This window comes from Gordonia sp. NPDC058843 (genome assembly GCF_042743165.1).
Taxonomy (GTDB): domain Bacteria; phylum Actinomycetota; class Actinomycetes; order Mycobacteriales; family Mycobacteriaceae; genus Gordonia.
Map to the genome: position 1 here is coordinate 1 of NZ_JBHYNC010000036.1, position 50,069 is coordinate 50,069.

Consider the following 50,069-nt stretch of genomic DNA (forward strand, 5'->3'; position numbering starts at 1 on the left):
TTCGAGGCTCGTCGCTTGCGCTCCTCGCACCTCAGGGAGCAGGGGCTATGCGGTTCTTTCGGATTAGGGACCAGGGGTTATGCGGTTCTTTCGGATTAGGGGACAGAGGTTTGTGGTTCTTTCGGATCAGGTCGCAGGCGGGCGTGTCTCGGTGAGACTCATGTACGGCGAGACGCTGCTGGTGTGCTCGTCGATGCGGAGTGACGCACCCACCGCGGGGAAGGCCCGCTGGGCACAATTGGTCCGTTCGCACACCCGGCAACCGGCGCCGATCGGTGTGACATGGGCCTGCGGTCCGATCTCCAGGCCATCGGAGTAGATGACCCGAGCGGCATGGCGGAGTTCGCATCCCATGCCGATCGCGAAGGTCTTGCCGGGTTGGCCGTAGCGGGTCGCGCGGCGCTCGACGGTTCGCGCAACCCAGAAGTAGTTTCGCCCGTCGGGCATCTCGGCGATCTGGGTGATGATCTTGCCGGGGTAGGCGAACGTCTCGTAGACGTTCCACAGCGGGCAGGTGCCGCCGCTGGAGGAGAAGTGGAAACCGGTGGCGGACTGGCGCTTCGACATGTTCCCCGCGCGGTCCACGCGGACGAACGACCAGGGGATGCCCCGCAGGTTCGGTCTCTGCAGTGTGGAGAGCCGGTGGCAGATCGTCTCGTAGGAGACTGCGTAGAAGGCTGACAGGCGTTCGATGTCGTAGCGGAAATCCTCCGCCGCACCGTGAAACTGACTGTACGGGAGGACGACCGCCGCGGCGAAGTAGTTGGCGAGACCGAGGAGGCCCAGTGCCCGGGCGTCTTCGCTGCTGAAGTTGGCCTCGTCGACCAGTTTGTCCAGAAGATCCTGGTACTCGAGATAGCAGAGCTCGCTGGCGAGTTTGAATGTGCGCTGGCCTGCTGAGAGCGACGCGGAGAACTCGAGGCGCCGCGCCTCGCGATCGAATCTGTGCAGTGTGTAGTCCCCGAGGTCGACGCGGCGCACGATGCTGATTCCGTGGACGCTCTCGATGCGGTTCATGATCTCGCGCCGGATGTCGGCGGAGTGCATGCGCATCCGGGTGGTCATCTCCTCGGCGGCGACGTCCAGCTCGTGAATGTAGTTGCGGCGCTGGTAGAAATAGTCGCGCACCTCTTCGTGTGGCGCGCTGATGGTGCCGCGCATGCTGCGGTCGCCGCGCTCGTCGGTGGCCGCCGCGAGCTGGTCGGTCGCGATCCGGTAGCGCCGGTGCAGGTTCACCATCGCCTGCGCCATGTCGGGGTGCGACGCGACCATCGCGCTGATCCCCTGGGCGTCGAGCGCGCCAGAGGAGGCCTCCAGGTCGTCGTCGAGCAGGGCCTCGCGCAACTCGGCGACCAGGCGGACGTCGTCCTGCGAGTCGAAGAACCCGGCGTCGACGCCGAAGGCCTCGGTGATCTTCGTGAGCACCGACGCCGTCAGCGGCCGGGCGTCGTGTTCGATCTGATTCAGATATGAGGCCGAGATCGACAGGGTCTGTGCGAGAGCGACCTGCGACAGTCCGCGCTCGGAACGCAACTGGCGCAGTCGCGACCCCACAAACGTCCTGCTCATCGTCTTCCTCCCGGACAGGTGCTGCCGCCTCGAGCGTCGTCCCCAGGGTACGGTGACCGCGTGCTTGTCCTCCTCGGCCGACGCCGTTCGCCGGCAGCGTTCGCCGCGTCGGTCGTGGCGGTGTCGCTCGGCGCCGCCGTGCTCACTGCGTGTGCGGGTGACCCCGAGCCCGCGTCGGCTCCACGTGGGCCCGCCGATCTCGTGCTCTCCGCATCGCAGCTACCGTCCGGGTACTCGTCGGCCCCGCTGTCGGTCGCGGATCTCGTCGCGGGGAACCAGGCCGCCTTCGACGCCTCGCGCTCGACGCGCGTCACGCCCGAATACTGCCGGCCCACCTCCGACGCCGCGCTCAACGGAGCGCTGACTGCGGACAACTCGGCGGTACTGGCGGCCCGCGACGGTGCCACGGGCACCCTCGTCGAGGTGGTCACCACCGTATCGCGCGACATCGATGCCGACCGGCTGACCACGACCGGCCGGTGCTCGCGTACGACGACGGAGATCACCACCGGCCACCTCGCAGGTAGTCGGGTGCTCACGGTGTACACCGAACTACCTTCCCCGGACGTCGCCGGCGGCGTGCTGCCCGGGGAGCAGATGCTGGTCACCCGGTCCGACGTCACGACGACCCTCCCCGACGGAGGCGTGCGACGACAGGTCGGGTTCGCCGGGTACGCAGTGCTCGACCGTCCGGCGTCGGGTCCGGTGACGGTGCAGCTGACGGTGTCGGGGATGCCCACCCGTGCCTCGAATCCGCCGACCGCTCCCGTGGAGCCGATCGATCCGGCCTCGTTCTCCGCGCTGTTCGACACTGCCGTCGAGCGCGTCACCGCGCCCTGAGCCTCGCCGGTCACGGTCGGCACCCCTCGTCGCCGTGTGAAGGGTGTCACTCTCGTGTGACCGTCTCGCCCGGCCGGTGTGCGCCCCGGTGCCGGGTCTCGCGTCGAGCGCATCCCTACCCGCGAGTAGAAAATCCCAGTACGGACGTACTTTTTGGCCCAGTGCCCGCGTGGTTTCACAGATCAATATTTGCAAACTTTGCAAAGTGGTGGGGAAAAATAACCCACATTTACATCCGGTAGGGGTTGGACCTGCGGGTTTGTCTTGTGGCACCCTTGCTGCAGGCACCACCGACATCGAGTCAGAGGGTTCGCAAGTTCGGCCGAGAACGACGCCGATTGTGAGTCCAACCCTTGAGCTAGGGCGTCGGCTGTCTGTCAGCAGAGAGGCTCCGGCGGCGCGCCGGGCCGTCGCCCCGATCCGGCCCCCGGTCGGGACGAGCAGGACAACGAAAGCGAAGTAGCCAATGAGCAACGTCGGAAAGCCCCGTACAGCTGCCGAGATCCAGCAGGATTGGGACACCAACCCCCGCTGGAAGGGCATCACCCGCGATTACACCGCTGAGCAGGTCGCCAACCTCCAGGGTTCCGTCGTCGAGGAGAACACCCTCGCCCGCCGCGGTGCCGAGATCCTCTGGGACGGCGTGACCAAGGGTGACGGCAGCTACATCAACGCGCTCGGCGCCCTCACCGGCAACCAGGCCGTGCAGCAGGTGCGTGCCGGCCTGAAGGCCGTGTACCTCTCCGGCTGGCAGGTCGCCGGTGACGCGAACCTCTCCGGTCACACCTACCCCGACCAGTCGCTCTACCCGGCCAACTCGGTGCCGAGCGTCGTGCGTCGCATCAACAACGCGCTGCTGCGCGCCGATGAGATCGCCCGCGTCGAGGGTGACGACACCGTCGACAACTGGGTCGTCCCGATCGTCGCCGACGGCGAGGCCGGCTTCGGTGGCGCCCTCAACGTGTACGAGCTGCAGAAGGCCATGATCGCCGCGGGTGCCGCCGGTACCCACTGGGAGGATCAGCTCGCCTCGGAGAAGAAGTGCGGCCACCTCGGTGGCAAGGTGCTCATCCCCACCCAGCAGCATGTCCGCACCCTGAACTCGGCTCGTCTGGCCGCCGACGTCGCCGGTGTCCCCACCGTCGTCATCGCGCGCACCGACGCCGAGGCCGCCACGCTGATCACCTCCGACGTCGATGACCGCGACAAGCAGTTCGTCACCGGTGAGCGCACCGCAGAGGGCTACTACCACGTGAAGAACGGCATCGAGCCGTGCATCGAGCGTGCGAAGTCCTACGCTCCCTACGCCGACATGATCTGGATGGAGACCGGCACCCCCGATCTCGAGCTGGCACGCAAGTTCGCCGAGGCCGTCAAGTCCGAGTTCCCCGACCAGCTGCTGTCCTACAACTGCAGCCCGTCGTTCAACTGGAGCAAGCACCTCGACGACAGCACCATCGCGAAGTTCCAGAACGAGCTCGGCGCGATGGGCTTCACGTTCCAGTTCATCACCCTCGCCGGCTTCCACTCGCTGAACTACGGCATGTTCGACCTGGCTTACGGCTACGCCCGCGAGCAGATGTCGGCCTTCGTCGACCTGCAGAACCGCGAGTTCAAGGCTGCCGAGGAGCGTGGCTTCACCGCCGTCAAGCACCAGCGCGAGGTCGGCGCAGGCTACTTCGACAACATCGCCACCACCGTCGACCCCAACACGTCCACCGCGGCGCTCAAGGGCTCGACCGAAGAAGGGCAGTTCCACTAGGAACTTGACCGCCACTCCGTGATCTTGGCGAACCAGGCAGGCGGTCCGCGGCTCTCGCTGCGGGCCGCCTGTTGGCGTATCCCGGGCCTGGTTCGTACCCGGGGAGTTACCCGTGTTCTTGCGAAATCAGTTGTCGCCTAGAACTTTTGCACCTGAGGAGCGACATGACAAGCCAGAAGATCTCTCGGGTCGGAGTGGTCGGGGCTGGGCAGATGGGTGCCGGCATCGCCGAGGTCTGTGCTCGGGCCCACTCCGACGTGCTTGTCTACGAATTCACTCGCGAACTCGCAGCCGCCGGTCGTGATCGCGTACTCCAATCGCTCGATCGCGGTGTGTCCAGTGGCAAACTGACCGAACGGGAGCGCGACCAGGCATCGCTGCGTCTCCACTTCACCTCGGATCTGGAGGATTTCGCCGACCGTCAACTCGTGTGCGAGGCCGTGGTCGAGGACGAGGTGGTCAAGACCGAGATCTTCACCCAACTGGACAAGGTCGTCACCGACCCCGAGGCCGTCCTGGCGTCGAACACCTCGTCCATCCCGATCATGAAGCTGGGCATGGCAACTCAGAACGCCTCCCGGGTGATCGGCATGCACTTCTTCAATCCTGTCCCGGTGCTCCCACTGGTCGAGCTGGTCACCACCCTGGTGACGAGGCCGGAAGTCGGCGAGCGCGCCGAGACCTTCGCCCACGACGTGCTCGGCAAGCAAGTCGTCCGTTCGGCCGACCGCTCGGGATTCGTCGTGAACGCACTGCTGGTTCCGTATCTGCTCTCGTCCATCCGAATGGTGGAGAGCGGATTTGCGACGGTCGAGGACATCGACAAGGCCATGGTCTTCGGCTGTGCGCACCCGATGGGCCCGCTCAAACTCGCTGATCTCGTCGGGCTCGACACGGTGAAGGCGATCGCCGATCGGATGTACGAGGAGTTCAAGGAACCTCTGTACTCCCCGCCTCCGCTGCTGCTGCGCATGGTCGAGGCAGGGCGGCTCGGCAAGAAGGCCGGCCACGGTTTCTACCGATATGGGTGATCTGACCGGTTCGCGGACCGCACGAGGTGACCTCCGTCACGAGTGTTAGCAAGATGCTTGCATTTGCTAGCACGGCGTGGATACTGGATAGCGGAAACACCAATACCGATGGCGCCGCGGTTCCCTTTTCTCGCGCGGTGCGAGCCAGATCGAATCGGCTTGCAACACCGTACGTTTCGAGGCGACAGGAACCGGATTGCTCCGACATGCGCCCGGCGATAATGCCGAGATAAGCGAGACCGCATGTGCTGCAGCGCGATTGGTGACCCGACCGAAGGAGTCCATCGTGACCACCACCGAACGCAACTATGCTCCCCTCTACGCCGCAGTCGGCGCCGGCGACTACGCCTTCGCCCAGGTCACCGAGAAGCTGACCGAACTGCGTGAGCGCACCGAGGCCGCCGCCGAGACCGCTCAGTCGCGGTTCGACGAGGCCAAGACCCGCATCACGGATCTGCCGGAGACCGCGCAGACGCGCTTCGACGAGGCCAAGACCCGCATCGGCTCGCTGTCCGAAGAGGTCCCCGCCGACCTCGACGAGCTGCGCGGCAAGCTGACCGCCGACGAGCTCAAGCGCCTCACCGATCCGTACGTCGAGAAGGCCTACGGCTTCTACACCTCGCTCGCCGAGCGTGGCGAGGCCACGCTCGAGCGCCTGCGCACCAAGCCGCTCGTCCAGGAGAACCTCACTCGCGCGGAGAAGGTCTACAACGACGCCGTCGACCTCACCGAGGACGCCCTCGGGGTCGTGTCGAGCCAGACCCGCCTCGTGGGTGACCGGGCCGCGAAACTTGCCGGCCGCGTGAGCGAAGAGGTCGAGGACGTCGCCGTCGCGATCGAAGAGGCAGGCAGCAACGTCAAGGAGCAGGCCGACGACGCCGCCAAGGAAATCGACGGCGCCGCAGGCACTGTCGAGGCCAAGGGTCGTGCCGCCAAGTCCTCGCCGGCCAAGAAGGTCGCCGAGGCCAAGGACACCCCCGTGCCGGCCGTGAAGAAGACCGCCGCCAAGCGGGCTCCGGCCAAGAAGGCTCCGGTCAAGAAGCCGACCACCGCGAAGTAATCTCTCGCACAGTCACACACAACGCCCCCGCTTCGGCGGGGGCGTTGTCGTGTGCGGGGTGGAATGCTCGCCGGCGATGGAGGTGCCCGCGGGAGCGTTGTCGAGGGGGCCGGCCTCGTCAGGGCGATCGGATGGTCAGGACCGCCAAGGCGCCGTCGTCGCTGCGGTAGGTGTGGGCGGTGTCGGAGATCCACTGCAGGGATTCGCCCGGTCCGGCCGTGTGTTCCTCACCGGCACGCCCGGCGCGGAGGTGGCCGCTGACCACGTGCACGTGCTCGACGACGCCGGGTCCGTGTGCGGGCGACTCCCTGGTTCCGCCCGGGGTCACGCGCAACCAGAACACCTCGGTGACCGATCCGTCGTCGTGGTGCTCGACATGGAGCAACCGCGCGGCGAGATGGGGGCCGGCGCCCTCGGTGCCGGATTCCTCACCCAGGAGTGCCGACAGGGGCACACCGAGCGGCCCGGCGATGGAGTAGAGCGTGTCGAGGGTGGGATTGCGCTGACCGCCTTCGAGTTCGGACAGTGAACCCTTTCCGATTCGCGCCTCGCGGGCCAGGCCCGACAAGCTCAGGCCGCGTTGCTGCCGGATGGCGGAGATCCGGGCCCCGACGGCTCGTCGTCGATCATCGCCGTGTGTCATCGTGTCGGAACCTGCGCTCGTTCTCGTCTGGTGGATGCGATGCATGCGGGTGTTCTGTTTACGGAACGATACCGATATGCTCGCGGCATGACCAGTCCCGCCTCGTCGACTCGCAGCGAGCCGATCATCGCCGGGGTGGTGACCTCGTTGGTCGGGTTCACCTCCTCGTTCGTTGTGGTGGTGACCGGATTGCGTTCGGTGGGTGCCAGTCCGACCCAGGCCGCGTCGGGTCTGCTCGTGCTGACGGTTCTGTTCGGGCTCGGGTCGATCCTGCTCTCACTGCGCACGCGGCGGCCGGTGACGTTGGCGTGGTCGACGCCCGGAGCCGCACTGCTCGTGTCGGCGGGCGCGTCCTACGACGCCGGGTGGCCGGCGGCGGTCGGCGCGTTCCTGGTGGTCGGGTTGCTGATCCTCGCAACCGGACTGGTGCCGGCGCTCGGCGAGCTGATCGGCCGCATCCCGACGCCGATCGCCCAGGCGATGCTCGCCGGGGTCCTCCTGTCCCTGTGCCTCGCGCCGATGACCTCGCTGTCGGCCCAACCGTGGTCGACCATTCCGATCCTTGTCGTCTGGCTGCTGGCGATCCGGTGGCTCCCACGGTGGGCGCTCCCGCTGGCACTGGTCACGGCCCTGATCGTCATCGGGGTGAACCTGGTCCTCGACGACTACGGCGGCTGGGCGGGCGAATCGTGGTGGCCGCAACTGACCTGGACCACACCGGCTTTCGACGTGACCGCGATCATCGGGCTCGCGGTTCCGCTCTACATCGTCACCATGGCCTCACAGAATGTCCCGGGGGTGGCCGTGCTCAAGTCCTTCGGTTACGAGACGCCGTGGCGTCCGGCGATGTTCGTGACCGGGGCGGGAACCGTACTCGGTGCGCCGTTCGGCGGACACGCGATCAACCTCGCCGCGCTGTCTGCGGCACTGGCCGCGGGTCCGGAGGCGGGCTCCGACCGATCGAGACGGTGGATCGCCGGTGTGGCCACGGGTTCGACGAGTCTCGTGCTCGCGGCGCTGTCGGGCGCGCTGGTCGTCATCACGGCGATCGCACCGGATGGATTGCTCGAAGCCGTTGCGGGACTTGCGCTGTTGACCACCTTCGTGGCGTCGATCCTGGGTGCATTCGAGAAGGCGGAATTCCGGATCCCCGCGGCGTTGGCCTTCGTGACCGCGGCCGCGGGCGTCACGTTCGGGGGCATCGGCGGCGCGTTCTGGGCGCTTGTCGTCGGGCTGGTGGCGCACGGGGTGCTCGGGCGGCGCGATCCTGCTCGTCGTTGAATCCGCTGCGCTCCTCAGGGTGCGGGCTGGTGTTCGCTTCTCGGATCAGGGAGCAGAGATTCAATCGGCGGCGGCGAGTCTCTTCTTCTCGGCCTCGACGTCGAAATCGGCGGGTGGCCAGTCGAGATCGAGACGCGAGAGGGCGTCGATGAGCAGTTCGCATACCGCGAGGCGCGCGAACCACTTGCGGTTCGACGGGATGACGAACCATGGTGCGGCGTCGGAGTCGGTGAGGTCGAAGATCGTTTGATACGCCTGCAGGTAGGCGTCCCAGTGGCCGCGTTCGTCGACGTCGCCCGGGTTGTACTTCCAGTACTTGTCCGGCCTCTCGAGGCGTTCGGCGAGGCGGCTCTTCTGCTCGTCCTTCGACACCACGAGACAGCACTTGACGATCGTGGTCCCGCCTGCCACGAGCTCGGATTCGAACTGGTTGATCAGGGCGTAGCGCTTCTCCCACTCCGACTGGGGGACCAGGTTGTGCACCCGGACCGGCAGGACGTCCTCGTAGTGGGACCTGTCGAAGATCCCGATGCGGCCGGCGGGCGGCAGCGCCCGATGGATGCGCCACAGGAAGTCGTGCTGCAGCTCCTCTTTCGTGGGCTTGCCGAACCCTCTGACCGAGAGGCCCTGCGGGTCCATCAGGCCGCCGACGTGCCGCACGATGCCGCCCTTACCCGCAGTGTCCATGCCCTGCAGCACGAGCAGTACCGAGCGACGATCCCCGGCGCGACCGTTGGCGTACAACAACTCCTGCAGGTCGGCGAGCACCTCGCCCCGCTGCGCGAGGAGTTCGGCACCGGCGGCCTTGTCGCCGGCGAAGCCGGGGGTCGTCTCGGGATCGAAGGCCGCTATCGGTCCGATTGCCCTGGCGCGCAACGCCTCGGCGGCGGTGGTGGACCAACCGGTGCTCATGACGACGTCCTCTCGGATTCGGATTCGGATTCGGGGTCGGGTGCGGGTTCGGCCGGCGGCGGGAAGAGTGGTCCGCCACCGAAGGCCGCGCGGTGTGAATCCGGCGGCGTGCCGTCGTTGTTGACGATCCCGTATCCCGTGCCGAGTTCGGCGGTGACGAGGGTGCGTCCGCTGAGGTCGGACAACCGGGGATCGGCGGCCAGTCGGGAGATGACCCGGCCGACGAACTCCGGGTCCTCGGCGCGGGCGAGTGAGAAGCCGGCGAACTCGTCGAGGCCGAGTGACAGCAACAGTTCGGTGCGGATCAGGCCGAGCCACAACGAGATCGCGCTGACGCCGGTCCCCTGCAGTTCCACCGCCATATCGGCGGCCATCTTGTCCAGGGCGGTCTTGCTCATCCCGTACAGAACCGAATGCAGATGGCCGCGTGAGCCGAACGATGAGATGTTCGTGATGAGACCACTTCCGGCCTCGGTCATCAGGCGGGCAGCGTGCACCGACGCCACGTAGTGCGCCCGCAATCCGACGCTGATCAGGGTGTCCCAGTCGTCGACCGGTCGCCGCCAGAACGGTTCCGCGAAACCGCCGAAGCCCTTCGGCGCGGCCCAGGCATTGTTGACGAGAAGATCGAGTCGGCCTGCGTCCGTGATGATCTCGTCGAACACCGCAGCCACTGCGGCGTCGTCGGTGTGATCGCAGGGCAGTGCGCGGGCGCCGTCGGGCCCCGAACCCTTCCGCGAGGTGACGTACGTCGTCCATCCGTCGTCGACGAGGGCGCGTGCGATTCCGCACCCGACACCGCGGCTGCCGCCGGTCACGAGTGCGACGCGTGTCATCAGACGCTCGGGGTCCCGGAGGCGGGATCGGCCGATGGGTCGAAGAGCGCAGGTGGCGCCGCCAGGAAGGTCTCCCGCGATCCGTTGACCTGCCACACACCCACGACCGCGCTCCAGACCATCATGGTCAGATAATCCACGACTTCGTCGGCGCTCAGGGTGCGTTTGGCCATCCACCAGTCGACGACGTGCTGAATGCCGCCGACGAGTGCATGCGACCACAGTTCGGCGCCGGTGGTGTCGGCGCCGCGTTCGGCCATTCGTATCTGGATGTTGCCCATGACGAGCTGCGTGACCAGTCGCACCGAGTCAGCAGGTGCCGGGGACGAGGTGGGCGAACTGGCGAGAGCGAACCGGTACAGCTGCGGTTCGTCGTCGACGGCGTGCACGTACACCCCGATGATGGTGTGCGTGAGCGTGTACTCGTCGAGGTCGTCGGCGATCGCCTCGGTGAGCCGCGGGTAGATGGTCGTCTCGAAGAAGCGCGCCGTGGTCGCGACCCCGAGGTCGCTCTTGTCGGCGAAGTAGCGATACAGCACGGTCTTGGAGACCCCGATGTGTGCGGCGATCTCGTCCATCCCGACGTCGGCACCCAGGTCACGTACCGCGGCGATGACGCCGTCGGTGAGTTCGGTACGTCGCGCGAGCTTGTGTTTCTCCCAACGCTGTTTGCGGCCGTCCGGCTTGGCGCCGGTCTCCGCGACCGACTCGGTGACCGTGGTCAGGACCTGTTCCAGCCCGCGCGTCACGTTGGCCGCGGCCGCCACTGCTGCGCGCGCGGCTGCGGCGGGATTCGGGCGGTTGGCCATCACGCAGCCAGCGTAGTCGGTCGATGGGTGACACTGGTCCCATGGCATCGACAGTCATCCCGGGAGTCGCCGGTCAGCACGAAGGTCCGCCGGCCAAGGCGTCCTCGCCCGGATTCGGCGCGAACAGCGCCGGCGACGAGGGCAGGCGCAGAGACCTACGCAAGATGAAAGCGGTGGCCACGGGCTTTCTGGTCTTCGCGGCGATCGTCTATCTGTTCACCCGCTACCTCGAACATCGGGACGGCGCCGACGTCGCGGCGTGGGTCGGATACGTCCGGGCGGCCTCCGAAGCCGGAATGGTGGGTGCATTGGCCGACTGGTTCGCGGTGACCGCGCTGTTCCGCCATCCGCTGGGCATCCCGATCCCGCACACCGCGCTGATCCGCAAGAAGAAGGACGACATCGGCGAGCAGTTGGGCGGCTTCATCGAAGAGAACTTCATGACGCCCGACGTGGTGGTCTACCGAGCCGAACAGCTCGACCTGCCTCGGCGGTTGGCGACGTGGGTCGCCGACCCCGACAACGCGCCGCGGGTGAGCGGAGAAGCCGCTCGTGCGATCACGCTCGCCGCGGAGATGCTGCGCGACGAGGACGTCGAACAGCTCATCCAGGCCGCGCTGAAGTGGGCGGCCGAACCGCAGTGGGCGCCGCCCACCGGGCGCATCCTCGAGCAGCTGATCGCCGAGGACCGACTGGAACCGGTCTTCCAGCTGCTGTGTGACCGTGCTCATGAATGGGCGCTGAGCAGTCAGGATCTCGTCGACCGGGTGGTGGACCGCGACGGACCCCAGTGGACGCCGAAGTTCGTCAACAACCTGGTGGGTGACCGGATCTATCGCGAACTCGTCGACTTCACCTACAAGGTGCGGATCGACCCCGATCACGAATTGCGGCGCGCCATGCACGAATTCGTGGAGAAGTTCGCCGACGACCTGCAGAACGACCCCGAGATGATCGCCAAGTTCGAGGCTCTCAAGCTCGAGCTGGTGGGTCGCGACGAGGTGACCGGCGCGGCGTCGACGGCGTGGCAGACCGGCAAGGCGGTCATCGAGGAGATGCTGTCGGACCCGAACAGCACCCTGCGGAACACGTTGTCGGACTCGATCATCCAGCTCGCGGAGCGAATCCGCGACGACCGTCCGCTGCAGGAGAAGATGAACGGCTGGGTGGCGAGGGTCGCGCGCCATGTCGCCGCGAACTACTCGCAGGAGATCATCTCGGTCATCACCGAGACCGTGCGTGGCTGGGACGCCGACGACACCAGTCGCAAGATCGAACTGCAGGTCGGCCGAGACCTGCAGTTCATCCGCATCAACGGCACGGTGGTCGGCGCACTCGCCGGTCTCGTCATCTACTCGACGTCGGTGCTGATCTTCTCCTGACGTGGCTCCCACGGAACCGTTGGCGACATCGGCGGCGGGCGGTTTGCTGTGTGCTTGCACGGGTTAGCAGTCGTGTTGATACTGGGGAGAACGGGCCGACCGAGGACTCATCGCCGACGTCCCGACCGACGACACCCGACATGTTCATGAGAACGGAGCGTTGATGCAGCCCGAGAAGGACGGAGGGTCTCCCGACGCGGACGCCGCCCCGGTCGCAGACGCGGTCACGAAACCCGCTGGTCGAGCTGAATCTCCCGCTGCCGCCGGTGATCCCGACGATGCCGTGGCCGGCGACACCGATGGGACCACCCCGATCGCGGTGGAGGCCGTCGAGGCGGTGGCCAGCGCGGCCCAGGACATCGGCGCTTTCATCCGGTCCCAGCGGGTCGCGGGCAAGGTCTCGTTGCGTCAGCTCGCGGAACGGGCGGGCGTGAGCAATCCCTACCTCAGCCAGATCGAGCGCGGCCTGCGTAAACCGTCGGCGGAGGTGCTCGCCCAGATCGCCAAAGGGCTCCGCGTGTCGGCCGAGGTGCTGTACGTGCGGGCGGGGATACTCGAAGAACGGCCCGCGAGCCCGGTCCGTGATGCTCTCATCGCAGATGACTCCATCAACGAACGTCAGAAGCAGATGTTGCTGGAGATCTACGAGTCGTTCCGCAAAGAGAACACGATCGAGTCGACCGGCAAGGAGTAGTTGATGAGCGACAACCCGTTGACCACAGCCGTGGGGCAGGTGGCTGCCTTGCTCGCAGACGTGCGTGAGCGCGGCGAGGCCGCGAGCGAGCAAGCCCAGTCGAAGCTTGCTGAGACTGTCGGGTCGACCCAGTCGAAGCTTGCTGAGACTGTCGGATCCACCCAGTCGAAGCTTGCTGAGACTGTCGAAACGACGCAGTCGAAGCTTGCCGAGACTGTCGGATCCACCCAGTCGAAACTCGAGGCGCGGATCACGGGATCGCGGGACGATGCGCAGGCCCGCATCGACGAGGCGCTCGCGACGGCACTCGCCATCTTCGAGGAGGCCAGGACCAAGTTGTCGGCGCTGCCGGTCGAGTTGCCCGCCGAGATAGAGGATCTCAAGGCGCGGTTCTCGCCGGAGGAACTGCGGAAGGTCGCCGAGGCGTATCTGGCGGTGGCGGCGGGATTGCTGACGGCGCTGTCGGAACGACGCGACGAGGCGGTGGAGAAGCTCAAGGCGCAACCGCTCGTCGGGGAGAATCTGCCGAAGCTCGAAAAGGTGTACAACGACGCCGTCGGTCTCACCGAAGACGCGCTGGGGACGATTTCCGTCCAGACGCGCGCGGTAGGCGAACGGGCGCTGAAGCTGGCGAACCTCACCGATGGCGGTGACGAACAGACGCCGTCGAACACCCCTGCGTCCGGAAAGACCGCGACTGCGGCGCCCGAGGCGCTGTCGCCGAAGGTGGCGGCCAGGGTCGCCGAGGTCAAGGAAGCCGCGAACAGGACGACGCCGGTGGACAAGGCCCCCGAGCCGTCGGCGAAGGTCCAGAAGGCGACTCCTCAAAAAGCTGCGGCGAAGAAGTCGCCCGCGAAGGCGGCGCCGGCGAAGAGGACGGCCGCGAAGAAGTCGCCCGCGACGAAGACGGCCGCGAAGAAGGCGACCGAGACGCCGGCGGCGCCCGCCAAGGCCGCCGCCAAGAAGGCCGCGGCCGTCAAGGGAGCGGCCGAACGCGCTGCCGCCAAGAAGACGGTGGGGGCGAAGAAGACCGCGGGAGCGAAGGCGACAAAGGCGCCCGCGAAGAAGGTCGCCGCAGACAAGGCCCCCGCCAAGCAGACCCCCGCCAAGAAGACCACCGCCACGAAGGGCACGGCGAGCGCGGCGAAGAAGGCCCCCGTTAAGAAAGCCCCCGCGAAGAAAGCCCCCGCGAAGAAGGCCCCGACGAAGAAGGCGTCGCCCGGCGCCTAGCGACGGTCGACGGGCCGGGTGACCGGCCCGCGACACAGGGTGTCGCAGCAAACCGGACTCACGCGACTACAGTGTTCGACGTGGACTTCTTCAGCGTATTGGCCTACGGCCAGAGTCTGATCATGCTGACCCTGACGGTGGTCGCGGGAATTGCCTCGACCGTCGCGCTGATCCATGCGGCCATCCAGCGGCCCGACGCCTTCCCGGCGGTGGACCGGCAGAGCAAGGTCATCTGGGTGTCGATCCTCGCCGCGGCGACCCTGTTCATCTGGTTCTTCGGGGCGGTGAACCTCCTGGGCATCATCGGCGTGGTCGCGATGCTCGTCTATCTCGTCGACGTGCGTAAGCGAGTCGACGACATCCAGGGCAAATCCTGGTTCAGCAAAAGGGCCTGACTCATCGTGGCGGAATATCGGATCAACGACCTGGCGGAGGCGTCCGGCGTCAGTGTGCGCAACATCCGGGTCTACCAGGACCGCGGACTGCTCCCGCCGCCCACGATCCGGGGCCGGGCCGGCTGGTATTCCGACCAGCACCTGGTCCGGCTCAACCTGATCTCGCGCATGCTCGAGCGTGGTTACACATTCGCCACCATCAGCGAGCTCCTGCACGCGGCGCATCACGGTATGCGGGTCGAGCAGATCCTCCGCGGCACGCCGAAGGGCGGCCGGTTCCGCAATTTCAAACGCGCTGCGACGATCACGATCACCGAGCTGCGCAAGACACTCAACGCCAGCGACAGGTCGATCGCGCTCAGCCAGAAGCTCGGCCTGCTCGCGAAAGACGGTGCGCACTACGCCATCCGCAACCCGGAGCTGCTCGAGGGCGCCGAGATCCTGGTCAAGAGCGGCGTCGACATCGACGTCTTGCTCGACCGTTGGGTTCGCGTCCAAGAGGACCTGGAGGACGTCGCGACCAGCTTCGTCTCGATCATCACCGACAAGTATTTCGACGAGAATCTTCCCGACTTGGGTGAGGCCGGTGTCAGCGAGATGGCCGATCTGATCCAGACTGTTCGTCCCATCGCCCACGAGATCGTCGAGACGACCTTCCGCAAGGCGCTCGACGAGCAGATCTCCAAGGCGATCGGTCAGGCGGCGACCTACTTCGACGCCGAGGTCCCCGCACCGATCATCTCGGCCGACGAGCAGGTGGAGCCACCGCAGCCGGACTATGAGACAACGGACATTGGTACATTGAACCCTGAGACGGGGCGCTGAGCCGAATTCGGTGCCTCGCAGAGGACCCGTGCGGGTCTTCCCAGAGGTGAGGAGTGCCGGTGAACACAAAATCGTTGGCCAGTGCGGGCGGGGTCGCCACCGCGGTCGGAGCGGCCGCGGTCGGGTTGGGGATCGGAACCGTCTTCGCGCGGCTGGCCCGCGAGGCGTTGCATGCCGAGGTCGCCGTCGACGACGGCCCGGACGATCTCCTCACCCGCCCCGACAATCCGCCCCGGCGACTCGAGGTCCCCACCGCGGACGGGACCAGACTCAACGTCGAGGTCTACGGCGACTCGGACGCCCCCGGCGTGGACGACACGGGCGACGTCATCGTGATGGTCCACGGGTGGACGTGCAACACTGCCTACTGGTACCCGCAGATCAACCACCTCGCCACCTCCGAAGGGGGCTCCCGACGCGTCGTCACGTACGACCAGCGTGGGCACGGCCGCAGTGAGCGCGGCCGTCGCCGCCCGACGGTCGCGATGCTCGGCGAGGATCTCGACGCGGTGCTCGAGGCCGCCGTGCCGGCCGGTCGCCGCGCGATCCTGGTGGGACACAGCATGGGTGGCATGACCATCATGTCGTGGGCCGCCCAGCATCCCGAGAAGGTCGGATCGCGGGTGTCGTCGGTGGTGCTGGTGTCGACCGCGGCGAAGGCGGTCATGGACAACCACCTCCTGATCCCGGTCGATCTGCCCGTCTACGCCAAGCCGTTCGCACCGGCCGCCGCGAAGATGATCACCTCGGTGCCGGTACCCATCCCGAAGACGTCCTACGGCGTGCGGTTCTCGCACTACATCGCCCTGGGGCCGAATGCCCGCCGCGCGCACGTCGACTTCGTGGACGAGATGATCGGGGCGTGCCCGCCGCGCGCTCGAGCCGGGTGGGGATCGGCGATGGGGAAGCTGGACGTCACCGCAGGACTCGCGGCATTGTCGGTGCCGACCACCGTGGTCGTCGGCACCGAGGACCGGCTCACCCCGCGACTGCATGCCGAGCAGATCGCAGATGTGTTGCGACGGAACGGATCTCTCCGTGAGCTCGTCGTCTACGAAGGTGTCGGACACATGTCGAGCATCGAAGCCGCCGAGCGTTTCAACGACCTGCTCGACGATGTCGTCGCCGAGAGCTCCCGGGCGATCGAGGCGCGCGCGGACGTTCAGTCGGTCTGACGATCGGCCTCACAGACTGCAGTTGACCAGGACCGGCTCGGGCCGCAGCGTCACCCCGAACGCGTCGGTGACGCCGTCGCGCACCTCACGCGCGAGATCGAGGAGTTGCGCGGTGGTCGCCGTGCCCCGATTTGTCAGTGCCAGCGTGTGTTTGGTCGAGAGCCGGACTGCCGCGTCCGGGCCGGGATGTCCGCGGTGGAACCCGGCCCGTTCGATCAGCCATCCCGCCGACAGCTTGATCGCCGGGTCGGTGTCCGCGGAATCCGCCGGGTAAGTCGGGATCGCGACATCGTCGCCGACGCGCGCCGCGATCCGTTCGAGTACTGCCGGGGCATCCCCGCCCGGCACGATCGGGTTGGTGAAAAACGAACCGGCACTCCAGGTGTCGAAGTCGGTCGCATCGAGCACCATGCCCTTGCCCGCACGGAGGTCGAGAACCGCTGCGCGGACCGCGGCCGCATCCACCCGGTCGTCGGGTTCGACGCCCACGCGGGTCGCGAGTTCGCGGTAGCGGATCGGCTGGCTCGCGCGGTCGTCGTTGAGCCAGAACGACACCGCGACGACCACGAAGTCGTGACGGTGCTTGAGATTGCTGGTCCGGTAGCCCAGGCCCAGCTCGGTGGGGGAGACCCACCGCAAGTTGCCCGAGCGTCGGTCCAGAACCTGAACGGACCGCAGGATGTCGGCCACCTCGACACCGTAGGCGCCGACGTTCTGTACCGGGGTCGCCCCTGCGGCGCCGGGGATTCCGGACAGGCACTCGAGTCCGCCGTAGCCCGCCTCGACCGTCGCGACGACCAGCTCGTCCCAGCCCACGCCGGCGTCGGCGACGACGTGTGCGCGGCCCGATTCGCGTCCGGAGCCGAATTCGATACGTCCGCTCGCGAGCACGACCGCGGTCCCGTCGAAGCCGGCGTCGCCGATGACGAGGTTCGAGCCGCCGCCGACGACGAGGACGGGCTCGGAGCGCCCGTCGAGGTCGAGGATCGTCTCCACGATGGTGCGGGTGTCCTCGCATCGGAGGATCTCGCGTGCGGGGCCGCCCAGACGCAGGGTGGTCAGCTCGGCGAGGGGCGCGCTCAGCGGCGCCTGCGTGTCGGTCACGTCCTCAACGTTAACCGGCGAACGGTAGCGTTCTCATCATGGCGAGCAAGCTGCAGCACACGGTGTCCTATCCCTTCTCCACCGCGCGTCTGTGGGCGATCTACACCACCGAGAAGTACTGGCACGACCTCGTCGAGCGCATGAACTCCGGACACGGTCATGTCGAGAAGGTGGCCATCACCGGGGACACGGTGACGGTGGAGATCCAGCAGGGCATCCCCGCGGACAAGCTGCCGTCCGCGGTCACCAAGGTGATGCCGGGCGATCTCCAGATCCCGCGCAAGAACACATATCGCCTGGTCGGCGACCGAATCGAGGGTGAGACGCACGCGACGGTCGACGGTGCACCGGTGCCGGTCAACGTCACCGGTACGACCCTCACGACCGGCGATCCGGCGACCACCGACAATCGCGCGGAGGTGTCGGTGAACCTCCCACTGTTCGGCGGGAAGATCGAGAAGTCGGTGGTCAGCGAGTTGTCGGCACTACTCGATGCCGAGCGCGGACACACCGTCGAGTGGGAGAGCGAGAACCCGCTGACGTAGCCTGTCTGCATGGCACGACGGCTCAGCTACTCCGCTCGGTACTCACAGTCCGCGGAGAAGCTCTACCAGGCCCAGAGCATCAAGCAGTACTGGGACGACATGATGGCGGGCTTCCAGATGATCTCCCCGCACTGCGAGGTCGACTCCTTCGTCTCCGACGAGACGGGTATTCGGGTGGTCCTCAAGCAGACGATCGGACGCGATCAGCTGCCCGCGCTCGCGCAGACGGTGATGAAGAAGGACATGGTCATCACCCGCGAGGAGACGCTGGGTCCCTTCGACCCGGACAACACCAAGGGCACGTACAACGCGTCGATCCCGGCGGGACCGGGCAGCCTCAACGGCTGGCAGGAGCTGTTCCCCACGGACAACGGCGGCTGCACGATCCGCCGGACCAGTGAGGCCAAGGTCTTCGTCCCGTTCGTCAACGGCAAGCTCGAGCAGATGATCCTGATCAACCTCGTCGACCTCTTCCGCGCCGAGGCCGAGTACGCCAAGGACTGGGTCGCCAAGAACTTGTGAGCCGGGCCAGACCGTACGGTCGGGTCACCCGGGGCACGACGAACATCAACCGGCTTCGACGTGTGGACCGATGGATGGTCCATTCGCCGCCGGTGCGGTCCGCGTTGGACGTCCGGCGCCCCCTCGTCGTCGATCTCGGTTACGGTGCGCGTCCGGACACGACCGTCGAGATGGCCGAGCGGTTGCGGTCGGTCGCGCCGGATCTGGAGATGATCGGCCTCGAGATCGACCCCGACCGCGTCGTCGAGCCGCGGGCGGGCGTCCGATTCGGGCTCGGCGGATTCGAGTTGGGTGGCTTTCGGCCGCGCGTGGTGCGCGCGTTCAACGTCCTGCGGCAGTACGACGAGAACGAGGTCGACGAGGCGTGGGCGCGGATGCGCACCGCACTCGCGCCGGGCGGGGTCATCGTCGAGGGCACGTGCGACGAGATCGGCCGACGGTGCAGTTGGGTGCTGCTGGACTCCGATGGTCCGGTCAGCCTGACGCTCAGCTGGGCGCCGACCCACTCCGATCGTCCGTCGGAACTGGCCGAGCGGCTGCCCAAGGCGCTGATCCACCACAACGTGCCGGGCGAGAAGATCCACACCCTGCTGACTCTGGCCGACCAGTGCTGGGACATCGCCGCGCCGCTGGCCCCCTACGGCCCGCGCGCCCGGTGGGTGCATGCGCTGGGTCTGCTGCGCGAACGCGGCATCGACTGCGAGGTGCCGAGGCGTCGTCTGTCGGACAATGTGCTCACGGTTCCGTGGGAGGCGGTCGCGCCCAGGTAGATAATGTGGCTGCCATGCGTGTCGCGATGGCCCAGATCAGTTCGACCGATGACCCGGCGGCCAACCTGGCGACGGTGCGGTCGGCCACCGAGGACGCGGCATCGCGGGGTGCGGAACTCGTCGTCTTCCCGGAGGCCACGATGTGCCGGTTCGGGGTCCCGCTGAAGCCGATCGCCGAGGACCTCGACGGTCCGTGGGCGCGGGGGGTCTCCGAGGTCGCCTCGACGTCGAACGTCACGGTGGTGGCCGGTATGTTCACCCCGTCCGGCGACGGGCGCGTCCGCAACACCGTCGTCGTCGCCCATCCGGACGGGACGCGTCGGGGCTACCACAAGATCCACCTCTACGACGCGTTCGGTTTCACCGAGTCGAAGAATGTCGCGCCGGGTTCGGAGCCACTGACGTTCGAGGTCGGCGACGTCACCGTCGGCGTCGCCACCTGTTACGACATCCGGTTCCCGGCGCTGTTCACCCATCTCGCGCGGTTGGGCGCCCAGGTGATCGTGGTACCCACCTCGTGGGGCGCCGGACCGGGCAAACTCCGTCAGTGGCAGGTACTCGCGTCGGCGCGGGCACTGGATTCGACGACCTTCGTGGTGGCCGTCGACCAGGCATTTCCCGCCGACGACGACGCCGCATCGTCGAGTGCGCCCACCGGAATCGGACACAGCCAAATCACAGACCCGTTCGGTACGTTGGTCGCCGCGTATCCGGATAGCATCCGGGTGGACGTGCACGACCTCGACCTAGCACTGGTCGAGAAGGCCCGTACGCAACTGGCAGTCCTCGCCAACGAGCGACCCCTGCCGGTCGGCGGCGAGACGGACAACGACGTGACGCCGGCCCACACGCGGCTCCGCGAGTCAGACGACCCAGGACGGAACCCATGAGCGACAGCAACACGCCCCGCCCCGATCCCGCATCCGGGGACCCCGCCGACGAGACCGGCAAGATCGATGCGCACGCCGGCAATCCTGCCGATCCGACCCCAGGTGATCCGGCGCCAAGGGACCCGGCGCCAGGGGACCCGGCTCCGGCAGGACAGGGCGGCGAATGGAAGCCGGTCCCCGGTGCGGGCCACAGCGACCCACCCGCGACCGAGCAGTTCGCGACCGAACCGATCGTCCCGGGTGCGCAGGCCTACTCCGCCATCCCACCGTCGGACGGGGACACGGGCGATCTCGGCGGTGCCAAGCCGCCCACGTCCCAGTTCGCGCCCGGCGAGGACCCGTACGGGCCCGGCACCGCGTCGGGACCGATCGCGCCGGAGACGGGTGGCCCCACCGGCGGTGGTCCGGTCATGACATCGCCGCGCAAGAAGCGGAGCACGGGCAAGATCGTGGCCTTCAGCCTCGTCGGAGTACTGCTCCTGGTGGTCATCGGCGCGGTCGGCAGCGAGCTGTATCTTCGCAACAAGGTCACCAGCTGCCTCGAGGAGTCCTTCAGCGGGCTCACCGGCGTGCCGACCGAGGTCGCCCTGAGCCGCAAGCCGATCATCCTGCAGGGCAGCGGCGACATCCCCTTCGTGCAGGTCGACACCGACGACAGTGCCGGCGGTGTTCGTCTGCACATGCGCGCGGACGGCATCTCGGGCACCGAGAACTCCACCGACATCCAGAGTCTCACCGGGACGGGTTTCATCCCCTATGAGCGGATCGTCGAACTGAGCAAGGAGCAGGCCGCCGGTGCCGGTCAGAGCACGGGCACCGGGGCGGGTGGCGTCGGTGCGGTCGAGCAGATCACCGGCAACGCGGCCGACGGCACCTTCGAGGTCCAGGCGGCCTTCCCGGTCATGGTCTTCCAGGTGCCGGTGTCGGCGACGATCAAGCCGGTCCTGAACGACGGCCGCGTCGACTTCGAGGTGGTGAAGGCCAGTGCCCTGGTCTTCGGCATCCCGCCGGACTTCGCCCAGCAGATCGTCGACCAGGTCACCACGTCGTCGCTCGGCCCGTTCTTCGACGAGGTGCAGGTCGATTCGCTGAAGGTCACCGACACCGGGCTCGAGTTCGGGGTCAGCGGTTCGGACGTGCAGTTGACGAGCGAGATGACCGGCACGTCGTCGCAGGGACAGTCCGGCGGCTGCTCGGTCTGACCCTCTTCGGAGTGGTCGGTTCTAGGCCGTCGGTGGATCGACGATCAAGAACCAGACCGTCGGTCCGTCGGTCAGCGTGAACTCGTCATAGACCCGGCCACCCCATTTGCGGGCGTACACGTCGATCATGTGCTCGTCCGCAGTGCTTGCGGTCACCGGCGATGCCGCGTCGCGAGCTCGTTGCAGAACAGGATTCAGCAGGGCTGCGAGGGTGCCGTACCTGCGATGATCCGGGTGGACCAGGGCGAAGACGATGCTGTGCGCCCCGCCGACCGTGCGGGCTCGCGACTTCTCCTGCAATTCGCGGAATCGTGAGATGAATCCATCGAGGCCGACCACGTAATGGCGTGATCGGGCTGCCAATTCATCGTCGACCGGTTGTGTCTGATGGTCAGGGCCGGCCACCGCGATCAGCGCGATCATCTCGCCGGCCGGCGTGAACATTCCCCGCATGCCCGGCAGGAGGTCGGTGAAGAGGATGTCGCCGTACCACCGGAATGCGTCGGTCGGGGCATCGTTGCCCATGAGCCACCGATAGACGGGAACCTCGCGTATGCCGCTCTCGAGCAGATCGAGCGCACACTCCCGGTCGTCGGCCGTCAACGCGCGAGCTCGTGCGACGACTGGCTGTGCCCCTGTCATCGGGTAATAGCAGCACATTTCTGTGTTGCGCGGTGATCGGTTTCGCGAAGAGATACCAGAAACGCACGCGGGCGATTGTGGTCATGGCAAGCGATTGCGGTGAGACACCGAGTTGCACTTTTGTTAGACACCCATTTGTGAATGCAAACCGCCAATTCTCCATATTGGAGGACGTTTCCGTGATCGGTCTGTAACGTCGCCCGCAGGTCGTTGCGCCAGGTGAGACGCACGGCCGTCCCGGAACATCTCACCAACATCAAGGGAGACGAATATGGCAGGCATAGTCGAGGGTGGAATCACCGGTGCGATCACGGGTGCGATCGAGGTGATTCTCGGCGGCCTCGGTGATGCGGGTTCGATCGGTGGTGGATCGGTCGACGGCAGTGATGCCGGGGCCTGAGTCGACGAATACTGGTTCAGCAGTTGGTGACGCGCCCGCGACACCAACTGCTGAACTGTTTCTGGTCCCATTCATGTCGGGCGAAGACTCGCTGAAGGTTGCAATATCGCTGCATTGCCGGAATCCACGGATTCGATTTTGTCTGATTCAAAACCCACCGTATGAGCCTCTCAGCTGGGGTTCCATGGCTTTCTTCGCACCAATTGTCCGTCCGCGAGAGATGATATTTCGGTGACAGGGCAGACATTCCTGAAATCAATATGTAACGTCGGCATCGAGCCGACGCACGGGTGAGAGCGGACGGTGATCAACGAACAATCTCACCGATGACGAAGGAGTAGATATGGCAGACGCAATCGAAGGCGGCATCTCCGGCGCTATCGAGGAGATCCTCGGAAACGTGCTCACCGGCTCGCTCGGTGGCGAGGAAGACCCGACGTAAGTCGGCACACTTTGCAACCGCCCCGCGACAGATGTCGCGGGGCGGTTCGCTTTGTCGTGGGGACCGTCAGGTGAAGACGACGGTCTTGCGCCCGTGGACCAGAACGCGATCCTCGAGGTGCCAGCGCAAGCCTCGGGAGAGCACCAGGGTCTCGATGTCGCGTCCCTGGCGGACCATGTCGGCCACCGAGTCGCTGTGATCGACGCGGATGACGTCCTGCTCGATGATCGGCCCGGCGTCGAGATCGGCGGTGACGTAGTGGCACGTGGCGCCGATGAGCTTCACGCCGCGCGCGAAGGCCTGATGGTAGGGCCGGGCGCCGATGAAGCTGGGCAGGAAGCTGTGGTGGATGTTGATGGCACGGCCGGACCACGCATCGCACAGCTGCGGCGGCAGGATCTGCATGAAGCGCGCCAGCACCACCGCGTCGGGTTGATAGCCCTCCACGATCCGGCCCACCTCGGCGAAGGCCTCGGCCTTGCGTTCGCCCGCGAACGGGACATGGTGGAACGGGATGCCGAATCGAGCCGTCAGGTCTTCCAACTCGCGATGGTTGCCGACGACCGCACGGATGGCGGCCGGGAGTTCACCCCGATGGGCGCGCCCGAGGAGATCGATGAGGCAATGGCTCTCTTTGCTCACCAGTAGCACCGCGGACTTGATCTCCCGCGAATCGGTGAGGCGCCAGTCGGTTTCGGGCCCGAGCTCGGCGGCCACCTCCGCCGCGAAGCGCGCGCGGAGTTCCTCGGCGGTCGACGACACCGAGTCGGCGCGGATGGCCTGCCGGGTGAAGAACCACCCGGTCTCCTCGTCGGAGTGGTAGGCCGCCTCGGTGATCCAGCCGCCGACGTCGGTGAGGAAGGTCGAGATCCGGGCCACGATGCCGGTGCGGTCGGGGCAGCCGAGCGTCAGCACGTAGCGGTGCTCGGTCTGATCTGTCTGGGTTCGATCCGTCTGGGTCGTCTGTCCGGGGGCCACGACAGTCAGTGTGCCAAGCTCGTCGGTGTGACGAACAAGGACCTGCGACGCGGCGACGTCGCCGCCATCATCGACCACACGCTGCTGAAGCCGGAGGCGACCCGTACCGACGCGGAGGCCACGGTTGCCGAAGCCGCGCGGCTCGGGGTGTTCGCCGTCTGTCTGTCGCCGTCGATGCTCCCGATCGACACCGGGGCACTGCGGACCTGCGTCGTGGCCGGATTCCCGTCCGGTAAGCACCATTCGCTGGTCAAGGCGGCCGAGGCGCGTCTGGCCGTCGATTCCGGTGCGCACGAGATCGACATGGTGATCGATGTGGGCGCGGCCGTCGACGGCCGGTTCGACGAGGTGTTCGCCGACGTCCTCACCGTCCGTGAGGCCGTCGGCGACGACACCCTCCTCAAGGTGATCATCGAATCCGCCGCGCTGCTGCAACTCGCCGGACCCGACACCGTCACCGAGGTGTGCCGCCGCGCCGAACGGGCCGGAGCGTCGATGGTGAAGACGTCGACCGGGTTCCATCCGGCGGGCGGCGCGAGCGTCGAGGCGGTGCAGTTGATGCGCGCCGCGGTGAGCGATCGCGTGGGAGTGAAGGCGAGCGGCGGAATCCGGACCGCCGAGGCCGCCGCCGATCTCATCGCCGCCGGTGCGACCCGACTCGGGCTGTCCGCGTCGGCCGCGGTGCTCGACGGTTTCCCGGAATAGACGGCCGACGGCGGAGCCCTCGCGGACGCTCGTCGGTCACGCCAGGGCGGCGACCTTGGCGTCCAGTTCGGCCATGACCAGGCTCGCGTTGACCGCGGCGCCGGCCGACACCCCCTCACCCATGGCGACGGTCACCATCGCATGCACGGTGGTGGTGTTGCCCACCGCCCACACGCCCGGCAACGCGGTCTCGCCCATCGGGCCGGTCCCGACCAGTCCGCCCATCGGGCCATCGTCGAGGATGCCGCCCAGACGCTGGTAGAGCTCACCACGGACCACGAACTTCGGTGAGACGACCACCGCGTCGGCGTCGACCACGGTGCCGTCGGTCAGGAGTACGCCGTCGAGGCGGGCCGCCCCGTCCTCCTCGCGCGTCCGGACGCGCTCGACGCGAGCGTCGACAACGGTGATGCCCGTGGCCGCGAAGTGCTCGCGATCATCGGCCGACAACGCGGCGGGGTCGTGCGCGATCACCGTGACATGCTCACTGAGCTGGCGGAACATGAGCGCCTGGTGCGCCGACATCGGGCTCGTCGCGATCTGGGCGATCCGGGTGCCGCGTACCTCGTAGCCGTGGCAGTACGGACAGTGCAGCACATCGTGCCCCCAGAGGTCGGCGACCCCGGGGAGGTCGGGGAGTTCGTCGACCAGTCCGGTCGCCAGGATGAGGCGCCGGGCCGCGACCACCTCGCCCGAAGCGAGACGCAGCGTGAAGTCGTCGACGGAGCCCGCGGCGTCGACGACAGTGCCCGAACGGATCTCGGCTCCGTACCCGGTCGCCTCCGCGCGGCCACGGGCGAGCAGGTCCAGAGGGGAGATCCCGTCCTGCCCCAGCACGTTGTGGGCTCCGGCTGCCGGTGCGTTGCGCGGTTGCCCCGCGTCGATGACCACGACCTTGCGCAGGGACCGTGCCAGTACCGTCGCGGCACTCAGTCCGGCAGCTCCGCCGCCGATGATGGCGACATCGTATTCGGTTGTGGTGGAGTTCGGTTCGTTGTTCCAGGGGTTGTTCATCAGTGCTCGCTCTCGGGGGTGGAGGGTGCAGTGGAGGCCGTCGTGCGCGGGCGGGCGATCCAGAGGAGCCGCCCGGCGGCCAGGGTCAGGTCGTCGAGACGATGCAGGGTGTCGAGGTCGGACTCGTCGGTCAAGACATCGAGCAGGGCCAGGTCGGTGGGATCGAGGGTGTCGGCCAAACGGTGCCGGAACTGGGCGAACCAGTGCCGTGCGTACCGCGCGACCGACTGGCTCGGGTCGCTGCGTTCGACGTGGACGGTCTCGGAACGGAGTACGTCGTACCCGGCGTCGTCGAACGCGTCGGTCCAGTCTACGAGCGCCTCCCATCCGGCCCCGGCCGCGGCGGTCTGGCAGCGCTCCTGCAGGCCACCGAGCTCGGCATCGTCGCGCGCGGGGATGAACCGCGGGACGCCCGCCATCTCGGTGATCACGACGACCCCGTCCGGACCGAGCGCGGTCGCGGCCTCACGCAGGAGGCGCTGCGGATCGGCGACGTGGTGGAGCGACATGGCCGCCCACACGACGTCGGGTGCCCCGAGGGGCGGCAGACCGTCGTCGAGATCGGCGACGACGGACGTCACGCGATCGCCGAAACCGCCGTCTCGCGCCCGTTGCTCGACGAGCGCGGCCATGTCGGGCGAGCCGTCGACCGCGAGGATCCGCGCCTGTGGGAAGTGGCGGGCGAGTGCCTCGGTGCCGGTTCCGGTGCCCGCGCCCAGATCCGCGATGCGCGCCGGCGAGCGTTGCAACGACTCCGCTATCAGGTTCGCGGCGTCGTCCAGGTAGTCGGCCATGAGTTCGGCGTCGAGGTCGAGGACCGCCGCAAGGCGCGCGTGATCGTGTTCGGCATGGCTCGCGTGGGCGTGGCGGTTCCCGTCCGAGTGGTGATGATGAGTGCTGGTCATGACCCCACACTAGCGGCGCCATGCTTCAATGGCATAGCATCTTGCCAATGACGCAAGAACTCGATGCTGTCGTCCGCCAGCGAATCCGCGGGCTCCGGATCGCGAGGGGATGGACGCTCGATGCCCTCGCCGCCCGGTGTTATCTGTCTCCGTCGACCCTCAGCCGGATCGAGACCGGGCACCGCCGGGTGGCGCTCGACCAGCTCGTGCCGATCGCCCGTGCGCTCGGTACCACGCTCGATCAGCTCGTCGAACCCGCCGACGACACCGACGTCGTGATCCGGCCCCAACCGCACACCGTGGAGGGGATGACGATGTGGCTGCTCTCGCGGGAGAACGCGCCGCAGGGCGTGACCGTGGCGAAGATGCGCTTCGAACGCGAGCAGCCCGTCGGTGAGCTGCGTGTTCACCCGGGCTACGAGTGGTTCACCGTGCTGTCGGGGACCGTGAAGCTGTGGCTGGGCGATCGCACCATCCTCATACCGGAAGGCGACGCGGCCGAGTTCTCGACGATGATCCCGCACGCGATCTGCGCGTACGAGGGGGCCGCCGAGGTGCTGTCGATGATGGACCACGCCGGCGAGCGGGCCCACCTACCGTCCGTGCGAACCGACATCGCGGCGCGAGACGACAACCGCTCGGGTACCTCGGACGCGTGACCCGGGTCAGCGAACCACCGATGCGCGGTGTCGCATCGGTACTGTTGTTGCGGTGATGACTCCTCAGGCCTCGGTGAACCGACGCTCCGTGCTCGCCGCGGCCGGGGTCGGTGCGCTCGGGGTTGCGGTGGCGGCCTGCTCGGGTTCCGGCCTCGGCCCCGGCGACGACACACCCGCCGACCCGTCGGTCACCCTGACCTTCACCCCGGCGCTCGACGCCGAGCCGGCCGGCCCGACCGCCGAGTTCTCGGTGAAGGCCACCGACGGCTTCCTCAATCCCGATGTGAAACTGACCAACCCGCGCGGAGTCGTGGTGAAGGGGCAGCTCTCGGAGGACCGGACCACCTACACGATCGGTGAGCCACTGGGCTACGGCACCGAATACACCTGGAGCGGAACGGCGGTGGGCGTCGATCGCAAGGTCGTGCCGGTTGCCGGCACGTTCACCACCCTGACGCCGTCGAGCCAGGTGAACGTCGTCGTCAACATCGGCGACGGGCAGGAGGTCGGCATCGCGGCGCCGATCATCTTGAAGTTCAACGGAACGGTCGAGGACAAGGAAGCCGTCGAGCGCGCGCTGACGGTCACCACCACCCCGCCGACCAAGGGATCGTGGGCATGGCTCGGCGAGGACAACGGCTCACGCGTGCACTGGCGACCACGCGAGTACTTCGCCCCCGGCACCCAGGTCACCATGGTGGCCAAGCTGTACGGGCTCGACCACGGCGGTGGCGCGTACGGCGCGGCCGATGTGACCAGCGATTTCGCGATCGGACGCGCCCAGGTGGTGAAGGCCGAGGAGTCGTCCCACCGAATCGTGGTGTTGCGCGACGGCGTCGAACTGATGGCCCTGCCGTGTAGTTACGGAGGCGGCGACCTCGACCGCAACGTCACCCGCTCCGGAATCCACGTGGTGACCGAGAAATACGAAGAGTTCTTCATGAGCAACCCGGCCGCGGGCTACTTCAACATCCGCGAGCGCTGGGCCGTCCGGATCTCCAACAACGGCGAGTTCATCCACGCCAACCCCGCGACCGTGAACGTCCAGGGCTCCGCGAACGTCACCAATGGATGCATCAACCTGTCGGAGGCCGACGCCGAGCGGTACTTCGGGGTGGCGGTCTACGGCGACCCGGTGGAGGTCACCGGGACACGAATCGCGTTGTCGGAGGCCGACGGCGACATCTACGACTGGATCTACGACTGGGAGACCTGGCAGAGCATGTCGGCCATCAAGGGTGAGGTCCGCGAGACCTCCGTGCCCGCGACGCCCAGCGGGGCGCCCACCTCGAACGCCCCGGCACCTCGTTAGCCGGTCTTGATGTTCCGCCGGGCGGAGGCCTGGTCGCGCGGCTTGAGGATGATCTGGTCCAGGTTGACATGCGGCGGGCGGGACGCGACGAACCCGATGACCTCGGCCACGTCCTCGGCGACCAGCGGGGTCAGGCCCTCATAGACCTTGTCGGCGCGTTCCTGATCGCCTTCGAATCGCACGAGTGAGAAGTCGGTCTCGACCATGCCCGGTGCGATCTCGGTGAGCCGTACCGGCTTCCCGAGGAGTTCGTAGCGGAGGGTTCGATGGGTCACGCCCTGCGCGTGTTTCGCCGAGGTGTAACCCGCGCCGTTGTCGTAGGCCTCGAACGCCGCGATCGAGGTGACGGAGACGATCAGACCGTCACCCGAGGCGATGAGCGCCGGCAGCAGCGCCTTGGTGACCCGCAGACTGCCCAGGACGTTCGTCTCCCACATCCAGCGCCAGTCGTCGAGGTCGGCGGTCGACACCGGGTCCAGGCCCTTCGCACCGCCTGCGTTGTTCACGAGCACATTCACCGTGTCGAGTCCGGCGACGAATGCGGCCACCGACTCGTCGTCGGTGACGTCGAGTTGCCTTCCCGTGCCCCCGATCTCGTCGGCGAGTGCCGTCACCCGATCGAGGCGGCGGGCGCCGAGGACCACGTGGTAACCCTGCGTGGCGAGCCGGCGCGCGGTGGCCGCGCCGATACCCGAACTCGCGCCGGTGACCACGGCGATCGGTCGGTTGTCCGTCGACTGAGAGGTGGTGTCGGTGCTCATGGGCTCAACCTTACGGATGCCCGCAAGGCGGCCGTAGGGCCCGTCGGCCGGGCTCGGCGACCTCGCCGCGCTGCTACATTCATCGCATGCGTGGGGGAGTGATCCCGGCGGCGCTGCAACTGACCTCCACTCCGGCGGCGGCGGTTCTGCACGCGATCCGGGTCAATGGGCCGGTGACCCGGGATCAGCTCGCCTCGACGACGGGTCTGTCGCCTGCGACCATCAACCGTCAGGTGCATGCGCTGGCAGCGCACGGCCTCGTCGTCGAACGTCCCGATCTCGCTGGACCGAAATCGATTGGCAGACCCAAGAATCCGCTGACCATCGACCATGACTCGCTGTGCGTGGCAGGTATGCACATCGGCGCGCGCCGGACCGTTCTCGCCATCGCCGATCTCGGCGGGCGGACGCTGCACAGCCACGCCGTGCTGACGCCGACCGGCGATCAGGAAGACGCCCTGCGGCATCTCAGCGGACTGCTCGCCGAACTCGCCGCGCGATTCAGCGGGCGTCGGGTGCTGTGGGGTGGGGTCGCGGTCGGCGGGGCGGTCGACGCCGAGACCGGGGTGGTGAACCACCGGGTCCTGGGTTGGCATCAACTCACCGTGGGCGCAACACTTGCCGAGTACCTCGACACACCGGTATCGGTGTGCGAGCACGTCGAGGCGATGGCGGCCGCGGAGCTGCTCCTGTCCCACCCGCGGGACGACGGGGGTTCCGGTCTGTTCTTCTACGCTCGCGAAACAGCGGGGATGGCAATGACTCTCGACGGCCGGGTGCACGTACCCGAACGAGGGGCGGGCACCATCGCCCACCTGCCGGTCACCGCGCCCGTGCTTGCTCCCGGGCTCACCCGGGTCCGGCTGCAGAACGTCATCGGCAACGACGCCGCGGAGGTCGCGGCGCGTCGGCTCGGGATCAGTCCCACGTCGGCTCGGATCGTCGACGAACGAGCCCGCGTCCTGGGGGAGTCGGTAGCGCTCATCCGGGACGTGATCAATCCCGACGCCATCGTCGTCGCCGGTGATGCCTTCGCCGCGCACCCGCACGGACTCGCTCCCGTGCAGGCCGCGTTCGACGAAGCGACCACGCTGTCGTGGCCGCTGGAGATCGCCCCCTCGAGATTCGGTGTGCGCGTCCAGGAGAGCGCGGCGGTCGTGGTCGCACTCAGCGTCATCTACGCGGACCCGGTCGCCGCGATGGCGACGCTGTAGCGGCCTCCGGTACCGCCTGCCGCTGCCGTCGTCGCGCGCATCCCCTACGGTGAGCCCATGACGCTGCCCCGCGATGTGTCCGCACGGCTCGAGGTGCGGGTCGACGACCCCACCGAACTGGAGATGCAGATCACCGTCGCCCGATTGCCCGGACTCCAGCTCGAGGAGGAACTCAAGGTCGAGTTCGACGGGCGGCCGGTGACGCCGGAAGAGATGATCGGGTCGCACGGGTCCCGGATTCACCGGTTGCAGCTCGAGCGCGGCCTCCTGACGATCGACTACCGGGCATCGGTCCTCACCCCCGCCGATCCGATACCCGTCGACCTCACCGACCGCTCCACGTATCTGCGTCCGAGCCGATATGCCGAGTGCGACAAGTTCTTCGGATTCGCCGCGGGTCAGTTCGACTCGTCGCTGCCCGACGGCGAGATCCTGGATCAGGTCGCCGCCTACGTGTCGGACCGGCTCAGCTACATCCCCGGGACGAGCGACCCCATCGACGGCGCCGCCGACACCCTGCTCGCCGGTGCGGGGGTGTGCCGCGACTACGCGCATCTCGTCGTCGCGCTCCTGCGGGCTCTCAACATCCCCGCCCGCCTCGTCGCGGTCTACGCGCCGGGCTGTTCGCCGATGGATTTCCACGCCGTCGCCGAGGCGATCGTGGACGGTGAGTGGGTGGCGGTCGACGCGACCGGACTGGCCCCGCGGCAGAGCCTCGTGCGGATCTCGACCGGTCGTGACGCCGCCGACACCGCATTCCTCGACAACCACCGCGGCTCGATCAACCTCAACTCCTACGAGGTGACGGCAACGGTGCGCGGGGCGCTTCCGATCGACGACGGGAGCTCGCGCATCCGGATAGGGTGAGCTGCGTGCACGCGCTCACCTGTCCGGTCTGCAATGCGTTGTCCGGCTTCGATCGCCAGACCTGCCCGAACTGCGGGACGACCGTCGGCGTGCACCTCCCGTCGCGGTCGTTGTACGCGGTCGCGGCGGACGGGGTCGAGATCGGCGGTCTCCGGTGGGTCAGATGCTCGTTGTGGGACCGGACGCATTGCAACTGGCTGACCCCGGCCGAGGTTGCCGAGGACAGCAGCGGCCTGCGGGGGCGCTGTTTCCCGGAGTCGCTCATCCGTCGTCAGCCCGACGCCGAGGACACCATCGCCCTCGAGAAGCTCGCGTCGGCGTCGTTCGATCTGCGACTGCTCGTGTATCAACTCGTCGACCTGGGGCTGCCGGTGGAGCCGTTCTGGCGCACCGAGGGTGGCCTGGCGTTCGACCTGTTGTCGAGTCAGACCCTCGGTCGGCCGGTGACGATCGGTCATGCGGGTGGGGTGGTCACCATCGACCTCGCCGAGACCCAGGACGCGTATCGCGAGCGGCTCCGGGTCGACCTCGGTGAGCAGTACCGCACGATGCTCGGTCACTTCCGGCACGAGACGGGTCACTACTACCAACATGTCCTCGTCGAGACCGATCGGGGCGCTGACCGGTACCTCGATCGGTGCCGGGACCTGTTCGGCGACGAGCGTGTGAGCTACGCCGACGCGATCACCCGTCACTATCGGTTCGGGGCCCCTGAGAACTGGCATGACTCGTTCATCTCGGAGTACGCCACGATGCATCCGTGGGAGGATTTCGCCGAGTGCTTCGCGCACTACCTCCACATCACCGGAACCATCGACACCGCACGCGAATCCGGGCTCAAGCTCGATGCCCACCAGGTCCGGTTCACCATGGATCGCGACATCGTGCCGCTCGAGTCGTATGCAGACCAGCCCATCGAGCGACTTCTCTACGACTGGAAATGGTTGTCGCTCATGTTGAATCGGGTGAATGTGGCGATGGGTCGCCGACCGCTCTACCCGTTCACGATTCCCGTGCCGGTCGTGCGCAAACTCGGGTTCGTGCACGAGGTGATTCGCGAGAGTGCGCGCCGGGCGGTGACGACGGACCCGCTCGTCGCGGCGCCGGTCTAGTGTCCTGATCCATTGATTCGTGTGCAGTGGTGAGCGATGGGCGCGAGGATCTGGTCTGCGGTTTCGACCTACATGTAGGGGCAGTGGTTGTCGTTCCACGTCTCGATCCACGCTCCGGTGTCGGTGTCGGGTGCTCTACCGGCTCGCCGGCGCCGCACGGTAATTTGATCGAGGTCGAGTCGTTGAGCCACTTCGGACTGGGCAACCCGCTTCTACCACACACCTCCGACAAGGTCACTCATCGATGTGTTCGTGAAAAGTGTTGCCTACCAGTGCTATAGCCGCTACACTCGAACATAGATTCGCACAATCGTCTCCGGGGGGTGGCCATGTCCGACGTATCCGCAGCACCACAAGTGCGTGCCGTCGAGCTGGTGTCCCAGCTGCATGAGATTCTCGACGAACTGCAGACCGTCGACATGTCCCCATGTACCGATGAAGAACTGATCGAAGTCGCCTCTGCCACCGAGCGGGCAATTGCTCGAACCACTTTCGCCGGCGACCGGCAGATCGCCGAAGTCGAGGCCCGTGACCTGCCGCGTAAGGCCGGGTACCGCAGCCTCATCCAGTTCATGAACCACCGCCTTCGCGTCACCAACCCGGTGCGACGACGCAAGCATCTCAACGCCACGGCCTCGCTCGCCTGCCTCAACGGCGATCGTCTGGAACCCGAACACCCCACGCTGGCGGAAGCTTTCGCTCAGGGCGCCGTCGGAACCGCACACGTCGACGCTGCGCTCGACGTCCTCGACCAGATCCCCCGCGCCGTCGAGCATGACGTGAAAGTCGCCGCTGAACGTCAGATGACCGAGATCGCCGAAGCCCACACCCCGGCCGACATCACCCAACTCGGTGCGCGGCTGCTCGCTCACCTCGATCCTGATGGCAGCCTCACCGACGACGCAGACCGCAAGCGGCGTCGGAACCTGTGGGTGAACCGGCAACGCGCCGACGGAACCGCGAAGATGACCGCAACCCTCACACCGGAGTTGGCTGCCAGGGTGACCATGTTGCTGGCAGTGTGGGCCAAGCCTGGGATGAACAATCCCAACGATCCGTATTCGCCCACCGGGTCTTTCGAAGATGCCGACCCGAACACTCTGGCTGCCGCGGCCGAGCGTGACAACCGTACGCCGGCGCAGATCAACCACGACGCTCTCAATGCCCTGCTGAAAGCTGTCCTCGACGACGGGCTGCTCGGTACCTCTCACCGCGGGCTGCCCGTGCAGCTGATCATCAAAGCCGACCTGGGCGACCTGGTCCGTGAAGCCGGCCTGGCGACCACCGCGACCGGCACCCTGCTGCCCATTCCGGACCTCATCGCGATGGCCGGTGACGTACAGCCCTGGTTGGCGATTTTCAAAGACGCCACCGCCGCGCCGCTGCACTTCGGGCGCGGGAAACGCCTCGCCACCCGTGACCAACGTCTGGTGTCGTTCGCCCGCCCCGATGGCCATGTGTGTTCGGCGCCCGGTTGCGACCAACCCGCCACGCAGGTCGAGATACATCACGCCCAACAAGATTGGGCGAAGGGCGGACTCACCGACATCGACGACCTCGCCCCGGCATGCCCGCGCCACAACCGTATGGTCGGGGACAAACCCGGGCAGTACACCACCCGGATCGAACGTTCCGGACCCGACGAAGGCCGCTGCGTGTGGCGGTTGAATGCCGAGCCCGGCGCACCGCCGAACCCCTACCGCGTCAACCGCCGACCCGATATACCCACGAGGTTCACGACACACCTGAACACCGTGCGCGACGAGATCCACGGACCATCAACGCGGTCCGGCGCTCGCCCACGCCCGGACGGGCGGCGCCACGATGACCTGCGACTGAAGATCAGCCACGTCATCGACGTCCGACCGCCACGGCGTGGGCGTCGCATCCGTCCATCGCTCGTCGAAGCACACCTCGAGGAGCTACTGAGTCGAGACCCGCTGGTGCGCAACGCAATCGGGAGAACTCTTGAGTAACAGGTCGCGCGCGGCCGGCAACAATTTCGTCGCGGACCTACGCGGTGAACGACGGTCCATCAGCTTTCGTGAATCTTGTTCGTGCGGACCCTGACCACGCGATGGCATTCAATGCCTCATTGCGCTACCCGGTCGTCGCTGCGCGGGCCCGTTGTTCGGCCACGAACGTGAGAACCGTTGCCACGTCGTCGGTGTCGGCGATGCGGAACTCGGCGGCGGTGTCGCCCTCGCCGACCTTGATGCCGATGTCACCGGACTGCGGCCGCAGGTGCGCAAAGGCCTTCTCGTCGGTGACGTCGTCGCCGAGGTAGATGACCGCGTCGGCACCGATACGGTCGCGCAGGGTGTCGAGTGCGTGACCTTTGCTGGTCTCGATCACCGCGAGTTCGACGACGGCCTTGCCCTCGGTGACGTGCACCCCCGGCCAGGAGGCCGGGCCGGTGCGGGCACGGTCGAGTGCGACGACGGCGTCGGCCGCGGACGCGTTGCGAACGTGCAGCACGGTGCTGGCCGGTTTGACCTCCACCGTGGTGCCCGGGAAATCGGCTGCAATCGAGGACAACTCGGCGATCAGGCGATTCAGCAACGCGCGGTCCTCGTCGGTGACCTCGACCGCGAATCCGGACTCGAACTCGCTGCCGTGACTGCCGACCAGCACGACCGGCGCGGTCAGGCCGGACAACTGTGCGAGCACGGCGCGTTCGCGACCGGACACCACGGCCACGACGGTATCGGGCAGCGCGGCAGCGGCGACGAGGGCATCGATCGACGCGGGCACGGGCACGGCGTCCTCTGGACGCGACACGATCGGCGAGACACATCCGTCGTAGTCGCTGGCCACGAGCAGCACTCCCACACGCGCGGCGCGCGTCAGGGCCGCGGTGAGCTCGGCGGGGATCCCGTTGTGGCTCACTCCGGCTCGTCCACGAGGTGGACACCCCGATTGGGCGACAACTCGGTGTCGGAGTCGGCGCCGAGGGTGCCGAGGAAGCTCTCCGCCCACTTGGTGACATCGTGCGCGAGGACTTGCCTCCGCAGCGCGCGCATGCGCCGCTTGCCCTCGTGTTCGCTCTGTTCGACAGCGGCCTCGATCGCGTCCTTCACGCCGTCGAGGTCGTACGGGTTGGCCTGGTAGGCCGACCGTAGTTCGGCTGCGGCGCCGGTGAATTCGCTGAGCACCAGTGCGCCACCCAGATCGCCGCGGCACGCCACGTACTCCTTGGCGACGAGATTCATGCCGTCGCGCAGCGGCGTGACCAGCATGACGTCGGCTGCCACGAAGAAGGCAACGAGTTCTTCGCGGGGCACCGGTCGATGCAGGTACTGGATCACGGGCTGTCCGACGCTCGCGTAGGTGCCGTTGATGTTCCCGACGAGTTGCTCGATACCGGCCCGCATCTGCTTGTAGCTCTCGACGCGTTCCCGGCTCGGTGTCGCGAGCTGCAGCATCACCGTGTCGGCGGGTTGGAGGCGCTTCTCGGCCAGGAGCTCCGAGATGGCCTTGAGTCGTACGTCGATGCCCTTGGTGTAGTCGAGCCGGTCGACACCGAGCATGATCGTCTTGGGATTGCCCAGCTCACGGCGGATCTCCGCGGCGCGCTCCCGGATCTTGCGGGTCTTGGACAGTGCGTCGAGCTCACCGGAGGCGATCGAGATGGGGAACGCGCCGACGCGCACGGATCGGAAACCGACCTGGACCACACCGAACCGCGAACGCACACCGACGGTGCCCTTGCTCGTCGCCTGGCCCGCGAGGCGACGGGCCAGGAAGAGGAAGTTCTGTGCCCCGCCCGGCAGGTGGAATCCGATCAGGTCGGCACCGAGGAGGCCTTCGACGATCTCGGTCCGCCACGGCATCTGCATGAACAACTCGACCGGGGGGAACGGGATGTGCAGGAAGAAGCCGATCTTGACGTCGGGCCGCAGCATCCGCAGCATCTTGGGCACCAGCTGCAGCTGATAGTCCTGCACCCAGACCACCGCGCCCTCGCCCGCGGCCCGCGACGCGGCCTCGGCGAAGCGCCGGTTCACCTCGACGTAGGCGTTCCACCATTCGCGGTGGTACTCGGGTTTGACGATGACGTCGTGGTAGAGCGGCCACAGCGTGGCGTTGGAGAAGCCCTCGTAGTACTCGGCGATCTCCTGCGCCGACAGCGGGACCGCGTGGATGTCGATGCCCTCGATGTCGGGGTTGTCATCGGAATCAGGAATCCCCGACCATCCGACCCAGGCCCCGGTGTTGGCGCGCAGGATCGGCTCGAGCGCGGTCACGAGTCCGCCCGGACTCTGCTTCCAGTTGACCGTGCCGTCGGGCAGCACCTCTTTGTCGACGGGCAGGCGGTTCGCGACGACCACGAACTCGGCCCCGTCGTGGGTGGGCCGGTCGGTGCCGGTCACCCCGTCGGTGTCGCGGTGGGTTTCTCCTGCTCGCGGAGCCACCTGGTCAGGCGTCTTCGCCCGGCGCAATTCCCAGCATGGCGAACAGCATCCGGCACTCGTCGGCGTCGGTCGCGTATGCGGCGACGACTCGGCGTGCGGAGCTGGCGGTCTCGTCGGCCACCGGTTCCAGTTCTTCGTCGGCGGCGATGTCGGTCGTCTTCGCGGGCATGTGAGTCCCCTCGTTGTGCGGCATGGTGGTGCGTGTCGGCGCGCGATAGCCGGTGGCGCGGCCGTCCAGGTCTCGAACGGTTCTGCTGATACGGAGCGGCCGTCCGAAGACACGCCCGACTGCCTATTCTACCCGGGCATCGCGTGTGCTCACGGCGACCCGTCCCGCCTCAGCGTCGCGGAGGCGGCGGCCGCCACCGGTTCGCGCGGGGCCGACGAGCTGCCGAGGCCGCCTGACGCGCCTCGCGGTCCTCGCGCAGGGCGATCCGGCGGCGGAGCCGCCAGTCCGGACGGGGTGGGAGCTGGGGGCGGCGCAGCGACCGGGCGACGAACTCACCGAGGGTGACCCCCGCGGCGAGTGCGCAGCCGATGGCCAGGGCGTTCGCGATCCAGGTGAAGCCGTCGAGCGTCTGATCCCCGAGGATGCCGTAGAGGCCGCGATACACCGCGAGGCCCGGCAGCAGCGGGGTGATGCCGGCCACGGCGACGACGAGCGGCGGTGTCAGCGCACGACGCGCGAGCAGACCGCCGATCAGTCCGACGAAGGCGGCCGCGAGACCGTTGGCGATGACGTCACCGATGTCGGTGAAGGTCGACGCAGCCGCGACGGCGGTTCCGATGAAGCCGCCGAGGAATGCCACGCCCAGCGCGCGCGTCTCGGCGTAGCTGGCCAGCGCATAGGCACAAGCGGCGACCGCGCCCGCGACCACCCGGATGGGGAGTTCGACGACCTCGAAGCTGGTCGTCGTGGTGATGGTGGGCAGGAAGATCCCGCCCGCCTCCAGGATCCTGATCGCCACGCCGACGCCGGCGATGATGCCACCGGTCATCAACAGGAGCTCGAAGAAGCGGGCCACACCGGTGATGGGGGCGCCGGTGATGGCGTCCTGTACCGAACCGACCAGCGACAGTCCGGACAGCAGGACGACGATGCCCGCCGCGATCACCTGCGACGGTGCGATCTGGACACCGAGCCGCTCGGCGGCGGCGAAGACCAGGGCGGCCGGGACGACAGCGACGAAGCCCCCGAGGAGCTGCTGGAAGAAGACGGGTGTCCCGATGCGGTTGAGCCGCCGGTTGATGCTGACCGTCACCACGGTGGTCGCGAACGCGAGCGCGGCCACGAGATACTCGCCTCCGAGCAGGACCGCGATGCCCGACGCCATGATCCCCCAGGCGGTCGTGGCCAGCCAGTGCGGATAGGGGTGCGGTGCCGTGATGATCTCGTCGACCATCTGATGCGCGGTGGACGGGCTGATGAAGGAGTCGCGGATGCGGCGGACGAGCCGGTCGACCTGCGCGAGCCGCGTGAAGTCCATCGAGCGGTAGTAGACCTGCTCCATGGTGGTGATGGGCGGGAGCGTCGCACCGCGCCGGGCGCTGACCACGATGGTGTTGTAGGTGACGTCGACGTCCACGTCCTCGAGGCCGTAGACACCGGCGACGAACTTGATCTGGGTCTGGGTGTCGATGGCCCCGGTGCCCGAATCGAGCAGGACCGCACCGATCTTCGTGGCGAGATCGAGCACCTCGGTGATCGCCGCGACGTCGAACGGTTCGATCGGCCGGCGCGGCGACACCATGATGCTGCCGGGTTCGATGGTGTCGATCGTCGCCTGGCGGCTGCCCGTGAGCCGACGCAGGGCACGGCCGATCTGTTCGCGCACGCAGGCCTCCTCGGGTCGGTGGTGGAGTGCTCGCGGGTCACCGGCGCTCGGCCGGTGCAACCCTGACAGGAGACTGGATACACCTTCTGTGTTCCGGCGTCACCGGCAGGGTCCCGGGACGAGTCGGCAGCGGTGCGACCCGAGCCCACTCGTCTACGATCGCGGCATGTCCCCCGTGCAGATCAACGGTCCTCGAGACGGCCACACCCGCAGTGCCACGGTGAGTCCCGGAAGTCTCGTCTTCACCGCCGGTGCGGCGCCGATCGACGACGACGGCGCAACCGTCGCTCCCGGCAACGTCCGTGAGCAGGCCGTGCAGTGCATGAAGAACCTGGAGGCCGCACTGATCGAATCCGGTGCGACGCTGCGCGACGTCGCCAAGGTCACGGTCTTCGTGGCCGAGCACCTCCAGGCGGACCTGGTGGTCGCCTGGGACGCGGTGACCGAGGCCTTCGGCGATCACCGACCCGCAGGCAGCCTGCTGGGCGTCTCGGTCCTGGCCTACGACGATCAGCTGGTGGAGATCGAAGCGGTGGCCGCGGTCCCGGCCTGATCGGGTCCGCCGGTCGACCGGGTGCCGTGAACCCCGAGGGCGGCCCGGCCCGATATACTCGCACCGCGCGCCTCCTTAGCTCAGTGGTAGAGCACTCGCCTTGTAAGCGAGCGGTCGTCGGTTCAATCCCGACAGGGGGCTCCACGGACGAACGCCGCGTACCGATCCGGTACGCGGCGTTGTCGTTCGCGAGTCCGGCTCGCGGGTGCGGCCGGCTACCAGATGACCGCGAGACCCGCGGCCAGCAACGACAGCGCACCGACGGCCCAGAAGAGGGGCCGCGGTACGGGTTCGCCGGTGCGCTTCTGTCGCGCGCTCCCCATGCCCAGGATCGCGCCGAGCACGAGCAGGATCACCAGCTTGATCCCGATCTTCGGATAGTTCAGGTCGATTCCGGCCGGCCAGGGGGCCGCGAGTGCCAGTCCGGTCAGCAGGGAGAGCAGCAGTCCGTAGTCCATCACGCGGGTGACGCGGAACTCGCGTGCCACGAGCTGGGTCACCCAGGCCCCGAAGGTCACCGCGAAACCGATGATGTGCAGGAAGATTACGACGTTGCGTAGTAGCTCCATGGGGTCACAATAGCGAGTGGACGCGGCTGAGTTCCGGACAATCGGAACAGGTTCTCGGTGCACGATGGACTGATGAAGCACGACGAACCGGGCACCTCCTCCGTCCCGCCCTCACCAGCGGACGACTCCACGAGCGGAACGCGACCGCTGGCCCACACCCGCGTGGGCACCTTCCGGGGGGTCGTCGGCGAGCGGGCCGACATCTGGCGGGGTGTCCGATACGCCCGTCCGCCCGTGGGAGAGCTGCGCTGGCGTCGAGCGGTGCCCCTCGAAGCGAGCGACGCACCCGAGGGCGTCGTGGAGGCCTCGACCTTCGGCGCGGTGTGTCCGCAACAACTCAACCCCGCGGTGCGGCTCGGTCCCGACGTGGTCATGGACGAGGACTGTCTGTTCCTCAACGTCTGGACCCCGCCGGGTTCGTCGGAGCACGCCGACGACGCCGTCGGACTCCCGGTCATGGTGTGGCTGCACGGCGGCGCCTACGTGCTGGGTTCGGGCGGTCAGCCGTTCTACGAGGGCTCGAACCTCGCCGCCGCCGGTGATGTGGTCGTCGTGACGCTCAACTACCGGCTCGGAGTGCTCGGTTTCGCCGACCTCTCCTCGATCGACGAGCGATTCGAATCGAACGCCGGCCTCAGTGATGTGTTGGCCGCACTGAGGTGGGTCCGCGACCACATCGCGGCGTTCGGCGGCGATCCCGACAAGGTGACCGTGTTCGGTGAGTCGGCTGGTGCGGGACTGGTCACCGCGTTGCTCACCATGCCGGCCGCGGCCGGACTCTTCGGCCGTGCGATCGCGCAGAGTTCGCCCGTGACATCCATGTACGGGGCCGACCGGGCGGCGCGCGTCGCCGAGCAACTGCTCGAGGTGGCCGGGATCGACGCGAGCGAACTCGACACCGGCGAGATCGTCGGGCGGCTCGACGAACTCGACGGCATGACCTGTTCGGCGATCACCACCGCACTGTTCGAGAAGGTCCCCGCCGAGACGCCGGGGACCATCGCCTTCGCGCCCGTCATCGACGGCGATCTGCTGCCCGAGCATCCCCTCGACGTCTACCGGGCGGGCCGCGCGCATCCGGTGCCGCTGATCATCGGGACCAACCGCGACGAGGCAAACCTGTTCAAGTACATGAAGTCTCCGCTCATGCCGATCACCACCGCCGACATCGAGCGCATGTTCGCCGGGATGGCCCAGGAGTATCCGGACGTCGTCCTCCCCGAGCGTGCGCAGGTGCTCTCCGCCTATTCGGGCCTGCGCCCCAAGGTGACCGGGCTCGGCGTGGCCCGCGACGTGGCGTTCCGGATGCCCACCTTGTGGCTCGCCGAGGCGCACGCACGCTCCGCGCCGGTCTACGTGTACCGCTACGACTGGACGACGAGGATGTTCCGGCTCCTCGGGCTCGGCGCCGCCCACGCCACCGAAGTCCCTTATGTGTGGGGCAATCTGGGTGCCGGACCGCGGGACATCACCTTTCTGCTCGGCGGGCGCAAGCAGGGAGAAGCGGTGTCCGAGAGAATGGTTCGACGATGGACCGCGTTCGCGCACGGGCAGGAGCCGGACGCCGGGTCGCTCGGGGATCACTGGCCGACCTACGACACCGGGCATCGTCCGGTGCTGCGCATCGATGCCGAGGATCGGGTCGTGCAGAACCTCGACGGCGACATCTGGGAGGCGTGGGGCGACGAGGTGCTCGGCTTCCGCTGAGGCGGCCGCTGCCCGACAGGGTCCTTTCAGTCCCGGCCGCAGTTCGCACGGACCTCGACGTGTGGGAGGTAGGCGTCGCGCTGGGCGTCGGTGATGGGTGCGGTGCTCGCGCAGATCCAGTCGCGGGCAACGTCGAGATCGAGCGTGTGCAGGTACACGTTCCCGGTGGTGTCACCCGCGGAGATGATCTCCTCGTCGGACGGGAGCCGGACGGGTAGCTGCCAGGTCGTGGTGGTGTCGGTGGTGGCGAGCAACGTCCCGACCGGTTGCCGATCGGTGAGCTGACCGTCGTCGTCGAGCGCGAAGCTGATCAGTTCGTGTGTCGCGGTGCCGACCGCGAGCCGGTTGGGCGCCACGGACACCGTCGAGGCGAACATGTCCTCGTGCCGATCGAGGAGTTCTGGTTCGGCGTCCGTGCCGACCGGCGGCAGGCGCCAGGTGGAGAGATCGCGGGAGGCGACCACCAGGACGTCTCCGTCGTCGTCGAATGCGGCCTGGGCGACCGGCGCCTCGACGGCGATGACGTCGATCGGGTCCGGACTCCTCGACGTGAGGTCGTACAGATAGACCCGCTTGTCGTCGGAGGCCAGCGCGATCCGGGTGCCGTCGGGGCTGAAGGCGACGTTGCGGATGAGGTCGGTCGGTCCGCGCAGCGATGCGCCCACCCGCCGTGGGGAACCGGGTACCGAGGTGTCCCACAGGGCGACGGTCGTGTCCGTGTCACCGGTCGCGAGGAGGTCTCCCGACGGCGCGAAGACGACCGGGAAGGAATAGCGGGTCGCGACGTCGAGGGCCGCGGCGCGCCGCGGGGCCGCCGCGTCGGCGATGTCCCACAGCTCGACGAGCCCGCCGTTGTTGTTCGCGGTCGCGGCCAGGGTTCCGGGCCCGTTGAGGCTGACGCGCGGATGGTCGTTGACCCGGCGCTGGATGGGCGTCCGCGACCGCAGGGTGAGGCCGTCGGACATCGTCCACAGGTTCAGTGTGGTGTCGGAGCCGACCGTCGCGAGGACTCGTTGGGCGGCGTCGGTGTCCAGTCCGGTGATCGTGCCGCCGCGGTCGGGCTCGGTCCGGTCGGGCAGGCTCCAGACGTCGATCGTGCCGTCGGACCGGCCGGACACGAGCTGCTCACCGCTGGGGTCGAAGCGGGCGGCGAAGGTTCGTACCGAGCCCTGCTCGGAGGTGGTCTGCAGCGCCCACTGCAAGGTGGGCGAGGCCGGGTTCGCGGTGTTCCAGACCCGGACGAGACCGTCGGCGCGTGCGGACGCGAGCTGCGAACCCGACCCGTCGAAGCCGATGGACCACGACCCCGCCGTGCTGTTGGGGAGGGACGTGCTCAGTGGGCGCGGTGCGAGCGGGTCGGCAACATCCCACAGTTGGGTGTTGGGGCTGTCGCCGGTGATCGCCAACGAGCGACTGTCGGGGCTGAAGGCGACGGCGTGGGTGATGCTCGGGAAACCGGTGAGCGGCGGGCCCAGTGGTTGCGGTGACTCGCCGGTCGTCCAGAGCCGCACGGTCCGGTCGTCGCCGCCGCTGGCGAGCACGCGGCCGTCGGGGCTGAAGGACAGGGTCCGCGCCGCGGCGGTGTGACCGCGCAGGACGGCTGTCTCCCGGATCGATCCGGTCGGTGAGACCGCGTACATCGTGATGGTGCCGTCGTCCGACGATGCGGCCAGGGTCCGGCCGTCGGCGGCGAACCGCACCATGTAGACCGTGCCGTGACCGGGGGACACCGTCGTCGCGAGTCGCGGGTTCGGTGCGTCGGTCAGATCCCACATGCGGACGGAACCGTCACCGCTGCTGCTCGCCAGCAGCTGTCGGGTCGGATGGAAGTCGGTGCTGGTGACGTAGTTGCCGAAGCCGCGCAGAACCGCGACCTCCCGATAGTTCGGCGAACCGGCCCGGGTCCAGACACGCACGGTCCGGTCTCCGCTCGCCGACGCGAGCTGGTCACCCGTCCGGTCGAAGGACAGGTCGTACACGGGACCGGTGTGTCCGGTCAGCGGAGTGACGAGGGGTGTCGTCGCGGCGCCGCGCAACCGACTCTCCACGGTCGGGTCGTCGGGATAGATCTGCTGCGCGATCAGCAGCAACCGCGCGGCCAGCGACGGATTGGAGTACTGCATGCTGTCGATGTGGGACAGCAGCGCCGACCGCTCGGCGGCGTTGCGCTGTTGCCGCAGGTCGTGGGCCTGCCGGAACCCGATGGCCGCGGTGATGGACGCCGCGATGGCGAGCACGACGATCACCGACACCGCACCGACACGGGTGAGGCGACGCCGACGCTGCATGGCGACCGCGGCGTCGAGGAAGGCGTCGTTCTCTCTGCTCAGCAGATGCAGGTAGTCGCTGCGGAGTGCCCGTCGTCGGCGCGTGGCGTCGTCGAGGCGCGACCCGGTGTACAGGAACGACCGGCCGCGGCCGTTGGCCGACCACGCCGCGCTGTCGGCGTCGACCTGCTGGCGCCACAGGTGGTTGTCGGTGTCGTCGGCGATCCATTCGGCGAGACGTGGCCAGGCGGTCAGCACGACGTCGTGTACGAGCATGACCGAGTCGGTGGACACCGTGAGCAGCCTGGCTTGCGCGAACTCGTCGATGACGGTGGCGACCTCGGGCGGGAACCGGTTCGTGATGGTCGCCGTGGACAGCGGCACGCGCAGCGCGATCCCGGCCGGACCGACGTGGACGAGGGCGAGCAGAACGGCGCGCGCGAGGTCCCGATGGCGCGGATCGATCGCCGCCCAGGCGGCTTCGGCGGTGTCGGCGACGGCGCGTGCGATACCGCCGGTGGCCCGGTACCCGGACAGGGTCATCCGGTTGCCGCTGCGGCGAGCCCAGGTCGCCTGCAGGACGTGTGCCAGCAGCGGCAGCCGGCCGGCGCGGTCACCGCCCGTCGATGCCTCGTACAGCTCGGTGATCATCACATCGGCGAGTCCGGTCTCGATCCGGCCGCCGGCGAGCCGGACGGGCGCGGTGATGACCTCCCGCAGCTGTGTGCGGGTCATCTCCGAGACGATCACGCAGCGGTGCTGCCACGCGTCGGCGAGGAACGGGTGCTCGACGCACTGACTGAAGAAGTCGGCTCGCACGCCGACCACGACGACGGCTCCGGCCGCCAGTTCCTCGACCTCGCGCAGCGTCTCGGCCCGGAGCGAGTCCTCGAGGGAGAAGACGTTCTCGAACTGGTCGATCACGATGACCGCGTCCCCGGTCGCCGGCTCCGGCGCCTCGGTGGCCCCCGGGTCGTCCGGGTCGTCCGGGTCCGCGATGGTCAGACCGTCCGGGGTGATCTCGCCGAGCCGAGGCGACGGCAGCCGGGCGTCCCGGGCGAGGCCGGCGCGCAGCAGCGACGATTTGCCCGATCCCGACACCCCGGTCACGACGACGAGCCGCGACGCCGGGGAGCGGGGCGGGGGTCCTTCGCGGGCCGCCAGGATCGCGTCGACGAGGGTGCCGACGACGTCGTCGCGGCCGAAGTACATCTGGCTGTCGGCCGCGGTCAGGGTGGCGAGGCCCGCAAACGGCCGCGCGTGCTGCGGCACCGAGGACGGCTCGTCCGCGCGGGTCTCCTCGGGCGCCCGGTGGTCCCACATCTCTCGCCATTGCGGGATGGTCAGGACGTCATCGGCGCCGGCGGCGACGGCGCGTGCGGTCAGCCAGACCAGCAGCGGTTCGACGGTCGCGAAGTCCCGGGGGAGATGCCTGCCGTTGCGCCAGTCGCTGATCCGCTGAGCCGAGGCCCGCGCTCGTGTCGCCGAGGCCCGCAGCGTGGGGCGACCCGCTTGCACGAACAGCCGCGTGAGTGCCTGACCGAAATCCACTCAGCTGTCCCCATGCTCGCCCCGACTGATCGACCGCACCATCATGCGATAGCGGAACCCCCTGCGCCACCATCGACGATCGGGATGTGGCGACGGACACACATCGGGCTGTGATCGGTGTGTGCCACCGTCCGGCTGGGCGGAACCGGAACCGGCTCTGTCCGGTCCGGATAGTCCGTTATCTGCCTGACCTGTGCCTTCGGGGCTGTTTCCGGCGCCGGGGTGGAGTGGGCCGCGTTCGTGAGGTCTGCTGGTGGGGCGCAGCTCGACGGGGGTCGGGAAGCGCTCACGTTGCGTCGGTCGAAGGACACACGGAGGTGTTCGGCGAACACTGCCCGTCGGGGGCTGTGTGTCGTTCGGCTCACACGACCGCGCGGGTGCCGGACACCGGGTCGACGGGGGTCGGCGGTTTCCGGCACCCGCGTCCTCTCTTCCTGTCGGGTCTGCTCACTACGATCGCTCCATGCGACTGCTCCCGGGGACCGGCCGATGACCTCTCGCCCGGTGATCACCGACGCCCAGCGCCGCGCGCGCCTCATGCGCCGGGCACACCTCGACGCGTCGTCGCGGGCTACCGACGCAGTCGAGGCGGCCGCCACCATGGTCGGTTTGCACGCCACCACCCCGTCGACGGTCCACCTGGCGGCATGGGCACGCGTCGGTCCGGGCTTCGCGCGCGAATCCGTCGACACCGCCCTCTACGACGACCGGACTCTCGTCAAGCACCTCGCAATGCGACGGACGTTGTTCGTGTTCCCGCGGGACGTACTGGCCGACTCCGTCGGCGCGCTCGGACCGCGGATCTCGGCCTCCGAACGCACCAACATGCTGCGCGACCTCCGGCGCAGTCCCGACTTCGACGACCCCGAGGGCTGGATCGAGACCGCGCGACAGGCGGTCCTGGCCGAACTCGCGAGTGGCGAGTCGCTGACGTCGACCGAACTCCGGGAGCGACTGCCGGCTCTCGACGGCTACATCTCCTACGGTGCGGGGACCTCGTGGGCGGGACGCGCCCCGATGGGGCCGCGCGTGCTGAACATGCTCGACGCCGAGGGCGCGATCGTCCGGGGGCCCAACCGGCTGAGCTGGCATCTGTCGCGGCCGGCGTGGACGTCGATGCCGCTCTGGCTCGGCGAGGAACTGCCATCGATCAGCGTCCACGACGGGCACTGCGCGCTGATCGGACGCTGGCTGCGTACTCACGGACCCGGTACCGAGACAGACCTGGCCTGGTGGCTGGGGTCGACCAAGACCGCGGTCCGTGCGGCCCTCGCCCAACTCGAGACGATCCAGGTCGACCTGGAGGGCGGCGGCGTCGGCCACGTCCTACCCGACGACTTACCCGACGGCACCGACGACGAGCCGGTCGAACCGCAGGCCGTCCTCCTGCCCGAGCTCGATCCGACCACGATGGGGTACAAGGAGCGAGGCTTCTATCTCGGGGGCCATGCCCCGCAGGTCTTCGACTCCGCGGGCAACGGTGGTCAGACCGCGTGGTGGGACGGGCGGATCGTCGGCGGCTGGTATCGGCGCGCCGACTCGTCGATCGACATCATCCCGCTCGAACCGCTGACCCGCGCTGCGCGTCGCGCACTCGACGCCCGGGCCGACGAGCTCGCGGCGTGGCTGGGCGACGAACCGCTCAAGACCGGATACGCCGCACCGTATGCGCGCGGGTTGTGAGACGTCGCCGATTCGACGTCTGAATCGATAGCTGTCAATATTGACGGATGTCGAACAAGAACCTGCTGGCGCCGGTCGGCCATGGCTTGAGCGTTGACGAGGCGGAGACTTTCGCGCCGGTGTTGAAGGCGCTCGCGGATCCGGTTCGGTTGCGGTTGCTGTCGGAGATCGCCGCACATCCGGGAGGTGAGGCGTGCGTCTGTGACATCTCCGGACCGTTCGACGTCTCGCAACCGACGATCTCGCACCATCTCAAAGTACTGCGGGAGGCGGGCCTGGTGACCGGTGAGCGCCGGGCGACCTGGGTGTACTACCGAGTGAACACGGATGTGCTGCAACGGTTATCGGGTCTGCTGGCCGATCTGACGGTGGTCGTCGGGGAGCCCCGGTCGTGTGCGGTGCCGCAGTGACCGCCGCAGGTGCCGCGGTGGCGGGCAAGTTGTCGGTGCTCGACCGGTTCCTGCCGGTGTGGATCGGCGCAGCGATGGTCGTGGGTTTGCTGTTGGGCCGCATCGTTCCCGGCATGGGTGATGCGCTGGCGGCGACAGAGATCGACGGGATCTCGCTGCCGATCGCTCTCGGACTGCTGATCATGATGTATCCGGTACTGGCCAAGGTGCGCTACGACCGGCTCGACTCGGTCACCGGCGATCGTCGTCTGCTACTGGGATCACTACTCCTGAATTGGATTGTCGGACCGGCGTTGATGTTCGCGCTGGCCTGGCTCCTGCTTCCGGACCTGCCCGAGTATCGGACCGGATTGATCATCGTCGGTCTGGCCCGATGCATAGCGATGGTCATCATCTGGAATGACCTGGCGTGCGGCGACCGCGAAGCCGCGGCCGTCCTCGTTGCCCTCAACTCGGTGTTCCAGGTGATCATGTTCGCGGTTCTGGGCTGGTTCTACCTCTCAGTGCTGCCCGGTTGGCTCGGCCTCGAACAGACGACCATCGACACCTCGCCGTGGCAGATCGCCAAGTCGGTGCTGATCTTCCTCGGAATCCCCCTGCTCGCCGGCTATCTCACCCGCCGCGTCGGCGAACGGGCCAGAGGTCGCGAGTGGTACGAGTCCTCGTTCCTGCCGCGTCTGGGTCCATGGGCGCTGTACGGGCTGCTGTTCACCATTATCGTTCTCTTCGCCTTGCAGGGCGAGCAGATCACTTCGGAGCCCTGGGATGTCGTCCGGATAGCTCTACCGCTGCTGATCTATTTCGCGGTGATGTGGGGTGGCGGGTTCCTCCTAGGCGCGGCCATGGGTCTGGGTTACGCGCGCACCACAACGCTGGCGTTCACCGCAGCCGGCAACAACTTCGAGCTCGCCATTGCCGTCGCGATCGCGACCTACGGTGCAACCTCCGGCCAAGCACTGGCCGGAGTGATCGGACCACTCATCGAGGTGCCAGTCCTCGTCGCCCTCGTGTACGTGTCCCTTGCGTTGCGTAAACGTTTCGCCGAAGCCGCCGACCCGACCAGGGAGCCCGTACGCCGTGCCTGAACCCATCGATGTGCTCTTCGTCTGTGTGAGCAACCGCGGCAAATCCGTGATGGCCGAACGCCTCACGCCTACTGTCACCGATCGGATCGCTGCATCGTCGGCGGGCACCGGTGCCAAGGTCGGCGGGCAGGTCAACGCATTGTCTGCCCAGGTGCTCGCCGAGGTCGGCGCCGACGTCACCGGACACCGGCCTCGGCAACTGACCGACGAACTGATGCGCGCCGCCGATCTGGTCGTGGTGGTCGGCACCGCCGACGTCACCGCGCCGGAGGGCGTCGCCATGGAGGTGTGGCACACCGACGAACCCTCCGAGCGTGGCATCGACGGTGTCGAACGGATGCGACTGATCCGCGACGACATCGTCACTCGCATCCGCGATCTCGCCGACCGCCTGGAGCGGTAGACGTTCAGAAGGGTGGTGGGTTGGCGGCGTTCCATGCGTCGATCTCGCGATGGTGGGTGGTGGTGCGGGTGGTTCGCTGGTCGGCGAGTTTGTTGCGTGCGGGATGGTCGGGTGGGCGTCCGGGGACGAGGTAGCCGAACAGGTCGCGGCCGTTGAAGGCGTTGCCGATGAAGGTGTGTCCGGTCGGGGACTGAAAATAGGCGGTCATGTACTCGTCTTGGTAGTCCCGCCACATGCCGAAGGTCTTGATGCGGTGGTGGAACCGGCAGAGCGGTTTGAGGTTGCGTTGGGTGGTCGTACCGCCGGCCGTGGGTGTGTGGTGGTCGAACGGGATGGTGTGGTCGAGGTCTGTCGTCCACACCGGTTGGTTACAGCCGGGGAAGGTGCAGCACAGTTCACCGCACCGCACCAGCGTCTGGAGTTTGCGGCTCGGCGCGTAGCGTGTTTCGGCTGCAGTGTCAGCGGCGGGGCTGGTGCCGGGTGTGGTGAGGAAGGAGCGTTGCGCGTCGACCAGGAGCGAGCGCATGGTGTCGGCGTCGATGAGGCCGTGACCGTCGAGGAAGCCGGGGTCGTCGTCGAGGCCGAGCAGCGTCGACAGGTTCACCACGATGTGGAACATCGGCACAGGCTGGTGCGGTCCGGTGTCGGTCACCGGGGCTGGTTCGGATACCGGGATCGGTTCGGGCGCTGAGGCCGCCGGTTGGATTGCTGCCGAGGCGGTGTCGCACTCGGGCTCGGTGTCGGTGTCGTTCTCGTCGAGATCGACCGCTGGTGGGGGTGTGCAGTGTGGGCAGCGGCAGGGCAGCGTGTCGAGGTGGGCGGCCAGCGCGATCATCGCGTCGGCGCGTCGTTGCCTCTTGGTGCGTGGGTCGTCGGAGTGTACGGAGGCGGCCATCGTGTCGAGTCGGGCGTTGAGTGCGGCGGCGTCGGTGACCGGGAGGCTGCCGCTGATGCGGGACTGGCCGGGCGTGAATCGGTCGGGTGTGATGGTGATGGTGCGGTCGGCGGTGGCGCGTTCACGGCGCCGGCGGATTGCGTCGGGGGCGTGTGTGGCGACGATGGCGTCGACCAGGGTGGTGAACTGGGTGGTCGACATCGGTGGG

General features: G+C 67.8%; 48 protein-coding genes and 1 tRNA gene. 31 read left to right on the top strand and 18 right to left on the bottom strand.

What is annotated here, in order from left to right; translation table 11 throughout:
- Positions 1 to 126: 126 nt before the first annotated feature.
- Positions 127 to 1,569, bottom strand: a complete 1,443-nt coding sequence (gene ramB / locus ACFW3F_RS19640; protein ID WP_388060338.1) for an acetate metabolism transcriptional regulator RamB — start codon at positions 1,567 to 1,569, stop codon at positions 127 to 129.
- 60 nt (positions 1,570 to 1,629) lie between these two features.
- Here ramB and ACFW3F_RS19645 point away from each other — a divergent pair, with 60 nt between their 5' ends.
- The 4 genes from ACFW3F_RS19645 to ACFW3F_RS19660 all read left to right on the top strand — a co-directional run bounded on the left by ACFW3F_RS19645 (position 1,630) and on the right by ACFW3F_RS19660 (position 6,262).
- Complete coding sequence (locus ACFW3F_RS19645; RefSeq protein WP_388060340.1) at positions 1,630 to 2,409, top strand: hypothetical protein; 780 nt, start codon at positions 1,630 to 1,632, stop codon at positions 2,407 to 2,409.
- Positions 2,410 to 2,875: 466 nt separating this feature from the next.
- Entirely contained in the window at positions 2,876 to 4,171 is a 1,296-nt protein-coding gene (gene aceA / locus ACFW3F_RS19650) for an isocitrate lyase (RefSeq protein WP_388060342.1), read from the top strand.
- Between the two features lie 164 nt (positions 4,172 to 4,335).
- The gene (locus ACFW3F_RS19655; RefSeq protein ID WP_388060344.1) at positions 4,336 to 5,202 is read left to right on the top strand and encodes a 3-hydroxybutyryl-CoA dehydrogenase; all 867 of its coding nucleotides are present in this window, start codon (positions 4,336 to 4,338) and stop codon (positions 5,200 to 5,202) included.
- A gap of 286 nt (positions 5,203 to 5,488) precedes the next feature.
- Positions 5,489 to 6,262, top strand: coding sequence for a heparin-binding hemagglutinin (locus tag ACFW3F_RS19660; protein WP_388060346.1), 774 nt, complete (start codon positions 5,489 to 5,491; stop codon positions 6,260 to 6,262).
- A gap of 118 nt (positions 6,263 to 6,380) precedes the next feature.
- On the opposite strand, the gene ACFW3F_RS19665 is transcribed toward ACFW3F_RS19660, so the two are convergent.
- Complete coding sequence (locus ACFW3F_RS19665; RefSeq protein WP_388060348.1) at positions 6,381 to 6,905, bottom strand: helix-turn-helix domain-containing protein; 525 nt, start codon at positions 6,903 to 6,905, stop codon at positions 6,381 to 6,383.
- A gap of 87 nt (positions 6,906 to 6,992) precedes the next feature.
- Between ACFW3F_RS19665 and ACFW3F_RS19670 the strand changes: the two genes are divergently transcribed.
- Positions 6,993 to 8,186 carry a benzoate/H(+) symporter BenE family transporter gene (locus ACFW3F_RS19670; protein WP_388060350.1) on the top strand — a complete coding sequence of 398 codons (1,194 nt, stop codon included), beginning with the start codon at positions 6,993 to 6,995 and terminating at the stop codon, positions 8,184 to 8,186.
- 60 nt (positions 8,187 to 8,246) lie between these two features.
- Here the strand turns inward: ACFW3F_RS19670 and ACFW3F_RS19675 are convergent, their stop codons facing one another.
- From ACFW3F_RS19675 to ACFW3F_RS19685, 3 genes are read right to left on the bottom strand one after another with little or no spacing between them, the layout of a single operon-like run.
- Entirely contained in the window at positions 8,247 to 9,098 is an 852-nt protein-coding gene (locus ACFW3F_RS19675) for a polyphosphate kinase 2 family protein (protein ID WP_388060352.1), read from the bottom strand.
- Complete coding sequence (locus ACFW3F_RS19680; RefSeq protein WP_388060354.1) at positions 9,095 to 9,934, bottom strand: SDR family NAD(P)-dependent oxidoreductase; 840 nt, start codon at positions 9,932 to 9,934, stop codon at positions 9,095 to 9,097. Before ACFW3F_RS19680 ends, ACFW3F_RS19675 begins: the two co-directional genes overlap by 4 nt.
- The gene (locus ACFW3F_RS19685) at positions 9,934 to 10,743 is read right to left on the bottom strand and encodes a TetR/AcrR family transcriptional regulator (protein ID WP_388060422.1); all 810 of its coding nucleotides are present in this window, start codon (positions 10,741 to 10,743) and stop codon (positions 9,934 to 9,936) included. Before ACFW3F_RS19685 ends, ACFW3F_RS19680 begins: the two co-directional genes overlap by 1 nt.
- Positions 10,744 to 10,784: 41 nt before the next feature.
- Here ACFW3F_RS19685 and ACFW3F_RS19690 point away from each other — a divergent pair, with 41 nt between their 5' ends.
- The 6 genes from ACFW3F_RS19690 to ACFW3F_RS19715 all read left to right on the top strand — a co-directional run bounded on the left by ACFW3F_RS19690 (position 10,785) and on the right by ACFW3F_RS19715 (position 16,444).
- Positions 10,785 to 12,125: a DUF445 domain-containing protein gene (locus tag ACFW3F_RS19690; RefSeq protein WP_388060356.1), complete on the top strand. Its 1,341-nt coding sequence runs from the start codon at positions 10,785 to 10,787 to the stop codon at positions 12,123 to 12,125.
- A gap of 163 nt (positions 12,126 to 12,288) precedes the next feature.
- Positions 12,289 to 12,819: a helix-turn-helix domain-containing protein gene (locus ACFW3F_RS19695; protein WP_388060358.1), complete on the top strand. Its 531-nt coding sequence runs from the start codon at positions 12,289 to 12,291 to the stop codon at positions 12,817 to 12,819.
- Between the two features lie 3 nt (positions 12,820 to 12,822).
- Positions 12,823 to 14,049 (top strand): heparin-binding hemagglutinin, encoded by a 1,227-nt coding sequence (locus ACFW3F_RS19700; RefSeq protein ID WP_388060360.1) that lies wholly within the window; start codon positions 12,823 to 12,825, stop codon positions 14,047 to 14,049.
- A 71-nt stretch (positions 14,050 to 14,120) separates the two neighbouring features.
- The gene (locus tag ACFW3F_RS19705; RefSeq protein ID WP_388060362.1) at positions 14,121 to 14,444 is read left to right on the top strand and encodes a DUF2516 family protein; all 324 of its coding nucleotides are present in this window, start codon (positions 14,121 to 14,123) and stop codon (positions 14,442 to 14,444) included.
- 6 nt (positions 14,445 to 14,450) lie between these two features.
- A complete protein-coding gene (locus tag ACFW3F_RS19710; RefSeq protein ID WP_388060364.1) occupies positions 14,451 to 15,269 on the top strand; it encodes a MerR family transcriptional regulator in 819 nt (272 codons plus the stop codon).
- 59 nt (positions 15,270 to 15,328) lie between these two features.
- On the top strand, positions 15,329 to 16,444 hold the full coding sequence (locus ACFW3F_RS19715) for an alpha/beta fold hydrolase (protein ID WP_388060365.1): 1,116 nt from the start codon (positions 15,329 to 15,331) through the stop codon (positions 16,442 to 16,444).
- A gap of 9 nt (positions 16,445 to 16,453) precedes the next feature.
- Here the strand turns inward: ACFW3F_RS19715 and ACFW3F_RS19720 are convergent, their stop codons facing one another.
- Positions 16,454 to 17,548, bottom strand: a complete 1,095-nt coding sequence (locus ACFW3F_RS19720; RefSeq protein ID WP_388060367.1) for a UDP-N-acetylmuramate dehydrogenase — start codon at positions 17,546 to 17,548, stop codon at positions 16,454 to 16,456.
- Between the two features lie 38 nt (positions 17,549 to 17,586).
- On the opposite strand from ACFW3F_RS19720, the gene ACFW3F_RS19725 reads away from it, so the two are divergent.
- From ACFW3F_RS19725 to ACFW3F_RS19745, 5 genes are all read left to right on the top strand, one after another.
- Positions 17,587 to 18,093 (top strand): DUF2505 domain-containing protein, encoded by a 507-nt coding sequence (locus tag ACFW3F_RS19725; protein WP_388060369.1) that lies wholly within the window; start codon positions 17,587 to 17,589, stop codon positions 18,091 to 18,093.
- A gap of 9 nt (positions 18,094 to 18,102) precedes the next feature.
- The gene (locus ACFW3F_RS19730; protein ID WP_388060371.1) at positions 18,103 to 18,615 is read left to right on the top strand and encodes a DUF2505 domain-containing protein; all 513 of its coding nucleotides are present in this window, start codon (positions 18,103 to 18,105) and stop codon (positions 18,613 to 18,615) included.
- A 74-nt stretch (positions 18,616 to 18,689) separates the two neighbouring features.
- Positions 18,690 to 19,385: a class I SAM-dependent methyltransferase gene (locus ACFW3F_RS19735; protein ID WP_388060372.1), complete on the top strand. Its 696-nt coding sequence runs from the start codon at positions 18,690 to 18,692 to the stop codon at positions 19,383 to 19,385.
- Positions 19,386 to 19,399: 14 nt separating this feature from the next.
- Positions 19,400 to 20,275, top strand: coding sequence for a carbon-nitrogen hydrolase family protein (locus tag ACFW3F_RS19740; RefSeq protein WP_388060374.1), 876 nt, complete (start codon positions 19,400 to 19,402; stop codon positions 20,273 to 20,275).
- Positions 20,272 to 21,477 carry a hypothetical protein gene (locus ACFW3F_RS19745; protein WP_388060376.1) on the top strand — a complete coding sequence of 402 codons (1,206 nt, stop codon included), beginning with the start codon at positions 20,272 to 20,274 and terminating at the stop codon, positions 21,475 to 21,477. Before ACFW3F_RS19740 ends, ACFW3F_RS19745 begins: the two co-directional genes overlap by 4 nt.
- 21 nt (positions 21,478 to 21,498) lie before the next feature.
- On the opposite strand, the gene ACFW3F_RS19750 is transcribed toward ACFW3F_RS19745, so the two are convergent.
- The gene (locus tag ACFW3F_RS19750; RefSeq protein ID WP_388060378.1) at positions 21,499 to 22,119 is read right to left on the bottom strand and encodes a hypothetical protein; all 621 of its coding nucleotides are present in this window, start codon (positions 22,117 to 22,119) and stop codon (positions 21,499 to 21,501) included.
- A gap of 271 nt (positions 22,120 to 22,390) precedes the next feature.
- Here ACFW3F_RS19750 and ACFW3F_RS19755 point away from each other — a divergent pair, with 271 nt between their 5' ends.
- Positions 22,391 to 22,519: a hypothetical protein gene (locus ACFW3F_RS19755; protein WP_388060380.1), complete on the top strand. Its 129-nt coding sequence runs from the start codon at positions 22,391 to 22,393 to the stop codon at positions 22,517 to 22,519.
- 508 nt (positions 22,520 to 23,027) lie between these two features.
- On the opposite strand, the gene purU is transcribed toward ACFW3F_RS19755, so the two are convergent.
- On the bottom strand, positions 23,028 to 23,939 hold the full coding sequence (gene purU, locus ACFW3F_RS19760) for a formyltetrahydrofolate deformylase (RefSeq protein WP_388060382.1): 912 nt from the start codon (positions 23,937 to 23,939) through the stop codon (positions 23,028 to 23,030).
- A 27-nt stretch (positions 23,940 to 23,966) separates the two neighbouring features.
- Here purU and deoC point away from each other — a divergent pair, with 27 nt between their 5' ends.
- Positions 23,967 to 24,644 carry a deoxyribose-phosphate aldolase gene (gene deoC / locus ACFW3F_RS19765; protein WP_388060383.1) on the top strand — a complete coding sequence of 226 codons (678 nt, stop codon included), beginning with the start codon at positions 23,967 to 23,969 and terminating at the stop codon, positions 24,642 to 24,644.
- Between the two features lie 36 nt (positions 24,645 to 24,680).
- On the opposite strand, the gene ACFW3F_RS19770 is transcribed toward deoC, so the two are convergent.
- Together ACFW3F_RS19770 and ACFW3F_RS19775 are read right to left on the bottom strand one after the other, a co-directional pair.
- Positions 24,681 to 25,658: an NAD(P)/FAD-dependent oxidoreductase gene (locus tag ACFW3F_RS19770; protein WP_388060385.1), complete on the bottom strand. Its 978-nt coding sequence runs from the start codon at positions 25,656 to 25,658 to the stop codon at positions 24,681 to 24,683.
- Positions 25,658 to 26,563: a class I SAM-dependent methyltransferase gene (locus ACFW3F_RS19775; RefSeq protein WP_388060387.1), complete on the bottom strand. Its 906-nt coding sequence runs from the start codon at positions 26,561 to 26,563 to the stop codon at positions 25,658 to 25,660. The genes ACFW3F_RS19770 and ACFW3F_RS19775 overlap by 1 nt, the downstream gene beginning before the upstream one ends.
- A 47-nt stretch (positions 26,564 to 26,610) precedes the next feature.
- Between ACFW3F_RS19775 and ACFW3F_RS19780 the strand changes: the two genes are divergently transcribed.
- Complete coding sequence (locus ACFW3F_RS19780; protein WP_388060389.1) at positions 26,611 to 27,222, top strand: helix-turn-helix domain-containing protein; 612 nt, start codon at positions 26,611 to 26,613, stop codon at positions 27,220 to 27,222.
- Between the two features lie 55 nt (positions 27,223 to 27,277).
- A complete protein-coding gene (locus ACFW3F_RS19785) occupies positions 27,278 to 28,534 on the top strand; it encodes an Ig-like domain-containing protein (RefSeq protein ID WP_388060424.1) in 1,257 nt (418 codons plus the stop codon).
- Here ACFW3F_RS19785 and ACFW3F_RS19790 read toward each other — a convergent pair.
- Positions 28,531 to 29,295 carry an SDR family NAD(P)-dependent oxidoreductase gene (locus tag ACFW3F_RS19790; protein WP_064569120.1) on the bottom strand — a complete coding sequence of 255 codons (765 nt, stop codon included), beginning with the start codon at positions 29,293 to 29,295 and terminating at the stop codon, positions 28,531 to 28,533. The genes ACFW3F_RS19785 and ACFW3F_RS19790 overlap by 4 nt on opposite strands.
- A gap of 86 nt (positions 29,296 to 29,381) precedes the next feature.
- On the opposite strand from ACFW3F_RS19790, the gene ACFW3F_RS19795 reads away from it, so the two are divergent.
- The 4 genes from ACFW3F_RS19795 to ACFW3F_RS19810 all read left to right on the top strand — a co-directional run bounded on the left by ACFW3F_RS19795 (position 29,382) and on the right by ACFW3F_RS19810 (position 34,464).
- Complete coding sequence (locus ACFW3F_RS19795) at positions 29,382 to 30,509, top strand: ROK family transcriptional regulator (protein ID WP_004022772.1); 1,128 nt, start codon at positions 29,382 to 29,384, stop codon at positions 30,507 to 30,509.
- A 57-nt stretch (positions 30,510 to 30,566) separates the two neighbouring features.
- Positions 30,567 to 31,376, top strand: a complete 810-nt coding sequence (locus ACFW3F_RS19800) for a transglutaminase family protein (protein WP_033205830.1) — start codon at positions 30,567 to 30,569, stop codon at positions 31,374 to 31,376.
- Between the two features lie 5 nt (positions 31,377 to 31,381).
- The gene (locus tag ACFW3F_RS19805; RefSeq protein WP_388060393.1) at positions 31,382 to 32,488 is read left to right on the top strand and encodes a putative zinc-binding metallopeptidase; all 1,107 of its coding nucleotides are present in this window, start codon (positions 31,382 to 31,384) and stop codon (positions 32,486 to 32,488) included.
- 329 nt (positions 32,489 to 32,817) lie between these two features.
- Entirely contained in the window at positions 32,818 to 34,464 is a 1,647-nt protein-coding gene (locus ACFW3F_RS19810; RefSeq protein ID WP_388060395.1) for a DUF222 domain-containing protein, read from the top strand.
- A gap of 124 nt (positions 34,465 to 34,588) precedes the next feature.
- Here ACFW3F_RS19810 and otsB read toward each other — a convergent pair whose 3' ends face one another.
- From otsB to ACFW3F_RS19830, 4 genes are all read right to left on the bottom strand, one after another.
- On the bottom strand, positions 34,589 to 35,377 hold the full coding sequence (gene otsB / locus ACFW3F_RS19815) for a trehalose-phosphatase (protein ID WP_388060397.1): 789 nt from the start codon (positions 35,375 to 35,377) through the stop codon (positions 34,589 to 34,591).
- Positions 35,374 to 36,861, bottom strand: a complete 1,488-nt coding sequence (locus ACFW3F_RS19820) for a trehalose-6-phosphate synthase (protein ID WP_388060399.1) — start codon at positions 36,859 to 36,861, stop codon at positions 35,374 to 35,376. Before ACFW3F_RS19820 ends, otsB begins: the two co-directional genes overlap by 4 nt.
- Positions 36,862 to 36,907: 46 nt before the next feature.
- Positions 36,908 to 37,072: a hypothetical protein gene (locus ACFW3F_RS19825; RefSeq protein ID WP_388060401.1), complete on the bottom strand. Its 165-nt coding sequence runs from the start codon at positions 37,070 to 37,072 to the stop codon at positions 36,908 to 36,910.
- 169 nt (positions 37,073 to 37,241) lie between these two features.
- Positions 37,242 to 38,738 carry a threonine/serine exporter ThrE family protein gene (locus tag ACFW3F_RS19830; protein ID WP_388060403.1) on the bottom strand — a complete coding sequence of 499 codons (1,497 nt, stop codon included), beginning with the start codon at positions 38,736 to 38,738 and terminating at the stop codon, positions 37,242 to 37,244.
- Positions 38,739 to 38,904: 166 nt separating this feature from the next.
- On the opposite strand from ACFW3F_RS19830, the gene ACFW3F_RS19835 reads away from it, so the two are divergent.
- Together ACFW3F_RS19835 and ACFW3F_RS19840 are read left to right on the top strand one after the other, a co-directional pair.
- Positions 38,905 to 39,291 carry a RidA family protein gene (locus tag ACFW3F_RS19835; protein ID WP_388060405.1) on the top strand — a complete coding sequence of 129 codons (387 nt, stop codon included), beginning with the start codon at positions 38,905 to 38,907 and terminating at the stop codon, positions 39,289 to 39,291.
- 69 nt (positions 39,292 to 39,360) lie between these two features.
- Positions 39,361 to 39,435 (top strand) — tRNA-Thr (locus ACFW3F_RS19840).
- A gap of 71 nt (positions 39,436 to 39,506) precedes the next feature.
- Here the strand turns inward: ACFW3F_RS19840 and ACFW3F_RS19845 are convergent.
- The gene (locus ACFW3F_RS19845) at positions 39,507 to 39,860 is read right to left on the bottom strand and encodes a Fe-S protein (RefSeq protein ID WP_388060407.1); all 354 of its coding nucleotides are present in this window, start codon (positions 39,858 to 39,860) and stop codon (positions 39,507 to 39,509) included.
- 72 nt (positions 39,861 to 39,932) lie between these two features.
- Here ACFW3F_RS19845 and ACFW3F_RS19850 point away from each other — a divergent pair, with 72 nt between their 5' ends.
- Positions 39,933 to 41,567 carry a carboxylesterase/lipase family protein gene (locus tag ACFW3F_RS19850; protein ID WP_388060409.1) on the top strand — a complete coding sequence of 545 codons (1,635 nt, stop codon included), beginning with the start codon at positions 39,933 to 39,935 and terminating at the stop codon, positions 41,565 to 41,567.
- A gap of 26 nt (positions 41,568 to 41,593) precedes the next feature.
- Here the strand turns inward: ACFW3F_RS19850 and ACFW3F_RS19855 are convergent, their stop codons facing one another.
- Entirely contained in the window at positions 41,594 to 45,385 is a 3,792-nt protein-coding gene (locus ACFW3F_RS19855) for a hypothetical protein (protein WP_388060411.1), read from the bottom strand.
- Positions 45,386 to 45,874: 489 nt separating this feature from the next.
- Here ACFW3F_RS19855 and ACFW3F_RS19860 point away from each other — a divergent pair, with 489 nt between their 5' ends.
- From ACFW3F_RS19860 to ACFW3F_RS19875, 4 genes are read left to right on the top strand one after another with little or no spacing between them, the layout of a single operon-like run.
- On the top strand, positions 45,875 to 47,068 hold the full coding sequence (locus tag ACFW3F_RS19860) for a winged helix DNA-binding domain-containing protein (RefSeq protein ID WP_388060413.1): 1,194 nt from the start codon (positions 45,875 to 45,877) through the stop codon (positions 47,066 to 47,068).
- Positions 47,069 to 47,115: 47 nt separating this feature from the next.
- Positions 47,116 to 47,478 (top strand): ArsR/SmtB family transcription factor, encoded by a 363-nt coding sequence (locus ACFW3F_RS19865; RefSeq protein WP_388060415.1) that lies wholly within the window; start codon positions 47,116 to 47,118, stop codon positions 47,476 to 47,478.
- On the top strand, positions 47,475 to 48,563 hold the full coding sequence (gene arsB / locus ACFW3F_RS19870; protein WP_388060416.1) for an ACR3 family arsenite efflux transporter: 1,089 nt from the start codon (positions 47,475 to 47,477) through the stop codon (positions 48,561 to 48,563). The genes ACFW3F_RS19865 and arsB overlap by 4 nt, the downstream gene beginning before the upstream one ends.
- Positions 48,556 to 48,966, top strand: a complete 411-nt coding sequence (locus tag ACFW3F_RS19875) for a low molecular weight phosphatase family protein (RefSeq protein WP_388060418.1) — start codon at positions 48,556 to 48,558, stop codon at positions 48,964 to 48,966. The genes arsB and ACFW3F_RS19875 overlap by 8 nt, the downstream gene beginning before the upstream one ends.
- Before the next feature lie 4 nt (positions 48,967 to 48,970).
- Here the strand turns inward: ACFW3F_RS19875 and ACFW3F_RS19880 are convergent.
- Positions 48,971 to 50,069 (bottom strand): DUF222 domain-containing protein (locus ACFW3F_RS19880; RefSeq protein WP_388060420.1); only part of this gene is annotated, 1,099 nt, incomplete at its 5' end.

Bases quoted from the DNA above. Each gene is read 5' to 3' on its own strand.
- ramB (WP_388060338.1), bottom strand. From the start codon at position 1,569: ATGAGCAGGACGTTTGTGGGGTCGCGACTGCGCCAGTTGCGTTCCGAG.
- aceA (WP_388060342.1), top strand. From the start codon at position 2,876: ATGAGCAACGTCGGAAAGCCCCGTACAGCTGCCGAGATCCAGCAGGAT.
- ACFW3F_RS19655 (WP_388060344.1), top strand. From the start codon at position 4,336: ATGACAAGCCAGAAGATCTCTCGGGTCGGAGTGGTCGGGGCTGGGCAG.
- ACFW3F_RS19665 (WP_388060348.1), bottom strand. From the start codon at position 6,905: ATGACACACGGCGATGATCGACGACGAGCCGTCGGGGCCCGGATCTCC.
- ACFW3F_RS19670 (WP_388060350.1), top strand. From the start codon at position 6,993: ATGACCAGTCCCGCCTCGTCGACTCGCAGCGAGCCGATCATCGCCGGG.
- ACFW3F_RS19675 (WP_388060352.1), bottom strand. From the start codon at position 9,098: ATGAGCACCGGTTGGTCCACCACCGCCGCCGAGGCGTTGCGCGCCAGG.
- ACFW3F_RS19680 (WP_388060354.1), bottom strand. From the start codon at position 9,934: ATGACACGCGTCGCACTCGTGACCGGCGGCAGCCGCGGTGTCGGGTGC.
- ACFW3F_RS19685 (WP_388060422.1), bottom strand. From the start codon at position 10,743: ATGGCCAACCGCCCGAATCCCGCCGCAGCCGCGCGCGCAGCAGTGGCG.
- ACFW3F_RS19690 (WP_388060356.1), top strand. From the start codon at position 10,785: ATGGCATCGACAGTCATCCCGGGAGTCGCCGGTCAGCACGAAGGTCCG.
- ACFW3F_RS19695 (WP_388060358.1), top strand. From the start codon at position 12,289: ATGCAGCCCGAGAAGGACGGAGGGTCTCCCGACGCGGACGCCGCCCCG.
- ACFW3F_RS19700 (WP_388060360.1), top strand. From the start codon at position 12,823: ATGAGCGACAACCCGTTGACCACAGCCGTGGGGCAGGTGGCTGCCTTG.
- ACFW3F_RS19725 (WP_388060369.1), top strand. From the start codon at position 17,587: ATGGCGAGCAAGCTGCAGCACACGGTGTCCTATCCCTTCTCCACCGCG.
- ACFW3F_RS19730 (WP_388060371.1), top strand. From the start codon at position 18,103: ATGGCACGACGGCTCAGCTACTCCGCTCGGTACTCACAGTCCGCGGAG.
- ACFW3F_RS19735 (WP_388060372.1), top strand. From the start codon at position 18,690: ATGGTCCATTCGCCGCCGGTGCGGTCCGCGTTGGACGTCCGGCGCCCC.
- ACFW3F_RS19740 (WP_388060374.1), top strand. From the start codon at position 19,400: ATGCGTGTCGCGATGGCCCAGATCAGTTCGACCGATGACCCGGCGGCC.
- ACFW3F_RS19745 (WP_388060376.1), top strand. From the start codon at position 20,272: ATGAGCGACAGCAACACGCCCCGCCCCGATCCCGCATCCGGGGACCCC.
- ACFW3F_RS19750 (WP_388060378.1), bottom strand. From the start codon at position 22,119: ATGACAGGGGCACAGCCAGTCGTCGCACGAGCTCGCGCGTTGACGGCC.
- ACFW3F_RS19755 (WP_388060380.1), top strand. From the start codon at position 22,391: ATGGCAGGCATAGTCGAGGGTGGAATCACCGGTGCGATCACGGGTGCG.
- ACFW3F_RS19770 (WP_388060385.1), bottom strand. From the start codon at position 25,658: ATGAACAACCCCTGGAACAACGAACCGAACTCCACCACAACCGAATAC.
- ACFW3F_RS19775 (WP_388060387.1), bottom strand. From the start codon at position 26,563: ATGACCAGCACTCATCATCACCACTCGGACGGGAACCGCCACGCCCAC.
- ACFW3F_RS19780 (WP_388060389.1), top strand. From the start codon at position 26,611: ATGACGCAAGAACTCGATGCTGTCGTCCGCCAGCGAATCCGCGGGCTC.
- ACFW3F_RS19785 (WP_388060424.1), top strand. From the start codon at position 27,278: ATGACTCCTCAGGCCTCGGTGAACCGACGCTCCGTGCTCGCCGCGGCC.
- ACFW3F_RS19790 (WP_064569120.1), bottom strand. From the start codon at position 29,295: ATGAGCACCGACACCACCTCTCAGTCGACGGACAACCGACCGATCGCC.
- ACFW3F_RS19795 (WP_004022772.1), top strand. From the start codon at position 29,382: ATGCGTGGGGGAGTGATCCCGGCGGCGCTGCAACTGACCTCCACTCCG.
- ACFW3F_RS19800 (WP_033205830.1), top strand. From the start codon at position 30,567: ATGACGCTGCCCCGCGATGTGTCCGCACGGCTCGAGGTGCGGGTCGAC.
- ACFW3F_RS19810 (WP_388060395.1), top strand. From the start codon at position 32,818: ATGTCCGACGTATCCGCAGCACCACAAGTGCGTGCCGTCGAGCTGGTG.
- ACFW3F_RS19825 (WP_388060401.1), bottom strand. From the start codon at position 37,072: ATGCCCGCGAAGACGACCGACATCGCCGCCGACGAAGAACTGGAACCG.
- ACFW3F_RS19835 (WP_388060405.1), top strand. From the start codon at position 38,905: ATGTCCCCCGTGCAGATCAACGGTCCTCGAGACGGCCACACCCGCAGT.
- ACFW3F_RS19845 (WP_388060407.1), bottom strand. From the start codon at position 39,860: ATGGAGCTACTACGCAACGTCGTAATCTTCCTGCACATCATCGGTTTC.
- ACFW3F_RS19850 (WP_388060409.1), top strand. From the start codon at position 39,933: ATGAAGCACGACGAACCGGGCACCTCCTCCGTCCCGCCCTCACCAGCG.
- ACFW3F_RS19860 (WP_388060413.1), top strand. From the start codon at position 45,875: ATGACCTCTCGCCCGGTGATCACCGACGCCCAGCGCCGCGCGCGCCTC.
- ACFW3F_RS19865 (WP_388060415.1), top strand. From the start codon at position 47,116: ATGTCGAACAAGAACCTGCTGGCGCCGGTCGGCCATGGCTTGAGCGTT.